Raw genomic sequence first — 57,671 nt, 5'->3', positions numbered from 1 at the left:
GGCGAATGCGGCCGAGGTGAGCGTGAGACGAGACATGAACGAGTTCCTCCGTTGATTGGGCCGAATGGACCGGCCACTGAATGGGCCGAATGGACCGGCCGCTGTTCTTCCATCGGTCGACGGCGCCAAACCATGATGGTTTCACTCCGAGCCGAAGCGACGTCAGCCGATGATCCCGATCATCTTCAACGCCAGGACCACAACCGAGACGACGAGAACCGGCCGGATGACCTTCTCGCCACCGGCCACGGCGATCTGCGACCCGGCGTAGCCACCGATCGCCATACCGCCCGACAGCACCAGCGCCGGGAGCCACCGCACCTGGCCTTGGACCACGAAGGTGACCACCGCAACGGCCGAGACCACGAGGATCACGTAGGTCTTGATGGCGTTGCCCTGGAGCAGGTCGAAGCCGGCCCGCGACAGCAGCAGGAGCAGAATGAGTCCGACGCCGGCCTGGATGGCGCCGGCGTAGATCCCGACGCAGAAGAACACGATCACGTTCAGCCAGACCGGCCAGGGCTTCGGCGCCGCCTTCGCCTTCGGCTTCCAGATCGACAGCGCCAACATCGGGAACATCATCACACCGAAGATCTTCTCGAACAGCGCGTCGTCGACCCCCGACACGAGCAGCGCCCCGATCAGACCTCCGACCACTGCCGGCAGGAAGATCGGCGCCGCCTCGCGGGCACCGATCACCTTCTTGCTGGCGTAGCCGTACCCCGAGGAGGCGTTCTGGATGAGGACCGCCACCCGGTTGGTGCCGTTCGCGAACAACCCCTCGACTCCAGCCAACGACAGCAGCGGCACGGTGAGCAGCGATCCGCCGCCAGCCATCGAGTTGATGGCGCCGGCGAACATGCCGCCGAAAAAGATGAGGACGGCTTCGATCGGTGACATTCGGACCGACGCTACCTCCATCACCGCCGATCAGGTGAGACAATCAACTGTCGGCCCCGACCTGGAGAAGATGTCACCCATGCGAAGAGGACTGGCAGCACTGATTCTCGGACTCTCGCTGGTCGTCGCCAGCGTGGCCTGGTCGGGCTATGTGCTCACCCACACCGTGCTCGACCCCAACCGCTCGGAGCGTCTGGCCGACCAGGTGCTCGACAACCCCGTACTCCGGGCGGCGCTGATCGATCGGCTCGCCACCTCGATGGAAGCTGCGGTTCCCGGTGACACGCCGATCCCCCGCCAGCTCCTCGAGACCGCAGCTGCCACCGCGCTCGACAATCCCGAGGTCGAGAATCTCGTGCGCAACGGCATCGTCGGGGTCCACCGATCCGCGCTCGAGGGCAATGCCCAACCGGTCACGGTCGACGCAGCGGCGCTCGGCAGCGCCAGCCGCGCTGCACTCGTGAACGTCCAACCCGAACTCGACGCGGTCCTCCCGGCGGCACCCGCGCTCGAGGTAGAACTGCCTGTCGGCGGACTCAGCGTGCTCGGCCGCATCCGCTCCTTCGTCGAGCAGGCGACGACGATCCTCGCCTTCATCGCGATCATCGGCGCCACCACGGCATTTGCGATCGCAAAGAACCGACCGGCCGTGCTGCGGCGCGTGGCATTCTGGGCGTTCGGCACCGCAATGTTCTGGATCATCGTCGGCTTCGGTATTCCGTTCCTGGCCGAGCGGATCGCTCCGTCATCCACTGCGATCATCTCGGCATTCATCGACGTGTTCTTCGGAGCGATGATCCGACCGGGCATCTTCATGGCAGCCTTCGGTGGCGCCTGCCTGGCCGCCTCGTTCTTCTGGGCAGCCGGATCGGCCACCGCCGGCGCCCGGCTCCTGCAACCCGGCGGCGACGCTCCCCTCGACCGTCAGCCCAATCGAGGATCGGGTCGAGGTGGGGTCGGTTCGACCGCCTCGAACATTCGTCGGCCGTCGCCCAACGACATCGCTGCCGCTCAACGGGCCGAGCAGCAGCGCCAGGCGTACGAAGCACAGCAGCGGGCGTCGCACGAGTTGGCACTTCGGCACCAGGCTGCGCAACAAGCGGCAGGTGCGCAGCGACCGCCGACCTACACCCAGCCGCCGGCCTCGACACCTCGACCCGTCGACCCCACCACGGCCATCCCCCAACCGTCGGCAGGGACCCGACCTTCAACAGGACCACAGCCATCGGCCACGCCACCCGAGACCTCGGAGGCCTCGCCGTTCGGCCGCGCTCCTCGCTGGGAGCCGGGCGTGGGATACCTCGACGACGACACCCGCTGAGCCCGGCCGGGCCCTGGCCCGGATGTCGCTGCTATGACCAACGACCGTCATCGCCGGGTTTTCCTCGCGCCTCGACGCGCATACCCTACCCCCCTATGGGTACTCCACTGCAGGAACACGCCGCCGAAGTAGATACGGCACCGGGCTACTCCGAGACCAAGACCAAACAATTGGCGCACCTGCGCCGTATCGAGGGCCAGGTCCGTGGGTTGCATCGCATGGTCGAAGACGACACGTATTGCATCGACGTGCTCACCCAGCTGGCCTCGGTCACCAAGTCGCTCCAGAGCCTCGGGCTGAATCTGCTCGATGAGCACCTGCGTCACTGCGTCCGGGCCTCGATCACCGACGCCGACGATCACGGCGACGCCAAACTCGACGAGGCGGTCGCTGCGATCGCCCGACTGCTGAGGAGCTGACATGGCGAGCGACACCAACGTCAATGAGACCAGCGCCAACACTGGCGGCCAGAGCGCCGCTGGTTCCACCCTGCTGCGGCGCCCGAAGGTCACACCGGGCTACATCGAACTCCCGGTCGAGGGGATGACCTGCGCCGCCTGTGCGTCGCGGATCTCCCGGGCCCTCAACAAGCTCGACGGCGTCGACGAGGCCGAGGTCAACCTGGCTTCGGCGAAGGCCACGGTTCGCTTCGACCCGGCATCGGTCGATCCCGCCGCCTTCACGGCGCGTATCGAGAAGCTGGGCTACCACGTGCCCGAGGTCGTCGACTTCGAGGCCGAGGAACGCTCCCTCAAGCTCCGGGCCCTCACGGGGCTCGCCCTGGCCCTGCCGGCGATGACCATCCACATGGCGATGACCGGGCATTCCAGCTCGACCAAGTGGGTGATGGCCGCCCTGTCGGCACCGGTCGTGTGGTGGATCGGTTGGCCGTATCACCGCAAGGCCGTGGCCGGTGCCCGCCAGGGCACGGTCGGCATGGATGCCCTCGTCTCACTGGGCAGCGGCACGGCGTGGATCTGGTCGTTCGTCGTGTTGGTGCTCGGCCAGCACCACGATGTGCATTTCGGCACGGCGGCGGTCATCGTCGCCTTGATCACGGTCGGCAAGTGGATGGAGGCCCGAGCCAAGGGCCGGGCCCGCAGCGCAATCGAGGCGCTGGCCGATCTCGGCGCCCCCACCGCCGAACTCATCGACGGCACCACGATCCCGAGTGCCGAACTCACGGTCGGACAACGCTTCGTCGTCCGCAGCGGCGGCCGGATCGCCACCGACGGCACCGTTGTCGAGGGCACCGCGGCGATCGACACCTCCATGCTCACCGGTGAGCCGGTACCCGTCACCGCCACCGTCGGAGACTCGGTCGCCGGGGCCACGGTGAACACGTCCGGCTATCTCGTCGTCGAGGCCACTCGGGTCGGCGCCGACACGACCCTCGCGCAGATCGGCCGGCTCGTCGCCCGGGCCCAGGGCTCCCAGGCCCCCATCCAGCGACTGGCCGACCGCGTCGCCGGCGTGTTCGTGCCGGTGATCCTGGTGATTGCACTCGGCACGTTCATCGTCTGGATGGCGACCGGTCACAGCGCCGCTGCCTCCATCGTCCCGACCGTTGCCGTGCTGGTCATCGCCTGCCCGTGCGCACTGGGGCTGGCGACACCGATGGCGATCATGGTCGGCACCGGCCGCGGTGCTCAGCTCGGCGTGCTGATCCGCGGCGGCGAGGTCCTCGAAGCCGCAAACGACATCGACACCGTCGTGCTCGACAAGACCGGCACCGTCACCGAGGGCCGCATGACGCTGGTCGACCAGCTTTGGGTCGAGGGTGCACGCTCGTCCGAGACGCTGGCCGCCGTCACGGCGATCGAGTCGAGGTCGGATCATCCGATCGCCCGTGCCATCGTCACCGGCCTCACCGATGCCACCACCGACGCCACCCTCGCAGTGACCGACTTCGAGGAGCTGGCCGGCCGCGGGGTTGGCGGAACCGTGGATGGCGTGACCTACCGGGTCGGGCGACCTTCGGCGTTCGAGATCGAAGATCGCAAGCTCGCCGACGCCGTCGCCACCGCCGAGTCCGGGGGGAACACGGTGGTCGCCGTGGCGATCGGCGAGCCGGCCCGCCCGATCGGTGCGCTGATCGTCGCCGACGCCGTGAAGCCCTCGAGCGCGCAGGCCATCGCCCACCTCACCGACCTCGGCCTGTCCACGGTCCTGCTCACCGGTGACAACGAGACGACCGCACGAGCGGTTGCCAGCTCCGTCGGCATCAACGACGTCGTCGCCGGGGTCCTGCCCGAAGGCAAGGACGACGCCATCACACAGCTGCAACAGGCGGGCAAACGGGTCGCCATGGTCGGCGATGGCATCAACGACGCTCCGGCACTCGCACGAGCCGACCTCGGCATCGCGATGGGCACCGGCACGGCCGTCGCCCGTGAAGCTGCCGACCTCACGCTCGTGTCCGGCGACCTGCTGGCCGCCGTCGATGCTGTCCGGCTCTCACGTCGCACCTTCTCCACGATCAAGGGCAACCTGTTCTGGGCCTTCGCCTACAACGTCGCCGCCGTGCCCCTCGCCGCCAGCGGGAGGCTCGAACCGGCGATCGCCGCCGGCGCCATGGCCCTTTCCTCACTGTTCGTCGTCACGAACTCGTTGCGACTCCGTCGCTTCCGTTCGGTCCGGCACACCTCGGACTGATCCCGCCCTCGACTCCGCCTCTCCCTCTCAACCCCTGCACAAAGGACCATCCCATGACCACGTACACCGTTCCCGGCATCTCCTGCGACCACTGCAAGAACGCCATCGAAGGCGAAGTCGCCACCGTCGCCGGTGTCGATTCGGTCGTCGTCGACGTTGCATCGAAGACCGTCACCGTCGTCGGCGGCGACGACGCCGCCATCCGAGCGGCGATCGACGAAGCGGGCTACGACGTCGCCAACTGAGCGTCGACCCAGGCGATGAGTTCGTCGAGCACCTGGTCGTGCTCGGGCTCGTTCAGGCATTCGTGACGTAGCCCGGGCCAGACCCGGCGTTCGGCCGTGCCGAGCGCGGCAAGGCCGTCGGACGCCGACAGCGGCACCAGCCGATCGGCGTCGCCGTGCAGCACGTAGAGCGGGATCGTGATCCGGTCGAGCGATGCGCTCGTGGTCGCCATCGTGGTGAAGACCTCGTTGCCGAACCGGGCCGTTGCCCCTCCGAACACCAGCGGGTCATCGAGGTAGGCCTGCTGCACGGCCACGTCTCGGCTGAGGAGCTCGGCGTCGATCTTCGACTTGATGAACAGCGACGGTGCGATCTTGCTCAGGACCGGCGCCAGTTTGCGTTGCCAGCCGGGAACGATCGCCTCGAGGGCGGGTGCGCTCAAGATGGCGAGATCGGGCTGCGGTCGGTCGGACACGAGGTAGGTCGACGCGATGAGTCCGCCCAGCGAATGCCCCATGAGGATCACCGGCACGTCGAGGCGTCGTTGCCGGGCCAGGAGGTCCTCGACGTCGTCGAGGAACTGATCGAACGAGTCGAGGTGCGCCCGCTTGCCTCCGCTCTGACCGAAACCGCGGTTGTCGAACCCCAGCACGTCGATCCCCGCGGCGGCGAGCCGCTGGCCGACGTGCTCGTAGCGTCCGCTGTGTTCGCCGATGCCGTGGACCAACACCATGGCGGCCCGGGGTGTCGGCGCGGCCCAGTGACGTTCCAGGCGGGTGAGGCCGTCGCGTCCGGCCTCGAGCGACACGGCTGACGCTGCGGTGTTGGATTCCGCGGAGGTGTTGGATTCCATCGATGCGCTCACCGCAATGAGCGTACCGGCTGTGCGCCGTTCGCTCGGGTCTACGCTGCGAGGCACGATGACCGAGCGACGACCACATGACTCGCAGATCGGTGCCGAGCAGCGCACCACCTCCGGGGTCTACCGATCCATTCAGTCGCTCATCCGCTTCGACCCCGCCGAGCAATGGCAGCTGCTGCGACACCTGGCGCTGTGGATCGTCCTCGGCTCGGCGGTCGGTGTCTTGGCCGGCGGCTCCTCGGCGGCCTTCCTCACCATGCTGACCTGGGCGACCGACACCCGCACCGACAACGGGTGGCTGCTCTACCTGCTCCCCGTCGCCGGTCTGATGGTGGGCTGGAGCTACCACGCCTATGCGGGAACGGCAGCCCGGGGCAACAACTTGCTGTTGGAAGAGATCCACGAACCCACCGCATGGCTGCCACGGCGGATGGCACCGATGGTGCTGCTCACCACCGTCATCACCCACCTCTTCGGCGGCTCGGCCGGTCGCGAGGGCACGGCAATCCAGATGTCGGGCAGCCTGAGCGACGCGGTGATCGGCAGGGTGGCGAAACTCACCGGCGCCGACCGTCGCATCATGCTGATCGCCGCCATTTCCGGCGGTTTCGGCGCCGTGTTCGGTGTTCCCATCGCCGGGTTCGTCTTCGGGCTCGAGGTGCAGTCGCTGGGCCGCATCCGCCACGACGCCATCGTCCCGGCACTCGTGGCGTCGATCGTTGGCAACAGCGTCGTCGAGCTCCTTGGCGTCGGCCACACACCCGTGCCGACCTTCGCTGCGTTCGACCTCACCCCGCTGAGCGCCGCCGAACTCGTCGCCGCCGGCATCGCGTTCGGCCTCGTTGCCATCGCGTTCGTCGAGTTGACCCACGGATGTAAGCATCTGATGGGCCGGTTCGTCAGCTGGCCCCCGCTCCGCCCATTCCTGGGTGGGCTCGTCGTGATCGGCCTCACCTTCGTGGCCGGCACCCGCGACTACCTCGGGCTGTCGGTGCCGCTGATCGTCGACGCCGTCGCCGCCGACCCGCTCACCGGGGCCGCCGGGGTCGCCGCCTTCGCCTTTGCGTGGAAGGTCGTGTTCACCGCCGTCACGCTGGGATCTGGGTTCCAGGGCGGTGAGGTGACACCGCTGTTCGTCATCGGGGCCACGTTGGGAGCGACGATCGGCCACCTCTTCGGTGCTCCGGTCGGCGTCTTCGCTGCCGTCGGCTTCGTCTCGGTCTTCGCCGGCGCGACCAACACCCCCATCGCCTGCACGATCATGGGCGTCGAGCTCTTCGGCACCGGGATCATCGTGCCGCTGGCCATCGGCTGCGTCACCTCGTACCTGTTCAGCTCGAACCGCGGCATCTACGGCTCGCAGCGGATCGACCGATCGAAGCTCGGCCCCCTCGACAGCGACGCGAACGCCAACGGCACGCTGTCGAGCGTCGCAGACCGGCGCCGCTACTGGCTCCCGGATCGCCCCCGCTCGGCCGACTGAACGGCGGCGTCCTGTGGATCAGCGGGGCGCCGATCAGCCCTCTTCGGCTCGCACCTCGGCGCAGTCGACTCGATACTCGTTGGCGATCTCACCCGTCGCCTCGACGACGATGCGCACGACACCCTCGTCGAGCGTCGGGTCGTCGAGACATTGCTGACGGGCGGCGTCGATCACCTGCTGGCGAGCTTCGGCGTTGGGATCGTCGGGATCGATCTCGTCGGTGAATGGCGCCATCGACACCGATGATCCGGTGGCCGTGTCGGCCGCCGCGGTCGTGGTCGTGGCATTGAGGTCGACGATCGTCGCCTTCTCCTCCGAACAACTCGCGCCCAGTCCCGCGAGCACCAAACCGGCGACCATCAGATGAACAGGGCGGGTGACCACGACGGCAACCTATCGGTAGGTCGTTAGCGTTCACGACCGTGACGAACCCTGGCGAACTGGCTGCCCATCCCCGCCGCGTGGTGTTGGGTCTGAGCCTCGGCCACGGCGGGATGTCGGTCCTGATCAACCTCATCGCCATTCTGCTCGTCTACTTCTACCTGCCGCCGACGTCGGCCGGCCTGCCGCCCCTCGTGACCGACGCCACGTTCCTCTTCGTGCTCAACGCCATCGTGGTCATCGCCGCAGCGGGCCGGCTGCTCGATGCCGTCACCGATCCGCTGATCGCCGTCGCGTCCGACCGCTCGACTCACGCGCTCGGTCGACGGATCCCGTTCATGCGCATCGAGGCGATCCCTGCCGCACTGGCCACGATCCTGCTCTTCGTCCCACCGGTGCGCGACGTGAGCGGGTGGAACATCCTCTGGCTCCTCGGCGTCCAGGCGGTGCTCTACCTGGCCCTCACGGCGTACGTCACCCCGGCGTTCAGCCTCGTTGCCGATCTCGGTCGCACCCCATCGGAACGCCTCGACCTCGCAACGTGGACCTCGGTCGCCTGGGCGGTCGGCATCATGGTCGCGGCCCTCAGCCCGTTCATCTCGGCGATGTACCAACGCGTCGGGCTCGAGCCGATCCGTGCCTGGCAGGGTTCGGTGGTCACCGTGGTCGGCGTGGCCTTGGCCTGCATGTGGGCCCCGATCCGAATGATCGACGAACCGTCGCTGGTCCGCTCGACGCCGAGCGCCGTGCCGATCCGTCAGGCACTCCGGCTCGTGTTCTCCAACCCGTTCTTCCGCTACTACCTGGCCGCCGATTTCGCCTTCTTCTCCGGTCTCACGATCATCCAGACCGGCCTCCTCTACTACGTCACGGTGCTGCTCGAACTGGACGAGACCCTCACCGCTCCCCTCCTGCTCCTGATGGTCGTCGTCTCGATGTTCCTCTACCCGATCGTCAACCGGCAGGCGAAGCTCCGCAGCGGCAAGCAGCTCGTGGTGTTCGCCTTCGTCGTCTCGGCCGTGGACTTCGTCGGCGTCGTATTCCTCGGACGCTCGCCGCTGCCCAACTGGGCCGAGGCCGTCCTACTGATCCTGCTGTTCGCCGTGCCGTTCGCCATCTTGAGCGTGATCCCCCAATGGATCCTGTCCGACATCGCCGAACACGCCGCCGTCACCACCGGCCAGGCCACCGCCGCCACCTTCTTCGCGGCCCGCACCTTCATGCAGAAGCTCGGCCAGACGATCGGGGTGATGGTGTTCGCCCTCCTCGCGGCCTTCGGCCGAGACGTCGGTGATGACCTGGGTATTCGCCTCTCCGGGCTCGCCGGCATGATCCTCTATCTCGTCGCTGCGCTGCTCTTCCGGCACTACGACGAAGCCACGATGCAGCGCCAACTCGCCGAGGCCGCCGACCACCCGACCGTGACCGTCTGAGCGACATCGGACGTCGACCGACCGGGACCGGAAACTTTCCCCGGCGACGGTCATAGTGCTCGGCACCGTTCCGAAGCTTGCGTCCATGAGCAGCTACCGTCAGGATCAGGCAACCCGCCCCGAGATCGCCGCCCCCGCCGTCGTCGTGCACGCCACCGTTCGCCTCGATCTGAACGATGTAGGGTCGGATCTGCTCGCCGATGAGTTCATGCGTATCGCCGGCTCGTCTGCTGCCTACCTTCCTCGCCAGGTCGCCCTGGTGAGCGTTGCTCGAGGCCAGATCCGCTCCACCCTCGTCATCGACGGGGCGTGGCTCGAGCTGGCCGTCGAAGCCAACGAGCACGACCGCTCGCTGGTCGAGGGCGTCGACCTGCCTCGTGACGTGGTACTCGCCGTGCTCCCCGAATGGCCCGAGGATTGGCCCGACATCGACGTCGAGGGCCTCCAGCGCAGGATCTACGAAGGCATCTGCTACATCGCCGCCTGATCGTCAGACCGACCGTCACGATCAAGGCTCCGACCCAAAGCCACGAAGCCGACCCTGGGGGGCCGGCTTCGTTGGTTTTGCACCCCGTACGGGATTTGAACCCGTGCTACTGGCATGAGAAGCCAGCGTCCTAGGCCGCTAGACGAACGGGGCAGGACTTCCAGCTACCCACCGTGCCGACCAGCGGCCCGATGAACAGCGAGCGGATCCTAGCGAGTGGGTAGATCACACCCAACTCGTTCAGATCCGTGGTTCGGGGAGGAGGACTCGAACCCCCAATGAATGCACCAGAAGCACTAGTGTTACCAATTACACCATCCCCGAGGGAAGCCACCACGTTATCGGCCCCGCACGGCGGAGACGACCACCTTCGGCCACCAACTTTCTCCGCGGCCACGTTGTGCGGCTGTCTACCGGTTGTCGAGCCGCCGGAACCCAACGATGCGCCCGACGGCCACCGCCACCGTCTCTTCGACCAGCCGATCGAGGGGCGCCCCCAGCGACGTCGGCGACACCTCGGCGTCGAGTCCGACCTCGGCGGCGATCAGCAACGACCGCTTGGCGTGATACGGGTCGGTGACGAGGATCACGGTGTTGACCTCTCGCGCTTCGAGGAATCGGGCGGTCGCCCGGAGCGACTCGTAGGTCGAGTGCCCGTCGACCTCGAGCAGCAGCGCATCGTCGGGAATCTGTGCCGTCACTCGGAGGTAGTCGTAGCCCGCCTTGGCCTCGGTGGTGACGTCACCCTCTTGGTTGCCGCCCGTGACGACGACAACGTCGACCAGGCCGGCGAAGTAGAGCTCGGCCGCGTGGTCGAGCCGGGCCTGCAACACCGGTGATGGGGTGCCGTTGTACTGCGCCGCCCCCAGCACCACGACCGCGTCGGCCGACCCCTCGTAGTGCTGACGCGAGGCCAACCACACATCGACGAAGGTCGCCACGACATAGAAGACCAGGAGACCGACGAGCACCAACGCCCACCGGAGGCGTCGACGGGAACGACCGGCGACTCGATCCTCGATCGGTGCAACGCCGCGGCCTGCCATCGACGAACGCTACAGCTTGGCCCGCGCCGCTCGGAGTCGGTCGAGCACCACACTGCGGTCCATCTCGGCCATCGGCTCGAACAGCGGGATCCCCGAGCGGGCTCCGGTCAGCGCCATGCGAACGGGCATCTGGGTCTTGGTGTCGAGCTCGGTGCCGACACCGAACACCACCTCGCCGATGGCTTCGGGGGTCCACTCGGAGGTCTCGAGCCGCTCGATGACGAGGTCGAGCACCGCCGGGACGTCGTCCTTCCCCATCACCTTCTTCCAGTCCTTGTCATCGGGCTCGGCCGGCTCGCCGACGACCCATGCCAGGAACGAGGGAATCTCCTCGAGTCGCTTGACTCGCTCCTGCACGAACGGCGCCAGCGTGGCGAACAACGCCGGATCGATGCCGCCGAGGAACGGTTGACTCAGCTCGACGAACGACTCGATCGGGAGGGCACGGATGTACTCGGCGTTGAAGTGCTCCAGCTTCTTGATGTCGAAGAAGGCCGGCGCCTTGTTGATGTCGGCCAGTTCGAACTCGGCGATGAACTTCTCGATCGGGGCGATCTCGACGTCGTCCTTGGGACCCCAACCGAGCGTGAGGAGGTAGTTGCGCATGGCGTCGGGGAGGAAGCCTCGCGTCCGGTAGTCACCGACGGCGACATCGTCACGGCGCTTCGACAACTTCTGCCGCTTCTCGTTGACGATGAGCGGCAGGTGGGCGTACGCCGGTGGCGGCGGATGCTCGTCGTCGGGCCGACTGTCGATGATCGCCTGTCGGAGCAGGAGCACACGAGGGGTGGTGTTGACGAGGTCCTCGCCCCGCACGACGTGGGTGATGTTCATCTCGAGATCGTCGAGTGCATTGGCCAGATGAAACATCGGCACACCGCTGGAGCGGACCACGATGAAGTCCTCGAGCACCGCCGCATCGAACTCGACTCGACCCCGGATCAGGTCGTCCCACCCGATGATGCCCTCGTCGGGCGTGCGGAATCGGATGACCACGCCCTCGCCCGGCGCCACGTTGCGGTTACGGCAATGGCCGTCGTAGCCGGCACTCCCTGCGGCCTTCGCCCGCTCCTGCACGGCTTCTTGGGTACAGTCGCAGCGGTAGGCCAGGCCACGCTCGAGGAAGCCGTTGGCCGCAGCGACGTAGCGATCGAACCGATCCGACTGCCGGTACTCCTCGTCCCAGTCGATCCCCAACCATTGGAGGCTCTCGTGAATTGCCGTGATCAGCTCCGGGCGACTGCGGTCGGCGTCGGTGTCTTCGATCCGCAGCACCATGGTGCCCCCGGTGTGGCGGGCGTACAGCCAGTTGAACAATGCCGATCGGGCGCCACCCACGTGGAGGTAGCCGGTTGGAGCTGGAGAGAAACGTACTCGCACGGTCACGGGGAGCAAGGCTAGCTGTGGCCGGGAGTCGTCCAGCCGGGATCCGCCCGCCGCCCATCACCCGGAGGGGCAGCACCTGCCCCGAGATTCTGTGCCGTTTCGGGAACCGATCTGCGGACTCGGGGCTTTCAGGGCTGTGCTCACGATGACCCACGAGGCGACCGAGGTGGACGAATCCGCCGCGGTCGACCCCAGCGACACGCGCGTCGAGAGCACAGTCGTCGAGGGCGCGGTCGTCGAGGGCACGGTCGTCGAAGGCACGGCCGTCGAAGATGCCGACCTCACGATCGTCGCCGACGCGACCGCCAAGGCTCGCTTCGAGCAGTTCTGTGCCGACGAGCACGCATCGATGGCGAATGCCCTCGGCTGGGCGCTCGGGAGTCACGATCTTGGCCGAGAAGCGGCCGACGAGGCCTTCGCTCGGGCCTATGAACGGTGGGACACCGTCGACACCATGTCGAACCCCGCCGGCTGGGTCTACCGAGTCGGCCTCAACTGGGGTCGACGCCGTATCTGGCGCCGCAACAAGGAGCGTCAACTGCTGTCGACCATCGATCTCGACGACCAGCACGACGCCTACGTCGACGAGGACCTGGCCAAGGCGCTGGCCGCACTCCCGATCAAGTTCCGTTCGGTCGTGGTCCTGCGTCACCTGCTCGGCTATTCCGAGCGAGACACCGCCGAGGCACTCGGCATTTCGCCTGGCACCGCCAAGAGCCGCATGAGTCGCGGCCTCGAGCGCCTCCGCACCCATCTCGAGACCGCCTCATGACGCCACGCCACGCCGCCTCGATCATCGATCGCCTGCGCCGCGCCGGGACCGCACTGCCCACCTCGCCCGACATCGAGGCCATCATCGCCCGGGCGGCGCAACGCAAGCGGCGGCGCCAGATCGGGGTGACCGCCGCCTCCGTCGTGGTCGTCGGTGGGCTCGGGTTCTCCTCGGCCCAGCTGTTGCGCGGCCCTGCCACCACCTCGATCGATGCCGCCGGACCGACCGTCGACGTCGTCACCACGACCACCGCCCCGGTCGAACCGCCTGTCGAGAACCGAGCGGCGTCGATGTACGAACCGGGCAACGACGACTGGCGGCCCGCATCCACCACGACCACCGTCCTCACCACCACCATCGACGCCGGCGTGACCCAGTCGGTGCAAGCGGCACGACGTAGCGAACTGGCCGACGGGCTCGGCGGCGCCATCGTGGTCGAGGAAGGCCGGCTGACCCACCGCGCCGTCGATGGGTCGATGACCACGCTCGAACTCCCGGAGGCGCTCCCGACCACCGAACGCCGGGTCACCGACGTCGCCCCGCTCGGCGACCACCCCTTCCTTCTCGTGAGCGACTTCACCGATCGTCCCGATCTCGCGGAAGCGGGCGGCGACAACACCCGTTCCGATCCCGTGCACCAAGAGGTGGCGATCTACGCCGTCGACCTCACCACCAACGAGGTCCACGTCGTCGAGCAGCGAACGATCACCGACAAGCAGTCACCCGACTGGGTCTTCAACGGGCTGGTCACCGCGCAGAACGGCCACATCATGGTGGTCCGCGAGCTCTGGCAGTCGATGTGCGTCTACGTCGAGACCCTCGCCCTCGACGGAACGCCGATGGAGACCCCGGAGAACCCGCTGCCTGAGCCGTCGCTCGCCGGACTCGACGGCGACGACATCCACGCCATGCAGGCCGGGCTGGTCGAACCGCCACGCGGGTGCATTGCGGCCGACGAACTCCCCGACGGAGCGATGTCGGTGCTCGGCAGCCAAGCCGATCCGGCAGCGCTCGAATCGGTCAACAATCAGCTGCGCACCGCAGCGTCGACAGCGGCCGAAGCACTCGGCAGCTGAGGTCTACGCCGACGGCAGGTTCTTGCGCCAGCCGCTGCCGTAGTCGGCAATGATCGCTGCGTGTGGGCGACGCAGGACCGCGTCGGGCACCATGTCGATCAGCTCTTGGCGCTCGACATAGTGATGGTGGCTCGAGACTTCGGCGAAGGCGGCCTCGCGGAAGGCGACGAGCTCGGGATCGGGTGCGTCGTCGAGGAAACCGAAGAGGGTGAAGGCGGCAGTGAGATCGTGGACCATCGGCCCCCGGCCGAACAGCGCCGATCGCTTCATTGCCACCCCGACGCACCCGGCGACGGCGTCGGCCCGATGAACTTTTCCGAGCTCGAGCCGATCGTCGAACTGGCGGACCAGCTTGTAGGCATACCCCTGGTCGGGTCCGGTGGTGCCGAGCCGCACGCCTCTCGGCATGCCCGGCGTGGTCAGGTCGCCGGGCCGGTCGGCGACCCAGGAGTCACCACGCCGAGGAGGTGAGCTGTATCGGCGAACACGCTGGATGGGATCGGTCGGCACGAAATCGGGAGCAGCCACGTCGACAGGTTAGCGACCTCGGTCGAATGTGGGCACGACGGCGCGCCGTGCGACGAACCGAACGGGTGCGTCGCGGGCTACCGTGCGGCGGATGGGCACCACCTCCGTCATCTTCCGCATCGTCCAGCTCCTCCACGTGCTGACCGCCATCGTCGGTTTCGGCGGGTTGATCGCCCACGGTGCCTACAACGCCAAGGCCTTCCGGGCGAAAGCCGGTGAGGCGGCGGTGCTCCTCCGCAACACGGCGGCGGTCACGAACATCGCTCACTATGCGATCTATGCGATGTTCGTGCTCGGCATCGTGATGATCTCCCTGTCCGACGGCGCCATCAGCTTCGGCGCAGCGTGGATCTCGGCATCGTTCCTGATCGTGATCGCCGTCGTCGGCATCGCCCACGGCATGGTTCGACCGGCCATTCGTGGCCTGACCGAGCGGGCCGAAGCCATCGACCCGGACACGCCGCTCGAGTCCGACGCCGACGCCAAGGCGCTGGCCGGGAAGCTGGCGATCGGCGAGGGCCTCACGCAGGTCCTGCTCGCCATCGGCCTGATCATGATGATCTGGCAGCCCGGCAACTGACCGAGCGCTCGCGCCAGCTCGGGGCCTCGGGCGCGGTGGGTCAGCTCGCGGTCTCCGGCGCGGTGACGAGCGCGTCGAGGGCGTAGATCATCGAATCGGCGAGCGCTTGCCAGCTGGCCTCGATGATGTTCTCGCTCACCCCGATCGTGGTCCAGCGGCGATCACCGTCGGAGGCGTCGATCAGCACCCGAGTGATGGCCTGTGTCCCACTCAGCGAGTCGAGGATGCGCACCTTGAAGTCGGTGAGCTTCACGCGCCCCAGCTCGGGGTAGCGGTCGCCCATGGCCGCCCGGAAGGCGGCGTCGAGCGCGTTCACCGGACCGTTGCCTTCACCGGTGGCGACCACCCGCTCACCATCGATGATCAGCTTCACGACGGCATCGGTCTCGACGCCGTCGTGGTGGCCGAGCGGATTCATCTCGAGGGCCATCTTCTCGCCGGGACGATGCTCGACGTGGACGCGGAACGACTCCAGCTCGAAGAATGGGTTGCGCCAACCGGTGGCCCGCCGCATGAGCAGCTGCAGGGAAGCGTCGGCCGCTTCGAAGTGGTAGCCCGCGTGCTCGAGGGCCTTCAGTTCGTCGAGCACGAGCTTGAGCTGGTTGCCGTCGAGTTCGAGGCCGAGTTGCTTGGCCTTGAGTTCGACGGTGGAGCGGCCCGAGAGGTCGGACACCAGGAAGCGGGTGCCATTGCCGACCAGCGCCGGATCGATGTGCTCGTAGGCGTCGGGCCGGCGAGCGATGGCGGAGGTGTGCAGCCCGGCCTTGTGCGCGAACGCCGACTTGCCGACGTAGGGAAGGGCGTCGTTGGGCGGCAGGTTCACGAGTTCGGCGACATGGCGGCTCACCGACGTGAGGCGCTCGAGTGAGCCGTTTGGCAGGGTCCGGATGCCCATCTTCAACGACAGGTTCGGCACGAACGTGGTGAGATCGCAGTTGCCCGTGCGTTCGCCGTAGCCGTTGATCGTGCCCTGGACATGGGTGGCGCCGGCTCGAACCCCGGCGACCGCGTTCGCCACGGCGCAGCCGGTGTCGTTCTGGGTGTGCATCCCGACGGTCACCTCGGGGAAGGCCCGCACGATCTCGGCGGTTGCTTCCTCGATCTCGTGCGGGAGCGAGCCGCCGTTGGTGTCACACAGCACCAGCACTTCGGCGCCGGCGATGGCGGCCGCCTCGACGCAGCGGAGGGCGAACTCGGGGTTGCGCTTGTAGCCGTCGAAGAAGTGCTCGAAGTCGACGAACACTCGGCGACCTTCCGAGCGCAGGAACTCGACCGAGTCGGCGATCATGGCGACGCCTTCGTCGAGCGTGGTCCGCAGCGCCTCGACCACGTGGTAGTCCCACGACTTGGCCACGATGCAGCAGATGCCGGTCTCGGCCCGCAACAGGTTCGCCAGGGTCTCGTCGACGTCGACCTTGCCGTTCGGACGGCGAGTCGACCCGAAGGCCACCAGTTCCGAGGTCTCGAGTTGGAGTTCACCGGCAGCAGCGCGGGCGAAGAACTCGTCGTCTCGTGGGTTCGAGCCGGGCCAACCACCCTCGATGTAGTGCACACCGAGCGAGTCGAGTTGACGAGCGATCTTCAGCTTGTCGTCGGCGGTGAGTGCGATGCCTTCGAACTGTGAGCCGTCGCGCAGGGTGGTGTCGAAGATCTCGACCGTTTCCGGCCATTCGGGCCGGCGCAGGCCCTCGCGCGAGATCGTCATGTGTTCGGTCATGGGTGCGTCTCGTTCCTGCTACTGGGCGGCAATGGGAGGGCGGCAATCACAGAGCGGCGATCACGGCGTCGGCGATCTCGGTGGTGGAACCGGTGGCATCGGCGCAAGCGTCGCAGGCCGCCATGATGCGGGCGGCGGCGACGGTCTCGCCGAGGAAGTCGAGCATCATGGCTCCCGAGATGATGGCGGCGATCGGGTTGGCCTTGGACTGACCGGCGATGTCGGGAGCCGAGCCGTGCACCGGCTCGAACATCGACGGCGCGGTGCGATCGGGGTTGAGGTTGGCCGAAGCGGCCAGACCGATACCGCCCGACACGGCACCGCCGAGATCGGTGAGGATGTCACCGAAGAGGTTGTCGGTGACGATGACGTCGTAGCGCTGAGGGTCTTGGACGAAGTAGATACAGGCCGCGTCGACGTGGTTGTAGGCGGTCTCGACGCCCGGATACTCCTTGGCCACCTCGTCGAACGTGCGCTGCCAGAGGTCGCCGGCGAAGGTGAGCACGTTGGTCTTGTGGACGAGGGTGAGGTGGTTGCGTCGGGTGGTGGCCAACTCGAAGGCGTAGCGGATCGCCCGCTCGGCGCCCTTGCGGGTGTTGACCGAACCCTGGGTGGCGATCTCGTCGGCCGTGCCCTTGCGCAGGAACCCGCCCTCGCCGGCGTAGGTGCCCTCGGTGTTCTCCCGGATCACGACGAAGTCGTGGCTGCCGTCGAGCTTGAACGGGCGTTGGTTGACATAGAGGTCGAGATCGAAGCGCATCTTGAGCAGCAGGCCCCGCTCGATCACGCCGGGGGGAACGTCGGGGGTGCCCACTGCGCCGAGGTAGATGGCATCGAGCTTGCGCCACTCGGCGAGCACGGAGTCGGGCAGGATCACGTCGTCTTTGAGGTAGCGCTCCCCACCGAGGTCGTAGTCGACCGTGTCGAGTTCGACGCCTGCAGCGGCGATCACTCGCAAGCCTTCGCGGATGACCTCGGGTCCGATGCCGTCGCCGCCCACGATTGCGATTCGGTAGTTGCTCACGCTGTTACTCCTCCGAGTGCCGTCGATGCCGGCGCTGGTCTGCCTCGATCGGTGTCCGATCACGATGGTGATGGCACGACCAACCAGGGCCGCGCCGAAGATCGAGCCTATCGCTCAAGCTCCCGTGAGATTTTGCCGAAGTCTTTGCACAGGACGGCTTCTCATGACTCAAATCGACACCAACTACTCGATGCGCACAGCGCCAGAATCGTGGATGGAGGCGGCGGAAGCCTCCGAGATCGTTCACGACCCCACACCCCTGGGACGCAAACGTGTGATGGCCGAGGTGCCGTCGCGCGAGCAGCCCGACATGGTCAGCGCCACGATCTTCGGCGGCATCGTCGCCTTGGCCGGCGGCTGGCTGTGGTACCGCTACGAAGTCGACACCCTCACCCAGCTTGCCTGGTTGGCGCCGCTGATCGGAGCGGCGATCGCCGTCGCCGTGCGAATCGCCGGTGGTGCTCGCCACAGCGACGTTCGCGCCACCCTGGCCTCTGTGCTGTACCTGCTCATGGTGCTGTCGGTCGCCTACATGGTGGAGCGCACCCAGTTCGCTGCGACCTACGGCACCTCGAGCGAGTACTTCAACTCCGACACGGCACTGTTGCGTCACCGGATCAGCGAGCCGCAGACGATCAGCTTCTGGCTGCTCGGCCTGATCGGCACGATCCACTTGAGCTACATGCTCGGCAAGCGACGCTAGGACCGTCGACTCGCATTAGCCTCGGGAGCGTGGTTGACAAACAACAGCTGTCAAAAGAAGCCTTCACCCGCCTGAAGAGCGAGTACGACGACCTCACCACCCGCGGTCGCATCGAGATCGCCCAGAAGATCGAATCCGCCCGGGAACTGGGCGACCTCTCCGAGAACGGCGACTACCACGCCGCCAAGGAGGAGCAAGGGAAGATGGAGGGTCGGATCGCCCATCTCGGCGGCCTGCTCGAGAAGGCCGAGATCGTCGAGGTCGACGAGTCCGACCTCGACACCGTCACCGCCGGTTGTGTCGTGTCGATCCGCTATGAGGGCGACGACGACATCGAGAAGTACCTGATCGGTTCGATCGAGGAGCGCCGCGACGGCGTCACGGTGATGTCGCCGGGTTCCCCGCTGGGTCAGGCGCTGCTGGGTGCCGGCAAGGGCGACTCGGTGTCGTATGAGGCGCCGGGCGGCATGTTGAGCGTCACCGTGGTGGAGATCGAGGCGTAGCCGAGCGGTGTGACCGAGGCGTAGCCGAGCAAGCTCAGCGCCAGCCGAGCGCGGTTTCGAGGTCGGTGGCGGCGTCGATGACCTGGTGCCCGTAGCGGTGGCCGGGGTCGGTCGAGGTCCGATCGATGGGGCCCGACACGCTGATGGCTGCCACGACGCGTCGGGAGGCGTCGTGCACGGGCGCGCTCACCGAGGCCACGCCGGGTTCACGCTCGCCGACCGAGACGGCGTAGCCGGTGTCGGGTGTCCGGCCGAGGAGCACCAACGCAGCCGAGCCCTTGGCCATCGTGAGTCGTCGGCCGACCGGAACAATGGTGCGAAGGCCGTGCTCGGATTCGGCGGCGGCGACACAGACGCGTTCCGAGCCGTCTTGCACGTAGAGCTGGGCACTCTCCTGGGTCTCGGTTCGCAGCTGCTCGAGGATGGGTTGGGCGATAGCGGCGAGGGGGAGTTCCTCGGCGACGCGTCGCCCGAGTTCCAGGAGGCGGTACCCGAGTGCGAAGCGGCCATCGTCGAGCCGTCGTGCCATCCCGTGGTCGCAGAGGGCCGAGGCGAGGCGGTGAGCCGTCGCCCGGTTCAAGCCGCTGGTCTCGACGAGATCGTTGAGTGTGCACGGTCGGCCCGCGAGGGCGTCGACGATGAGCATCGCCTTGTCGATCACCCCGACCCCACTGATCGAGGCTGTCACACTGCCGCTCGGCGAAGGTACGATGTCGTCCACCAAATGAGATTATCGTCTCAAATGATGAGATCAGTGAAACCTCGAGGATGGAGCACGCGTGACTGAACCCCGCACCCTGGCCGACAAGCTCTGGGACCGACATGTCGTCGCCACCGGTGGCCCCGGTGAACCCGATCTCCTCTACATCGACCTCCACCTCGTCCACGAGGTCACCTCGCCGCAGGCGTTCGACGGCCTGCGGTTGTCGAACCGCACGGTCCGGCGCCCCGATCTCACCGTTGCCACCGAAGACCACAACGTGCCAACGGAGAACACCGATCAGCCGATCGCCGACGAGATCAGCGCCAAGCAGATCGAGACGTTGCGCAACAACACCGCCGAGTTCGGCATCACGAATCACCCGATGAACTCGCCCGGCCAGGGCATCGTCCACGTGATCGGCCCGGAGCAGGGCCTCACCCAGCCCGGCATGACCGTGGTGTGCGGCGACTCCCATACCGCCACCCACGGCGCCTTCGGAGCGCTCGCTTTCGGCATCGGCACCAGCGAGGTCGAGCACGTGCTCGCCACCCAGACCCTGCCGCAGCTGCGGCCCAAGACCATGGCGATCACCGTCGAAGGAAGTCTGCCGCCCGAGTCCTCGGCGAAGGATCTGATCCTCGCGATCATCGGTGCCATCGGCACCGGTGGCGGCATCGGCCACATCATCGAGTACCGCGGCGAGGCCGTCCGCAATCTGTCCATGGAAGGCCGAATGACGGTCTGCAACATGTCGATCGAGGCCGGCGCCAAGGCCGGCATGATCGCTCCCGACCAGACCACCTTCGACTATCTCGAAGGCCGCGACCATGCGCCGAAGGGTGCCGACTGGGATGCTGCCGTCACCGAGTGGAAGACCCTGCCGAGCGATGAGGGCGCCACGTTCGACAGCGAGGTCATCTTCGATGCCTCCACCATCACGCCGCAGGTGTCGTGGGGCACCAACCCCGGTCAGGTCGCAGCGATCGCCGGTGTGGTGCCGAACCCGGCCGACTTCGCCGATGCGTCTGCTCGTGGCGCCGCCGAACGGGCCCTGGCCTACATGGGTCTCGAGGCCGGCACGCCCTTCGCCGACATCAAGGTCGACACCGTGTTCATCGGTTCGTGCACCAACTCCCGCATCGAAGACCTCCGGGCGGCCGCCGGCGTGGCCAAGGGCCGCAAGGTGGCCGATGGCATGCGCACCCTCGTGGTTCCGGGGTCGTGGAAGGTGAAGGCACAGGCCGAGGCCGAGGGTCTCGACAAGATCTTCGTCGACGCCGGTTTCGACTGGCGCGACCCGGGGTGCTCGATGTGCCTCGCCATGAACCCCGACAAGCTCAGCGTCGGCGAGCGTTCGGCATCGACCAGCAATCGCAACTTCGAAGGCCGCCAGGGCCGCGGTGGTCGCACCCATCTGGTGTCGCCAGAGATCGCCGCTGCCACCGCGATCGTCGGCCGCTTCGCCACCCCAGCCGACCTGGCCTGACCGCCCCTGCACGCCCCGCCCGAGAGAAGAGAGCACCATGAAAGCAGTTCGCATCGTCACCGGCACCGCCGTCCCCCTCGACCGCTCCGACGTCGACACCGATCAGATCATCCCGTCCGACTGGCTCAAGCAGGTCGAGCGCACCGGTTTCGAGAAGGGTCTCTTCTCGGAATGGCGCGACGAGCCGAGTTTCGTCCTCAACGAAGAGCGGTTCTCCGGCGCCACGATCTTGATCGCCGGTGAGAACTTCGGCGTCGGGTCCTCACGTGAGCACGCCGTATGGGCAATCCAGCAGTACGGCTTCGATGCCGTCATCAGCCCCCGCTTCGGCGACATCTTCCGGAACAACTCGACCAAGAACGGTCTCGTCCCCGTCGTCCTCACGGCCGACGAGGTGGCTCGCCTGATGTCGGCCGTCGACGCCGACGCCAGTGTCGAGATCACCATCGATGTCGAGCGGCGCACGGTCGAAGTCCCGGCCATCGGGTTCGAGGCCAGCTTCCCTCTCGACGACGCCACGCAGGAACGCTTTCTCGAGGGCCTCGACGACATCGGACTGAGCCTGCGTCATGCCGACGCCATCTCGTCCTTCGAGGCCAATCGACCGGCCTGGTTGCCCACGAGCTGACACCGGTCACATCCGACCTGGCCCCGATCCTCGGGCACCGTTCGCTACGGTGCTCGGGGTGAACGATCCCCGCACCCCCGCACTCCCCGCTCGACTCGTCGCCATCCTGCTCGGATCAGCCCTGATCGCCGCCGGCTGCGGTGGGAGCGGGAGTGCCGACACCTCGTCCGAGGCCACCACCACGACCGAGGCAACGACCACGACCGCCGCGGAGACCACGACCACCACGGCCGAGGCAACGTCCACGACCGCCGAGGAGACGACCACCACCGCCATGGCCGCAGCGCCGGTGGATGCTCCGACGATCGAGGTGGTCGACCAGGGCGCCGAGCCCCGTGTCGAGCTCCGCTACGAAATCGCCGACGGCGTCTACGCGGCCCGCCTGAGCCAGATCCAGAGCCTGCGCCAGACGATCGACGGCCAGCTCGCCTCCGAGGTCAGCGATCTCGAGAGTCTCTTCGAGGTCGAGCTCACCACCCGGACCGTTCCGGAGGGCTATCAGTTCACCGCCGTGTACACCAACGTCTCCATGGCCGAGGGCACCGACCCAACGATCGCCGAGACGATGATGTCCCAGCTCGAACAGTTGGTCGGCTCGACCTTCCTCAGCACGATCGACCCTCAGGGCTACATCCTCGCCCAGGCGTTCGAGCCGCCGGCCGGAGCGGCCAATGCCGGCGATCTCCAGACGTTCATGGAATCGCTCGCCGCTCAGAACCAGTTCGCCAATCCTTTGCCGAGTGAGCCGATGGGCATCGGCGGCTCGTGGAAGCAGACGCAGTCCCTGACCGTGAACGGCATCGCCATGGTCCAGGAGTCCACCTACACCGTCACGGCCATCGACGGGGCCACGATCACGATGGACGTGACGGGCACCCAGATCGTGCCCGTCGGACCGGTCGACTTCCCCGGCCTGGCTGCCGGCGTCGAGGTGTCGGTGGAAGCGTGGGATGTGGCGACGACGGGCTCCATCGACGCCGATCTCACTCGTCCGTTCCCGTCGAGTTCGGCCACGGTGGAAGGTGTTCAAGTGCTCGTCGGCAGCGGAGACGAGGAGTTCCGGCTCGAGCAGGAACTCACCAACGTCGCCACCATCACCCCGCTGAACTGAAGGTGACCGACGATCGCATCGTCCCTCGGCTTCTCGCCGGCATCGTCGTCGGTTTCGTGGCCGCGTTGCTCTGGCCGCGGGGTTGGAAGGCCTGACCCGTCGGCGTCGGCGTCGATGACGACTCAGCCGGAGAGTCGTACCGGGTCACCGATCATCCGGACCGACCACGTGGTTCGGTCGTGAATGTCGCTGCCGTAGGTGTAGCGGATACTCCACCACCGACCGGCGTAGCGTGTCGCGTAGTCGCCCGGCAGGGACACCGTGGCGATGACGATGCGGTCGTTGTAACGACTCTTGGAGAGGGTGTCGGCGTAGACCTGGTTGCCGTCGCCGCTCACGTCGAGTGAAGTGCCCGAGCCGGAGCAGCCGCCGGTGGCTGCGGTCACACTGCAGTCGGTCTCCCAGTCGAAACTCACCGGGTCGCCGTCGGGGTCGAGGATCTCGATGAGCTGGGCACCTTCACCGACGTCGAACAACGAGATCTCGAGCTTCTTGCCGGCGTGCTCGCCGCCGATCTCTGCGAGATAGAACTCGCTCGAGCCGCCGTTGAGCGACGCGTAGAGCGAGAGGTCTTCGACGGCCGACACCTGCGGGCAGGTCGCGTCGTACTCGAAGGCGGTGGTGAGCGTCGAGCACAGCGAGTAGGCGAAGCCGCTGTAGGCCCGGAGCGCGAACCCGTTGGATCCGGTCGACTGGTTGCCTCCGCCCTGGGTGGTCACCCGCAGGTAGTAGGTGCCCGGCTCCGGGTCGGCAATCGTCCCGATGGTCTGCCACGAATTGGTGTAGGCGGCGTCGCGGTCGCCGACGACGATGTCGGCGATCTTCGTGTGCGAATCGAGGTCGAATGGCGGACCCTCGGCGTCGAAGAACTCGAACCTGGTGTCGAATGCCGAAGGGTTCACGAGCTCGCTGTCGGTCCCGAGACCGGAGTTCGGGTCATACGTGCCGTCGAAGACCTCGAGCTTCACCGGCGACGATGGCTTCTGGTCGATCGTGATCGCGTAGATGTACTCGCCGGTGACGTCGGGGTTGGGAGTACCCCAGCAGTCGTTGGGCGGATAGAAGCCGCCGGGGTACGCCGCCATCCATTCGGCCACACGCAGGTCGCCGTTCTCCCGAACCGAGCACCGGCCCGAGATGGCGAGCCACAGCGACGGGCTCCCGATCGTGTTGACCGGACTGCCGAGCGCCAGGGGACGGTTGTACTCGGCGATGGCCGACCTGGTGATGGCGAACTCGTCGAAGAAGAGCTGGGAGAAACCAAGGTGGCTCTTGGTAGCGATCCGCACCTTGACCCGGTTCTGTCCCAGCATGGTGACATCGACGGTGGAGTCGGTTCCCGGCGTCAGACCGTTGCGGGCCACCGCGTCGTAGGCGACGGCGCGAGCGGCGTCCTCGTCGGGCAGCCAGACGACGGCGGCGAGCGAGCTGGCGTCGGCGATCCGCTGGTTCTGCTGGGCCTGGAGATACCACACGCCCAGGTCGACGCCGATGGCGGCGATGGCGAGCAGCGGCAACAGCAACAGGGCGAGGAGGGCAAGTGCGTAGCCACGCTCGCCGTCTCGTTCCTCGACGCCATCGGCACCATTGCCGGTCTCATCGAGCACGGTCTCATCGAGCACGGTCTCGTCCAGCACGATCCGATCGGACACGACCTCATCGAGCACCATCTGATCGGTCATGGCTCGAACCTCGGCTCGATGCGCATGATGGTCGTGTCCGTAATGGTGCGGTCGGGAAGGAACGGAGCAACGCTGTCGTGACGCACCTCGACCCGCACCCCGATCCAGTCCGTCCCCGCGCCTTGGTCGGTCTCACGATCGAGAGGACACCAGAACCGGTCCGGGTCGAACACGCCACAGTCGATCGTTCCGGTGAACGACGACGTGGTGAGTGCGAGCGAGTTGCCGTCGTAGTGGTTGCACTTGTCGAGGATCGAGCTGGTGTCGCAACCGAGCGGCAGCCCGCCGTCGCTCTCGGGCAGGAAGACGATGATGCGCTCGATATCGGCGGGAGCGATGTCGGACAGGGGCGCAGCCATGGTCATCAGCGCATCGAAGTCGGCGAGCCGAGCGTCACCTTCGGACGACACGACACGAGCGCCGGCCTGCGACGCCGCCGTGATCCGCTGCATGTCGCGAACATGGAAGCCCAACTCGGCGACGCCGAGGACCAGCGTCGCGAGCAGCGGCACCACCATCGCAACCTCAATCATCACCGCGCCTCGTTCGCTGCGGCGGCTGACCCTGGTGAACCGGCGCCTCATAGGTCTCTCGGTTCGATGCGGAGGATGGACGTGGTTGACATCGTGCGCTCGCCACCGAAGAAGCCGGTGACCATGGTGTGCTTGAACTCGAGATGGACGCCGATGTAGTCCGGTGGTCCACCGTTGGCTGCACTCTGCGTGACGACGCGCTCGTACGGACACCAGAAGCGATCGAGGTTGCGGTCCGACCGGCAACCGAAGTCGCTCAGCGGCTCGGCGAACTGTCCGGGCATGTAGCGATTGCACTGTTCGGCGGCGTCCTGCGAGCCCGTCAAACAGACCGGAGGGACCGAGTCGTCGGGCCCGTCGGCCTCGAAGATGACGATCTTGGTGATGTCCTGCTCGGCGATCGGCGATGCGCTGTCCATGATCACTTCGAGTACGTGGAAGTCAGCGTCCTGGTCGTTGCCACTGATCGCCGCCGCTCGCGCTGCGTCGAAGCCGACCGCGTCCAGCGCGACTCGATCGCGAAAGAGCAGGCTGAGCTCGATGATGCCGAAGAGCATCACGAACAACAGCGGCGCCGTGATCGCCGCTTCGACCATGGCCGCTCCGCGCTCGGACCTTTCGCCGCGAACCATCATCATCCCACCGGCGGCACGAAGACCGTGGTGGTCGTGGTCGGGACGGTGGTGGTCGTGGTCGGCGCCGTCGTCGTGGTCGTGGTCGGGGCGGTCGTCGTGGTGGAGGTCGGGCCCGGTGCCGTGGTGGCCGTCGTCGGGGTCCCCACCGTGGTCGTGGTGGACACCGTCGTGGTCGTCGTGGGCGCCGTCGTCGTCGTCGTTGTCGTTGGAGCGGTCGTGGTCGTCGTCGTCATCGGCGGCGCCGTCGAAGGCGGGATGGTGGTGGTCGTCGTGGTGTTCGGCAGCCACACCTGTTCACGCCCGACGTCGTACGCCGCTTCTTCCTGATACTCGGCCGCGCTGTCGCCCATCAGGCCGATGATCTGGATGGCGCCGACCACGAAAACGGCAAGCAGCAGCACGTACTCGACGAGTACCGCGCCATGCTCGCTTCGGGTGCAAACGCACGTCGACCACTTCACGATTGGGGTATCGACGCCCAATTCGGCCACTTGAGCAGCGGAATGAATTTACCTAGGCCCTTCGTACCATTTTTGTAGCTCTCGGGACCTCGGCGAAGCGCCAGAACGGCGTGTCAGAGTGTGTCGGTGACCCATGAAATGGATACGCCGGTCCGCCAGTGGCGCGAGGAAGGCTTCGCCGTCGTCCCAGGGCTCGTACCAGATGACGACATCGCCCCTGCGGTCGCGGAGCTTGCGGCGCTGTACGAAGCAGCGACCACCGAGGACTACAACAAGGCCCGTCACTTCGGCGACGGCGACCCGAACGGGAAACACTTCCGTGCGAGCCAGTTCGATGGCATGCGAGGGTTTCCCCTGGCGGGATGCCAGGCGCTCAATGACCTCTTCGTACATCCTCGGATCGTCGACTTTGCTCGGCACGTGCTGGGCGATGACGACGTGCGCATCTACCAGGCAGCGGCCTGGGCGAAGTGGGCCGGGGCCACCAACTACGAGCAGCCACTGCACCGAGACACCAATCACTCACTCCTGCCACCGCGGATGGAACCCGGCTTCTGGCATCTGGAAACGTTCCTCTACCTGACCGATGTCGACGACGACGGTGCGCCACCACGGCTGGTGCCTCGCAGTAGGTCGCACGTCGACGTCGAGCACCAGTACGAACACGAGGTCGCCGCCACCGGGGCGAGAGGCACGCTGCTGGCCTATCGCTCCGACGTCTGGCACCGTGGCACCGACTTCCAGCGGCCCGATGCGCATCGATTCGTGCTCGTCATCGGATTCCGACCTGCGGCCGCAGAGTGGTTCAGCTACGACGCGTTCGGCCGTCTCGGCAACAATCGAGTCTTCGCCGACTTCGTACGAGGCAAGTCGCCAGACGATCTGGCGCTGTTCGGCGTGCCGCGGCCAGGCCATTCGTACTGGACGGAGGCCACGGTCGACGCCATGGGCCACAAATACCCAGGCCTCGACATGGCACCATGGAGTGACGCCCTCCCGGCCTGAGGCGATGTCGCGCCGTGGGGTGTTGTCGCCGCCCGAGGCGTTGTCACAGGCGGCTGCGACACTGGTGTGCATGGCTTTTGGACAGCCCTCCGGCCCACCGGCCACTCGAAGCCAACTGCACCAACTGCTCGAGCTCCTCGAAGCCGCCGGGCACACCGATTTCCGTGACGCACGGGGCCCCATGGGGTTCACCCAACGGCAGGCCGGCGGCAAGTTCACCCGCGACGAGGCCGAGGCGTTCATCGAGCAGTTGCAGGCCGAGGCCGAGCTCCACGATGGTGACCCGCCAGCCGCCGAGCAGGTCAAGGCGTCGACACCGACGCCGAAACGTCCGGCGCCGCCGACAGCGGCGACAACCGGCCGGGCCGAGCTGACTCCGGCCGAGAAGCAACTCCGCCGCATCCCCACCGCCGAGCTGGCCGCCGAACTCCAACGCCGCGGCTGGATCGTCGTCGAGCCCTGATTCGACCACCTTGCGATGGTCGTCGGCCCATCATCGGCGCCGGCGAGTCCCCCAAAAGCCCATCACGTCGGTGAACGAAGCCCGGTCGAGCACGTGCCAATCAGTCGCTCACAGAACGCAAAATCGTCGCGTCGATCTCGACGAGTTGTCCCTGGTAGCCGAGGAGATGCGCGCCGAGCAGCGTTGCGGGAGGCACCTCACCGCCGAACCATTCGACCACTGCCTCCCATGCCCGCAACAGGTGCTCATGACGACCAACGACATGGATCGTGATGTGACGAACGTGCTCGATTCCGAACCCGTGGACGCCGAGCAAGGTCCGCATGTTGTCCAGACACGCGGTCGCTTGTTGACGTGGCTCGTCGACACCCACGAGGTCGCCGCTCCCATCCAGCGGCACCTGACCGGCGATGAAGAGCTGGTCACCAACCACCTGTGCGTACTGATAGCCGGGAGTCCTCGAGAGGCCTGCGTTGCGCTCCTCGTCATTCATCGCCGCACTCGTTCCTGACACGTACCGATGGAGCCCGAGTCTGCCGGTCGCAGGTCGCTCCCGCACCTTCGCTCCTTTCCCACTATCTGACATGTATCACATTTTGAATATGTCTATTTCTGTTTTCAAACGTTCTCTACGCAACATATGTTCGATACCATTACTCCATGGTTGGCGGCAATCGACATCACGAGCGGGAGTTGTTCGTCGACTACTTCGAGCCGGTGTCGATGGATCCGGCCGAGATCGCCGACCCCGAACTGCGTGCGGCCGTCCTCGCACACGCTGCCTCCGCCCAGATCGCCCACGCTGACTACCTGGCGGTGCTGAACCGTGCCCACCAGCGCGACCGGGCGAAGCGAGCGGTCCACCGTGACACCGCCAACTGGCTGGCCGACGAAATTCGCACCCACCGGAACACCGCCGGTCGAGACGTCAACCTGGCTCGCCTCATCCATCACCATCATCCGCGCATCGGCGAGTCCTACCGGAACGGGCGCATCAACGCCGATCACCTTCGACTCTTCACTCGCATCTGGAACCAGCGGGCGCTCCGTCCCTACCTCGAACGTGACCTCGACATCTTGCTCGGCTGGGCCACCAGCCCCTGGGTCGAGTGCATCCATCTGTTCCGAGCGTGGGAGGTGCTGGTCGACCCCGTCGATCCGAATGATCTCGCCGCCCAGGCCCACGACAAGCGACGCTTCAACTACACCCGCAACGGGCACCAACTCATCTGTGAGCTCGACACCACCACGGCGCACTTCGCCACCATCGAAGCCGGGCTCCGTGCCAAGGTCGCCGAACTCTTCGAAGCCGACTGGGCCGAAGCCCAAGCACGGGTCGGCAGCGACGCCAGCCTCGACGACCTCCTGCGTACCGACACCGAACGGTGGCACGACGCCCTGATGTCGCTGCTGCACTCGGGCATCGCCACCGATCCTGGCACCGCACACGTCACGGCCAACATCGTGATGGATAGCGACACCGCCATCGCCGAGGCCGAGCGCCGCGACGCCCAGGCGGTTGGGCTGCCAGCTCCCGTCCGAGCGACCAACGACGCCACCGAGCGGGCCCGCACCTACCGATGCGAAACCCTCTCGGGCATGCCGCTCGCACCGGCCGACGCACTCGACTTCGCTCTTGCCGGCTATGTCCGCAAGTTCGTCTTCGAAACCGAGACCTCAGACTTCACTGCCAGCGAGCGAGCCCGCCTGTTCAAGGGGGCCAAGCGGGTGGGCATCATGATCCGGGATCGCCACTGCCAGGGCGCCGGCTGTTCCACCCACGCCTCCTACTGCGAGGCCGATCACACGATTCGCCACATCGACGGCGGACCCACCGTCCCGACGAATGGTCGAGCCAGATGCGGCCCATGTCACAGACACAAAACTCGGCTCGAATCGCTCGGCATCTGGCCCGGCGGCTGAGCCCCACCTGATCCCAGCCACCCGAACCACCGGCCTCCGCCGGTGCTTCGACGCGCCCCTCCCTCAGTGCGGCGGCCGTTCAGCAGCACTCGATGGCGTCGACGCTGAGGATGCCCTCGGCTGACGCCAACTTGGCGATGAGGTCGGTGGGTACCTGGGAGCGAGTGGTGATGACCATCGTGGCGGAGTTGCCACCGGGGTCACGGCCCACGGCCATGTCGGACACGTTCAGTTGGGCCTCACCAAGCATCGTGCCGACGACGCCGATCACGCCCGGCCGATCATCGTTGCGGACGACCAGCATGTGCTCGCTCGGCGGGATGTCGACGTCGTGCCCGTCGATCTCGATGATCCGGGCCTCGTCACGCAGGCCGACGAGGGTGGCCGACATGGAGTGGTCACCACCTTCGATGGTCAGCTTGTTCACGAAGTCGCGAGACGTCGAGTCGGCAACTGGGGTGACGGTGACGCCGCGCTCGGCCAGGAGCGGGTTGGCATTGACGAACGACACCGGCTCGGTGGCGCCGACCGACAGCAGGCCCTTGATCGCCGAAAGGGTGGCCAGACGATTGTCATAGCCGCCGATCTCGCCCTCGAAACGCACCGAGACGGTGCTCGGCAGGTCGCCGACGAACGACGCGAACATCCGACCGAGCTGCTCGGCGAGAGGGAGGTACGGCTTCATGGTGCCCGCCACCTCGGCGGCGTCGATGTTGACGGCGAACGGCACGAAGTCGCCGGCCAGCGCCAGGTTGACCTGCTCGGCGATGGTGACGCCGGCCTTGTCCTGGGCCTCGTGGGTGGACGCTCCGAGGTGGGGCGTGACCACGATGTTGGGCAACGAGAACAGCGGCGATTCGGTCTTCGGTTCGGTATCGAACACGTCGAGGCCGGCGGCAGCGGCCTTGCCGGACACCAGGGCGTCGTGCAGGGCGGCCTCGTCGACCACGCCGCCACGAGCCACGTTGATGATGCGGATGCCGTCCTTCGCCTTGGCGAAGAAATCGGCGCCGATCAGCCCGACGGTCTCGGGCGTCTTGATGACGTGCAGGGTGACGATGTCAGCCCGAGCCGCAAGCTCGTCGAGACCGACCAGCTCGACCGACAGCTGACGAGCCCGGTCTTCGGAGATGTAGGGGTCGTACGCGATGAGCTTCATGCCGAACGCCAGCGCTCGCTGGGCGACGAGCTTGCCGACGCGTCCCAGTCCGACGATGCCGAGCGTCTTGTCGTAGAGCTCGATACCGGTCCACTTCGACCGCTCCCAACGACCAGCCTTGAGGGCGGCGTCAGCCTGCGGGATGTTGCGGGCCTGGGCCAGGATCAGCGCCATCGTCTGCTCGGCCGTGGTGACGATGTTCGACTGCGGCGCGTTGCAGACCATGACGCCACGCTTGGTGGCCGCTTCGACGTCGACATTGTCGAGACCGATCCCGGCCCGACCGACGACGGTGAGATCGGTGCCCGCCGCCAACACCTCTTCGGTCACGGTGGTGGCCGAGCGGATGATCAGCGCTGCGGCACCGGGCATCGCCGCCACGAGTTCCTCGGGCGACAGCCCGAGCTGGATGTCGACCTCGTGTCCGGCCGCTCGAAGCTTGTCGAGACCGGTCGGAGCGAGTTCCTCAGTGACGAGAATGCGTGCCATGGGCACAGGATTGCCCGCTGGCGAGCGAAGCCCAACCAGTGCGATGACTTTCAACAACATTTGTTGCTGCTTACAGTTGGGCGGTGACCAACGACGCATCGAATGACGCCGCCCCGACCCTGATCATCGGCGCCGGGCTCGCCGGGCTCGTGGCAGCGCGCCGGCTCAGCGAGAGCGGTCGACGGGTGATCGTCGTCGACAAGGGCAGGAGCGTCGGCGGACGCCTGGCGACCCGCCGTCTCGGCAGCGGTGTGCTTGATCACGGGGCCCAGTTCTTCACCACCCGATCGCCCGAGTTCACTGCTGCCGTCGCCGAGTGGACCGAGGCGGGGGTCACGAGCGAGTGGTGTCGCGGCTTCGGGGTCGAGGACGGCTACCCCCGCTACCGCACCAACGGTGGCATGAACCAGCTGGCCAAACACCTCGCTGCTTCACTTGATTCGGAACTCGTCACGATCGTCACCCGGGTCCGGGCCCAGGCCCTGCTCCAGATGGACGACGCCTGGGGCGTGTCGTACGAATCCGGGGCGCGCGACGTCGACGAAGTCGGCTCGGTCATCGCCACGCCGCCGGTGCCGCAGACGATCGACCTGCTCACCGACGGCGCCGCCCGGCTCGACAACGGCGTCACGCTCGACGATTTGCGTGCCATCACCTACCACCAGGTCATCGCGCTGCTCACGAAGGTCGTCGGCCGTCCCGACTTCGGCCCCTCCGGAGCGCTCCAGCAACCCGACGATCCGACCTTCAGCTTCATCGCCGACAACCAGGCGAAGGGCATCAGTCCCGAACGCACGGTCACGTTCCACACCGCCCACGCGCTGAGCGCCGAGTTGTTCGATCGTCGGGATGCGGCGATCGCCGACATCTTGGTGCCGCAAGCCCGAGCGGTGCTCGCCGACGCCGACCCGGAAGCACGGATCGTCGAGTACCAGGTCAAGAAGTGGCGCTACGCCGGCCCGGTCGTACCGCGGAGCGAGCGCAGCCTCACCATCGCGCGCACGCCCGGACCCCTGGTGCTGGCCGGCGACGCGTTCGGCGGGTCGAAGGTCGAGGGAGCGTTCCTCTCGGGCCTGTCGGCTGCCGAGACCATCCTCGCCGCCGGTTGATCACGATCGAGTGAGGACCGCCCAGAAGCCGGTGCCCGCCTCTGCCGTCACTCCGCACCACTCACCGGGGAGGGCACGGCACACATCGTCGGGTGGCAGGTGGATCGGCGTCTGATCGCCGAGCGTGTTGACCCACAGCACTGAACCCGACGGTCGAAGCACACGGTCGACCTCGTGCGGGAACAGCAGCATGTTCACCATCACCACCACGTCGAACGTCGCGTCGGCGAACGGCAGGACGTTGGCGTCGCCGTGGACCCGGGGCGCGAGATGTGCCGGGGCTTCGGCCAGCATGGCGGCCGCCAGGTCGAAGGCCGTGAGTTGCGCCACGTGCGGCGCCAGCACCCTGGTGCCGGCACCCGTCCCGCTGCCGAGTTCGATCCACCGCCCGCTCCGGTCGAGGCGGCCGCGCTCGAGGCCGTCGCCGATGACGCTCGCCGTCGACGGCTCGACCGAGTCCGACGCCCAATCCGCCGCCATGCCGTCGAAGAGGGCCCCGACCTTGCGGGCGCGCTCGGCGTCCCAACCGCCGTCGAACGCCACCCGCCGGGTCACCTTGCGCATCGGATGGTCGGGACCGGCCATCGATGGCGGGGCGACGGCGGACTCGTGGGGCGTGAGACGTTCGATCACGACCACGTGTCTAGTCGCTAGCGTTCGAGCATGGTCGCCCTCACGCTGAAGACGTCGACGTCGCCGCAGCCCAACTTCTTGGATCTGCCGTGGTCGACCCCGCTCGAGGACTGGCCCGACGAGCTCGCCGTCCGTCTGGCCAAGGGTCGACACCGTCACGTCGTTCGCTTCATCAGCCACGGCGACACCTACTACGCCTGCAAGGAGCTGCCGCCGAGGCTGACCGAACGGGAGTACTCGATGCTCGACTGGCTCGCCGAGGAAGGCCTGCCAGTGGTCGACCTCGTCGGCATCGCCATGGACCGCACCGACGAGGCCGGTCAGCCGCTCGAGTCGGTGCTCATCACCAAGCACCTGCGCTATTCGCTCCCCTACCTGCACCTGTTCGCCTCGCCCGGAAACGACGGCCTCCACGAGAAGCTGATCGACGCCCTCGCCATCTTGCTCACCCGGATCCACCTCGTCGGGTTCTTCTGGGGCGACTGCTCGCTCGGCAACGCCCTGTTCCGCCGCGATGCCGGCGCACTCGTGGCCTACCTCGTCGACACCGAAACCGGGGAACGCCACGACACCCTCACCGACGGCCAGCGCCAGCTCGACATCGACATCGCCTGCGAGAACATCGCCGGCGGCCTGTACGAACTCGAAGCGCTCGGGAAACTACGCGGCGTCGACCCGATCCACGTGGTCGAACAGTTGCAGGTCCGCTACGACGAGCTGTGGAGCGAACTCACCCAGGTCGACCAGCTCGATTCGAGCGAACTCTGGCGAATCGGCCAGCGGCTCGAACGATTGAACGACCTCGGCTTCGACACGGTCGAACTCCAGCTGACCAACGACGACAGCGGCAACCGCATCACCTTCCGGCCGAAGGTGGTCGAGGAAGGCCACCACCGCCGGGAACTGCAGCGACTGACCGGCATCGAAGCCGAGGAGAACCAGGCCCGGCGGCTCCTCAGCGCCGTGCATGGCTACGGCGCGTTCCTGGAGCAGGCGGAGAACCGGGCCTTGCCCGACGCCATCAGGGTCTACCGATGGCTCACCGAGCGCTACGAACCCACACTCCAGGCCGTGCCGCAGGAGCTGCGGGGGCGCCTCACCGACGCCGAGCTGTACCACCAGATCCTCGACCACCTCTGGTACATGTCCGAGCGCGAGGGCCAAGACATCGGTCTGGAACAGGCGGCCGCCGACTTCGTGGCGACGATCCTGCCGCAACTCCCCGACGAGGTGGTCGTGCTCGACGAGCTCGACTGATCAGCTCTCGTCGGTGACGGGCCAGCAGTTCCCCGACGTCAACGACTCGATGGCGTGCTGGGGCGTGGCGATGCGGATGCAGATCTTGCCGACCTTGCCGAAGAGACTCGACACATAGCCGGCCGGGTCACCGTGGACCTCCCACCCCGGGTTGCCGGCAATGCTGCCCTGGGACTCGGCGCCTTCGGCGATGACACCGGAGTTCGCCACCGGCGTCTCGCTCGGGAAGACGTGGTAGTGGTAGCTGCCGTTGACGTTGAACGGCTCGTTGTTGTTCTCGGTGTCGTAGAGCACCTCGAGTTCCGAGCCGTTCCAGATGGCCGAGGTGATGCAGGCGTAGCGATCGTTGGCCCTCACCGTCGGGCCACACCACTCGTCGTCTTCGAGCACCGTGAGGGCGTCGTCGCTGCCGAAGGCCTTCACGTCGGCGTCCTTCTTCATCGCCGCCCGGACCTCGGTATTGGTGGATCGGTCGATCTCGCCGCTGAGTGTGGCGATGCCGTCGACCACCTCGACCGAGACGAAGTCGGCAACACCGGCAGCGGCGATCACGGCCTCGGCCGCGGCCTGGGTCTCGGCATCGGCGTTGGTCTCGGGCGCGGCGGTGGTGGTGGTCTCCTCCGCATCAGGGGCCGAGGTGGTGGTCGCCTCGTCGCCAGGTGCCGAGGTGGTGGTTTCGGCGCCGGCCGCGGTGTCGCCGTCGTCGCCACCCCCCTTGAGGACGAAGTAGCCGCCGATGGCAGCGATCAGCACGACGGCAGCAAGGCCCAGCAGCATCGGTGTGCGATTGCCGACGGGAGCGGTGACCCCCTCGCTGGGCTCTCGCTGTACCTGGGGTTCGGGCCTGGGTTCGGGCCGAGGCACCGGTTGGGAGTCAGCGGCGCTGGGCACACCCATCGGCTTGCGAGGGGGCTCGGTGGCCGGCGGAGCAGGAGCCTCGGCCACCGGCTCTGGCGTTGTCGGCTCGGGGATCGACTGCGAGACCGGCGGAGCGACCGGCTGTGGCGTGGGCTCGGGCTGGGGTTCAGCCTTCGGCGCAGGACGAGGGGTCGGAATCGACAGCGGTGGTGCCGCTTCGAGAGGGGGCACGGGGGCCGGTGGCGTGGCGGGGCGAGAGTTGTCGGCGACCGGGGCGGCAGCGCGACCGGTGGGGCCCTGGGCGTCGCCACCGGCGGCGGCTGCGGCATAGGCCGCGCCGAGCGCGATGGCGTGCTTCGGGTGGGCATCGACGGCAACCGGGCGGCCGAGGTCGGAGGCAACCATCTGGGCGACGAGCGGGATTCGGCTCGATCCGCCGACGAGGAGCACCTTGGCGACCTGGTCCATCTCGATACCGGCCGAGGCGACGGCTCGTCGCATCGCTTCGATGCTGTCGGCCAACGATGGCCGGACCACCGACTCGAACTCCCGCCGAGTGAGACGGACCTCGGTCTGCAGGTTTGGCAACAACACCGGGATGGTGGCGTCGGTGTCGGACGACAGCGCTTCCTTCGCGTCGACGCAGTCATTCCGCAGACGAGATACCGCCGCCATGGCGTTCGGGTCGTCGGGATCGAGCTCGCTCAATGCGTTGTCGAGGGAGCGGGCGACGTGGGCGAAGACCGCCGCGTCGAAGTCGATGCCGCCCAGGCGCTCGATGCCCTCGGGCTTGCCGATGATGTCGAACCCCTCGTGGGTGCGTTGGAGCACGCAGGCGTCGAACGTGCCACCGCCGAGGTCGTACACCGCGACGATCTGCCCTTCCTCGACCCGTTCCTGGTTGGCGTAGGAGATGGCGGCCGCCTCGGGCTCGGTGAGCGTGACCACCGAGTCCTGGTCGAGGCCGGCCAGCCGCAGGGCCTGGCGGAACAGATCGAGCTTGTACGGGCCCCAGTTCGCCGGATGCGACACCGCGATCCGGCTGGGCGCGCCGCCCTCTCGAGTGGTGACCTCATCGAGGACCGCTCGCAGGAGCCGGGCCATCAGCGCCTCGGCTGAGTACGGACTGCCCCCGACGATGATCGGGGTGGTGTCGCCGAGCCGACGCTTGAACTCACGAGCGACTCGCTCGGGCTCGGTGATGGCGCGGCGAACGGCGGCTTCGCCGGTGAGGATGGTCTCGTCTTCCCGTAGCAGGACGACCGACGGGATCGCCGCCGCTCGCCCTCCGAGCGAGAAGATGGACGCCTTCTCGTCGCGGTGCACCGCTGCTGCGGTGTACGTGGTGCCGAGATCGATTCCTACCTGGTAACTCACGTCTGTTTCCCTCCGGCGGCCAGCTTAGTTGGCCAATCCCCCACCGACCCACGGGGACATCCCCGATGGGGGGATTCGGCGGCCATGGCATGATGCGAGACGTGAGCATTCGTCGAACCATCGAATCGCTGCTCCAGGACGAGCAGCAGCAGGAAGCCTTCCGTGCTTCTCCCGAGTCGTTCTTCGCCGACCATGGCATCGAGGACATCCCGGGGGAACTCATCGGCACCGCCTTCGTGCACTATTCCGACACCGCGCCGATCGAGCACGGTGACGCCGTCGCCGGCATCGCCACCCACTACTCGGCGGTCCCGTTCGAGCCCGATGACCTGCCCGATCTCGGCTTCGGTGAGAGCGACGGTACGGCCCCTTTCGCCACCTTGGGTCTCGTCTCTGGTGATGAGCTGCCCGAGCTGCCTGACCTGGCGGAGGACGAGATGACGGCGGACGAGCTGTCGGAGGTCGAGATGGCGGACGAGATCGTGGAGGACGAGATCGTGGAGGACGTCACGGTCGATGACGACATCGACAGCGCTAGCTACCACGATCATGAGTTCGACGACGGTTTCGACGAGGCCGAGGCGCTCATGCACGACGACGACGCCGGATTCGGTGACGGCTCCGCCGACCACGCCGGCCCGACCGAGATCCTCGGCGAGATCCACGGTGGCGGCACCCGAGATCCTCAGATGGACGACCCCTTCTTCGAGGACGTGACCGACGACGGGGTGCCGACGATGCATCTCGAGTTCGAGTCGATCGACTTCGAGCACCATGACCTGCAGCACGATCTTTCACACGATGTCGACCACGAGGTGGCGCACGATGCGTTGACCGAGCACCACGTCGACGCCTTCGACGACGTCGATCCGAGCGATCTCGATCTCGACGACTTCTGAGCCGTTCAGCTGTAGTCGGTGATCAGGCCTTCGAGTGTCCGGATCACGACTCGGCTGGCGGTCACCAGGTCGAGTGACGTGAGCGGGTTTTCTGCCTTGCGCTGCCACCGGCCGAGTGCGGCCAAGGCGGCGTCGCGAATCTGATCCGGCGTTGCAGCGGCGTCGATGCCCAGACGCTGGGTGGGCTGGGTCCCCCGGGCGCCAAGCAGCTGCTCGACTTCGAGCAGGTCATCCTCACGGCCCCGCACCCAGCCCGAGCGCACCGCCGCCATGGTGGTGAGCTCGTTGAACGGGTGGGCACCAGCCATGATCTGCTCGATGGCGCCCAGCAGATCGGACGCTCCCGGGGTCTCGGGATAGTCGTTGCACATCCGCTCGACGGCCAACATGGCGGAGCGGGCCTTCAGCACGTCGGCGCGATCCATGAAAAGCGTCGACAGGATCCCTCGCAGGTCGGTGAGCCCGGACCGATTGACCAGCTCGTCGGCCAGATCGGCGCTGGTCTCGACCACATTGCGACGGATGAGGGCAAGCGACAGCCGCACGCCGAACAGGCCCAGACGGTCGAGGAGTTGCTGGCGCTCGAGCGAGGTCAGCGGCGTCTCGGGACGAGCCTCGACGAACCGGTCGGCCGACAGCAGGTACGGCTCGAGTTCCCGAGGTCGGCAGGCCGCAAGCGCCCGCAACGACTTGAACTCCCATTCCGTGAGCGTCTCGGCCGTCTCGGCCAGGAGGCCGGCGACGGGCACGACCACCTGGATGAGGCGGCGTAGGCGACCGTCGTCGCCGTAGCGCTTGGCGATCTTGCGAGCCGAGGCCATCGAATCGAGTCGACCGGCCCCGATCTCATCAGCTCTCGACAACACCGCGACGGCATTGACCGGGTTGGGCTGCGAGACCGCTGTGTCGTGGAAGGCCTCGAGCAACCGGAGGTCAGACGCATGGATGTGCTTCATCAGATAGAGCACGGCGTCGGCCTGGGTCTCGGCCTCGGTCGGGTCGAGGAACTCGAAGGCCCGGTTGGCCACGCCCTCGGTCAGCGACCCCACGCCGGGCGTGTCGATGAGGGTCATGGTGCGCAAGCCGGCCGATGGCCAGGTGACGTCGATTCGGTCGTAGTCGAGGGCCGAGCGTCCGGCCAGGTCGACATCGATGGCGCCCTCGTCGCGATGGAACCGGGCTTGCTGCGGCGGCGAGCCGTCGCTCGGATGGAGCATGACCTGATAGGTGTGGCCGTCGCGATACCAGGTGACGATCCGGGTGCACTCGCCGGTGTCGGTCGGGGCCAGTCGTTCCCCGACGAGCGCGTTCAACAGTGTCGACTTGCCGGCCTTGACCTTGCCGGCGATGGCCACCCGAAGCGGACCCTCGAGTCGATCGCGGGCATGGGTGAGCCTGGCGGTATCGGGCGTACCGGCGAAGGTCTCCTCCGCTCGGGTCAGCAGTGTTCGTGCCTCGGTGACGAGGTCCATCACTGGAGCTTTCTCATGACGAATCCGCCTACGACACCGGCGGGCCGATGGCGGCCCGCACGTCGGTGACCTGCTTGCGAAGTGAGCGGATCCTGCTCAGCTCGGCGGCGAGGTCTTTCTGTCGGTTGGCACGCTCGGCCGTGCCCACCTTGGCCGCCTCGGTGGCGGCCTTCAGCGCTTCCTGTGTGGATCGGTTGAGCTCCTCGGCACGAGTGCTGTAGTGATCGCGAAGCTGGCGCTGCACTCGCCGAAGGGTGTCCTTGGAGTCCTTCGAGACCTGGAACGACACCTCGTCGCAGTAGCGGCGGACCGCGTTCTTCGCCTGTGAGCGACGTTGGTTGAGCTGGCGTTCCTTCTCGTCCTTCAGCCCCTTGCGGCCCATGAGCAGACCGACACCGAGGGCGATCGGGGTCATCATCGGGATGGCGACGAGGCTGCCAAGGACACCGAACATCAAGAACCCGGAATAGGAGCCTCGCACGACCGTGAGTCCCTGCCCGCCGAGCGTGGATTCCTTCATCTCGACCTGCGGTTCGACACCGACCCGGGACAGGGCTTGTGACGGGTTGGCGACGTCGAGATCCTCGAGGAGCTCGCCGCCGGCCAGCTCGAAGTGTTCGGCGACCTCACGGCTGAGCTGCGACGAACGATCGACCACCACCTTGTGATTGGCGACGACCTCGTAGGACACGCGGTTGACCAACCATGGCTGGAACTCGCTCCAGGTGTCGGCCGGGTCGCTGTTGTCGATGGCCTGGTCGGCCTCCTGGGTGATGCGACGCATCCGCTGACGGAAGTCGAAGTCGACATCGCTGCCGAGGTCACTCACGCCGTCGGACAACGTGGTGCTCCACTTGGCGGCCTGGCTGCGCAGCTGCTCGGAACGGGCCTTGGTCTCCGACAGCTTGCGGACCAGCGCATCGGCCTGCTCGGGATCGTTCAACGCCGACAGCTCCGCATCGAACTGCGTGGCCAGCTGATCGCAGACACCGACCAGGTCTTCGCACGCACGATTGCGGAGCAGGATGTCGGCCCGGCCGACGATGTCGTTGCTCAAGGTGCGGACGAGTTCGGCGAATCCCGATTCGGCATTGAGGTCTTTGTCGTTGCGCCGCACGGCTTCGGTGCGTAGCAGTGACGACACCGGGATGATCTTGAGGTCGTAGCCCGCGTTGCGGAGATGGCCACGGTTGATCTCGAGCACCTTGCGCCAGGCGGGATAGAAGTCGATCTTGGTCTGGAGACACACGACCTGCGGGCACAAGTCGGCCGCCTGGGCCAGGAAGTCGATTTCGGTGCGGGTGTACTCCTGCGACGAGTCGCTCACGAAGACGGCCGCATTGGCGACCGACAGCGCGCCCAGCGCAGCGGTGGCGTGAGCCGAACCGAGACCGCCGACACCGGGCGTGTCGACGAGCGACATGCCACGAGCGAGCAGCTTGCGCGGGAGCTGGACCTCGACACCCTTCACGATCACGTTCGGGTCGTGGGTGCCCAACTCGCTGGCGTACGAGGGCACCTGCTCGAGCTCGATGTCGACTTCGCGGGTGGGGCCGTCGGGCTGATCGGAGGACACCACCGTGGCCCTCGCCGAGGTCGCCTCGCCGTAGGAGATGACCGTCGGCACGGCAGTGGCGATGTCGTCATCGACCGGGCAGACACCGGCGTTCACCAGCGCGTTGATGAGCGAACTCTTGCCCTGTTTGAACTCGCCGACGACCACGATCTGCACGCCCGGGTTCCCGATCTGGGCCCGTAGGCGGGTGAGACGTTCGCCGAGGTCGGGCCGGTTGTAGGCCTTGCATGCCTGCAGACCGAGATCGAGCAGCTTGCGAATGTCGGCATTCGCGTCGTTGCCTCCACTCGCACGGCCACTCTCGTTCGCCATGAATCCCTCCACACCTCATCTGATCACGCGCAGGAGTACAGAACTACCAGGAATCGCGCCGGAACGCCGAACGTCCCCGAGAGTTTCCTCTCGGGGACGTTCGGGCTACGTGCCGTGATGACCTCGGCTCAGTCCTCGATCTCGATCTCGTGGAGATCGGAGTGATCGGCGTCGATGTCCTGTTCGAAGTCCTCGTTGAAGGAATCCTCGGTGTCGAAGCTGTCCTCGATCGAGTTGTCCTGCTGGAAGGAGTCCTCGATCGTGGTGTCGACCTCGACCTCGACGTCGGTGTCGGTGTTGAACGAGTCGTTGGTCGAGTTGTCGATGACCTCGGTGATCGTCTCGCTCTCGTCGTTGAACGAGTCGTTGATCGAGTTGTCGATGTCGGTGTCGTTGTCCTGGACGGCGTTGCTGCCACCACCGAAAGCGAGCTGGGTGTCACCCTCGCCGCCGATCTGGGCATCCTCGAGGTCGACCACATCGCCCGAACCGAAACCGGCGTTGACATCCCCCGACCCCTGAATGGTCTGGTTCCCGTCGCCGATCACGGCGTCGCCGTCGACGTCGATGTCGGAGTCGACATTGCCGTCACCGATGGTGTTCCCGCTGCCGTCGATGTTGTTGACCGTGTTGCCATCGCCGACCACGGCCCCGTTGGCATCGCCATCGGCGATGATGCCCGAGTTCGTGCCGGTATTGACCACACCGTTGTTTGCTCCGTCGAAAGCGACCGCGCCGTCGCCTGTGGCGATGTTGGAGTCCTTGATGTCCTCCCCAGCGGCGACCGCACCGTCACCGGTGGCCACACCGGTCTGATCGCCGCCGGCAGCTGCAGAGTTCTCACCCTGTGCCGTGACGTTGGTCGACTCGTCGGTGATCTCGATGTCGCCGTGAACCTCGCCCTCGACGTCGACATTGAAGTGACGGGAGTTGTCGGCGATGTTCTGGGTGATGTACTCGTTGGTTTCGTAGACCTGGGTGACGTAGGTGTTGATGGTCTGCTCGACCGTCTCCATCGTGGGGGCCGGAGCAGCGTGACCGCCACCACCACCGCCACCACCGCCGCTGCCGACCGGAGCGGCCGTGGCGCCACCGGGAGCCGAAGCACCAACGGGAGCAGCCGACGCCGGAGCGGGAGCGGGCGTCTCGATGAGGGTCTGGGTGACCTGCGGGCTGAAGTTCAGCTCGTTGGCGACGCCACTGACGGTGTCGCCCAGGTTGACCTCGGACAAGTCGTAGTCGTTGACCCCGTGGTCGACGAGATAGCCGTGCGGATCCTCCGAGTAGGCCAAGGCTTCGGTCTCGCTGCCGAGGACCTTGCGCATGATGGCTTCGAGGACATCGTTGATTTCTGACATTTCGGTTTCCCTCCGGTGTGTTTTTGTTCCTGGTGTGTTCTGGACTTGCTTCGGTAGAACCCAACGTACGTGAGCCCGAACCAACCCAAATCGGGGATGCCCCCTGACCAGACACCGAACACTAGGGGATGGTCACGCTCCGTGCCCGAAAAACTCTGTCACCAGGAGGTTCTAGGCCGACCCGTCGATCGTCTCCCGGACGATCGAGAGCAACTCGGCCCGTGACGACGCACCCAACTTCTGCCGGATCCGGGCCACGTGGTGCTCGACCGTCTTCGGCGAGATGAACAACTGGGCGCCGGTTTCCTTGTGGGTCCGCCCTTCGGCCACCATCCGAGCGACGTCGGCCTCGCGTTCGCTCAAACCCAGCGCGACCAACGGATCCTCGGCATCAGCCTCGTCGACGTCGTTGGAGAAGGTGCGGGCCCGCTCGAGCAGGCGCCGGGCCACACCCGGGTCGTCGAACTCGATGGCCGCGGCACCGACGAGCCGAGATGCCTCCCACGACTCACCACCGTCCGCGAGGGCCGCCGCAGCGTCGATGAAGGTGGTTTCGCTCGGCAGCCAGTCGTCGCCCTCGGCTCCCTCGCTGCGCCCCGTCACCATTTGCACCCAGAGTGGTCCGGCGTCGACGCGGGCCTGTGATCTGGCTCCCGGTGCGGTGCACCCGCGGAGCGACTCGGCGGCACCCGTGACCACCGCGGTGTCGGAGGCAGCCAGGCCGAGCTGGAGCTGCATCCAGCATGCGTTGCCGGGGGCAGGGCCCGAGGGCGCAAACGAATCGATCTGCTGGGTCAGTGAGTCGAGCAGCGGCTGGACGCGTGCCGTGTTGCCGATCTTGACTCCGGCGGCGAGCAGTTCGGTGATGGGGTCGATCAACAGCCACGAGGCGTTGTGTCGGACCAGGACCGGATCGGCGCGGCGCCAGGCTTCACGCAGACGAGTGGTGTCGCCAGAGCGACGGGCCAGTCCGGCGTCGAGAACGGCGAGCAACAGCCGATCGCGGGCGCTCCAGTCGTCGTCTTCACCCTGGCGAACCAGCGCCAGCGCGTCGGCGTACCGGCCATCGAGCATACGAACATACGCGACCTGTAGTTCGAGCGATCGAGCCTCGCCGGGCAGCTCGCTCTCGGCACCGATGCCCGCAAAGTCCTCGGCAGCAGCGTGATCACCCATGGCAATCGCCGCAAACGAGGCCAGGAGGTGAGGCGAGAAGCCAAGCGGGAGATCGGGTTGGAGGCGCAGGTGGTCGTCGGTCGCCGACGCGAGCATCGCCAGGCCCTCGGCTCCCTGTCCCTGGGCGATCGCCTCGAGTCCGTGGGTGATCGAAGCCAGCATCGAGGTGAGCGGCCCGGTCGACTCCGGGAGCGCCGGCACGAGATCGAACTGGCCGATCATCGCCAGCGAGAGTGCCTGGAGATGTGGCCCGAGTTCCGGCGGCAACGACCGCGCCGCCGCGCTCGCCCACCGCAGCTCACGTAGGTCGAGCCCGAAACCGAGCGTGGCCGCACGCGGACCGGCGGCCGCGGTCGCTGGTACCGACTGGAGCTGCCCGATCGATTCGCTCCTGCCGAGGTGGAACGCCGCTTCGGCCCGCACGAGAGCGACGCGATCGGCAAAGTCGTCGTGGGCCGGCAGATCCGCCATCAGCGCGATGGCCCGCTCTGGGTCGCTGCGGCGAATCCGTTCGGCCGACGCCACGAGCGTCTCGACCGACGAGGCCGACTCGAGTCCGCCGGCACGGAGGTGATCGGCGGCGCGCTGCGGGTCGACGTGGGACATGGTCGATCCGAGGCGATCGTGGATCTCCTCGATCTCGACCGACGACAGATCGGCCTTGATCGCCGCCGCCACCAGCGGCAGCAGGCCTCCGTCGGCGCCAGTGAGTCCACTCGCCCGCAGTCCACGTTGGGCGCCTCGGGCCTCCACACCAGGAGGCAGCGCGCGGGCTGCGAGGCCGGACTCGATCTCGGGATCGATGGCCAACACATCGGCGAGCGCAACCGCATCGGCGCCGGCCTTGCGGACGCGCGTGATCACCGCGTCGATGAGCGCTTCCGGGAGGTGGTCGAGATTGGCGTCCCACTGCGATGCGACGGCATCGGCGGCCAGTCCGACCGACCCCTCGGTTGCGGCGTAGAGCGCATCGACCAGATCGCCTCGTGCGGCCTTGCCCTGCAACTCGGCCAGGAAGGCCCCGAAGTCGTCGGCCCCGATGAAGACGGTGCGCTCGGCTTGGCCTCGGCTGGTCAATTGGTCATCGAGCAGGCGGAGCCGTTCGGTCGAGGGCCACGGCCGACGCGATGCCCACACGGTCCCGGAACGAGCGAAGTCCGAGACCGCAGCAATTGCGCCGTCGGTGCACCATTGCAGATCGTCGACCACGAGGATCGCGGGTTGCCCGGCGATGACTCGGGCCATCTCGGTCTCGTCGACCGCGGTGATGCTCGACCCCGCAACCCAGCCGACCGACGACGGATCGTCGAGCTCGTCGACCCACGTACGCAGACGATGCGTGCGGCCACTGCCTCCGGGCCCGATCACCAGTCGATGCGACATCATCGATTCATTTCCCCCCAGCACACGCTTCCAGGCTACGGCAACTCGGGGCCGAGGGTCGCCCCGTTCGATTCCTCAGTCGGCGACCGAGAACCATTCGAGCACGTCGGTCGCCATCAGCTCGGGCTGCTCGAGCGGACCGAAGTGCGTCAGCTCAGGATACCGAGCAAGTTGGATCCGCTCCCAGCTTTCGGCCGCGTGCTCAGCCATCAACGCCGGGGGCATCCCGTCGCCCGACATGAGGACCCGATAGTCGAACTCGATGTCGGCCAGCGCCTCGAACGCCCCTGAGCGAGCGTTGGCGAACGTCTCGGCCTCCCGGGCCGGCGTGCACCGAAGGGTCACCCCGCCGGGGCACTCGGCATGGTCAGGGTCATCCGACGTGAGATCACGGAAGCCGTAGTCGACGTAGGCCCGCAATGCCCGAGGATCGAGCATGTTCAGCGGCGGCTTGGCGGCATACCGTTCGTAGACGGCCTCGCGCGATTCGAAGCTGGCGCGGCGCCGCTGGGCGGCCTGGGTCATCCGGCTCGGATCCTCGGGATTCACGGTTGCCATCATGGCTGCGTCGTACAGGATCGGCTCGAAGCCCCATGCCTTGGCGACCGTGCCGGGCCGGAGTCTGTCGGCGAGCACCAGCGCGGCGCCACCCATCGAATGACCGGCGACGAACACCGGCTCGTCGCCGACGAGAGCGTCGACGACCGAAAGCAGGTCGTTCGCCATGCCGGTCCACGCCATGGTGGTCTCGGCCGGGGTGATCGTATAGCCGTGGCCGCGGTAGTCGATCCCGACGCAGCGGAAGTGGTCGGTCAGGTTCTCGGCCATCGGCTGCCAGACGCCGGCGCAGAACCCGGTGGCGTGGCTGAGAAGGAGGAGTGGCCCGCTGCCGCCGAAGTCGTGATAGGCCACGCGGACGCCATCGGTCGAGTCGACGTAGTGGGGGGACGCAGCGGGCGATTCGTTGGCGGTCACCTCGCCATGTTGCCTGGTGACCGGCCGTTCGACCAAGCCGACTCGGCTCAGAGACCGACCGCTCCCTCGATGGGTTCGATGTCGTCGGCCGGGGTGAACCCGAACACTCGCCCGTAGAACCACAGCTCGGCTTCGAGTGACCGGACGATCGAGGCGCGCTGGCGGAATCCGTGCTGCTCGCCCTCGAAGTAGATGGCGGCGTGCGGGATCCCCTTGGCGGCGACCGCGGCGACGATCGCCTCGGACTGACTCGGCGGGACGATCTCGTCTTCGGTCCCCTGCAGCACGAGCAACGGGCAGCTGAGCCCTTCGACGTGGTGGATCGGCGAGCGAGCGTCGTAGACGGCGGATCCCGAGGGCCACGGCGCCACGAGGTTGTCGAGATACCGGCGCTCGAACTTGTGGGTGTCGGTGGCGAGCGCCGCCAGGTCGGCCACGCCATACAGGCTCGTACCGGCAGCGAAGACGTCGGAGGTGATGAGCGCGTTCAGAACGGTCAGACCTCCGGCCGAGCTGCCGCGTATCGCCATCTTCGAGGCGTCGACACGGCCGGCAGCGGCGAGGTGGCGGGCCGCTTCGACGCAGTCGGCGACATCGACCACCCCCCACTGACCATTCAGCAGACGGCGATACGCACGTCCGAACCCGGTCGAACCGCCGTAGTTCACGTCGACGACGGCGAATCCCCGGCTGGTCCAGTACTGGATCTTCAGATTGAGGGCGGGGTTCGAGTGCGCGGTGGGGCCACCGTGACCGACCACGATTAGCGGCGGCAACGCCCCCGACGGACCAGTGATGCCGGGCGCAGCCGGAGGATAGAAGAAGGCGTGTCGGTCGCTGCCGTCGGCCGCCTCGTAGTCGAACCGTTGAGCCGCACTGATCCAGGCCGAGTCGTCGACCACTCGCGTGGGCGCACACAAGACGACCGGGTCGGCATCAGGAGCGTCGGGATCGAGCTCGACGATGCAGGGCGTGGTGTCGGCCGGTCCGACCACACAGGCAAGCCGACCGTCGGGCGTGGTCGCCAAGGAGGCGATGGCCGGGAAGCGCTCGTCGACCACCGTGACCGTGCCGTCGGCGTCGACGAGGGCAAGGGCATCGACGGCTCGACGGGTCACGACGACCGTCAGGCGTCCGTCGGGCAACTCGGCCCACGGCTGGAGCCCGAAGTTCCAGGGTGGCCCACCGATCTCGGCGTCTCCGAGACGGGTCAGCGGGACGGCGGAGGGGTCACCGGGACGCCAGGTGTTGAGGTTCCAATAGCCCGAGCGATCGCTGCTGAAGACCAGTCGGCCGTCGGAGGCCCAGTTGGCCCCCACGATCGATTCGTGCTCGTTGCCAGCGATCACCTGCACGTTGCCGAACCGGCATCCCTCGAAGATGGGGGCCGCGCACAGCGTCGTGCCGTCCCACGGCATGTTCGGATGGTTCCAGCGGATCCAGCTGACCCAGCGACCGTCGGGAGAGACACGGGGCGACGACACGAAGTCGCTGCCAGTGGCCTCGACCCGGGGCGGCTCGGACCCATCGACTTTGATGGCGACGATCTCGTTGATCGCCTCGGCGAGCAGCGACGGCTCGGTCGGCTCATCGTCGGCATCGGCCGATGACGCCGGCGCGGGCTCGTCCTCGAACAGCCCGCTCGGCGGGAGCGGCGGCGGAGCGACATGCGACTCGCGGACGCACAGGATCCACTCGCCGTCGGGCGTCTCGACGCCGTCGGCGAAGCGCCAGGCGCCGGGCAATGGTGGCTCGGGCGTCAGTGCAACCGGTTCGCCGTCGGGCGGCAGGCGGTAGAGCCGCTGATCGGCCATGTTCGAGAAGTAGGCGTCGGTCGCCCCGAGGAACCAGGCACCGCCGCCGTACTCGTGGACCCGGGTACGGGCCGAGAATCCCTCGGGCAGCGCATCGGCCACGACCCGGTTGCCCCCGTTGTCAACCGTCGAGCGAACGAGGACGACTCGCCCCGCTTCGGACGGCCGGGACTCGGCCCACCAACGCTCGTCGCCCCGCACGGCGGGACCGCCGAGTCCGACCCCGCCGGCAGCGACGAGGTCGGCAGTGATCGGTGACGGCCAGGAACCGTAGGGAAGCTCCGGCATCGATCAGGCCAGGAAGTCGCCGATGCGGCGAAGGCCCTCGGCCATGTCGTCGTCGCCCATGGCGAACGAGAAGCGACCGTAGCCGGGGCTACCGAACGCCTCGCCCGGGACGAAGGCCACCTTGACCTCGTCGAGGATGACATCGGCCAACTGCGACGTGGATTCGATGGTGACGCCGCCCAGCGTGCGGCCGATGACGCCCTCGAACGACGGAAACGCGTAGAACGCGCCCTCGGGTTCGATGACCGACACACCGTTCATCTCCGACAGCATCGAGAACATGGTCTTGCGACGACGGTCGAACGCCGCCCGCATCATGTCGACCGCGGCAAGGTCGCCCGACACTGCCGCCAGCGCGGCGATCTGCGCGACGTTGGCGACGTTCGAGGTCTGATGCGACTGCAGGCTGGTGAGCGCCTTGGCCATGTCGGTCGGGGCGATGAGCCAGCCGACCCGCCAACCCGTCATCGCGTAGGTCTTGGCAACCCCGTTGAGCACGATGCAGCGATCGGCGATGTCGGGCACGAGGGTCGGCATCGAGTGGAACTCGCTGTCGCCGTAGGTGAGGTGTTCGTAGATCTCGTCGGTGACTACCCAGATGCCAGCGTCGGCCGCCCATCGACCGATCGCCTCGATCTGCTCCTTGGAGTAGACGGCGCCCGAAGGGTTCGACGGGCTGACGAAGACGAGCGCTTTGGTGTTCGGCGTGCGAGCGGCCTCGAGCTGCTCGACGGTGGCCTTGAACCCGGAGGCGATGTCGGTGGGGACCTCGACGGGAACGCCACCCGCGAGCTTGACCGGCTCGGGGTAGGTGGTCCAGAACGGCGTGGGGATCAGCACCTCGTCGCCCGGGTCGATCAGCCCGGCGAAAGCGTTGTAGACGGCGTGCTTGCCACCGTTGGTCACCACGACCTGCGAGGCGTCGACCTGGAGCCCGGAGTCGCGCAGGGTCTTGGCGGCGATGGCCTCCTTGAGCTCGGGCAAACCGCCGGCCGGGGTGTAGCGATGGTTCTTCGGATCACGACACGCAGCGACGGCCGCCTCGACGATGTAGTCGGGCGTCGGGAAGTCGGGTTCGCCGGCGCCGAAGCCGATGACCGGCTCGCCCGCGGCCTTCAGGGCCTTCGCCTTCGCGTCGACGGCCAGGGTGGCCGACGGCGCGATCGAGGCGACGCGTGCAGAAATTCGACCGGTTGCCATGGATTGCTCCCCTCATTGGGTGTGACTCGTGGTCCGAGCTGCAATCCTGGCATCCTGTGAGCCAAACACCACCGTCAATTTCGATTCCATCGGATCTTCTCCCCAGCGACGGCCGTTTCGGCAGCGGACCATCCAAGATCCGCCCCGAGGCCATCGATGCGTTTGCGACCGCCGCCCCGCACTACATGGGTACCTCGCATCGCCAGCCGGTGGTGAAGGACATGGTGGGTCGCCTCCGCGACGGCATCTCCTCCCTGTTCGGCCTGCCCGACGACTGGGAGGTCGTCCTCGGCAATGGCGGCACCACGCTGTTCTGGGACGCCGCCACCTTCGGCCTGGTCGACGCCAAGTCGGAGCACCTGGTGTTCGGCGAGTTCTCGTCGAAGTTCGCGGCTTGCACCGCTGCCGCTCCGTTCCTGGCCGACCCGGTGGTGGTCTCGTCCGACCCCGGCACCCACCCGACCGCTGCGACTGCCGACGGGGTCGACCTGTACGCGCTCACCCACAACGAGACCTCGACCGGTGTCGCCATGCCGCTCACCCGGCCCGAGGGTGCTGGCGACTCGATCGTCGCCGTCGATGCCACCTCGGCCGCCGGCGGCCTGCGCTGGGACCCGAGCCAGGTCGACTGCTACTACTTCGCGCCGCAGAAAGCCCTGGCCTCCGATGGTGGGCTGTGGATCGCCTGCTGTTCACCGGCAGCACAGGAGCGGATCGCCAAGATCGGCAGCGGGCCGCGGTGGATCCCGCCGGGCCTCGACCTCACGATCGCGCTCGACAACTCCACCAAGAACCAGACCTACAACACCCCGGCGCTGGCCACCATCTTCCTCGCCGTCCAGCAGGTCGAGTGGTTCAACGACAACGGCGGCATCGAGTTCTCCGCCGGACGGTGCGATGCATCGGCCGAGGTGCTCTACGGCTGGGCGGAGCGCACCAGCTACACCACGCCGTTCGTGGCCGAGGCGTCGGAACGCAGCCACGTGGTCGGCACGATCGACCTCGACGACACCATCGACGCCGTCGAGGTCTCGAAGGTGTTGCGGGCCAACGGCGTGGTCGACACCGACTCGTACCGCAAGCTCGGCCGCAACCAGCTCCGTATCGCGATGTTCCCCAGCGTCGACCCGGCCGACGTGGAAGCGCTCACCAAGAGCATCGACTACGTGGTCGAACAGCTCGCCTGATACCCCCCCCCGCACCCACCCACCCCCACCCCGCCGAACTCGAGAGCCCCAGCGACACTTCTGTCGCTGGGGCTCTCGGATTCAACTTCGTTTGTCGCTCTGGCTCTCAGCTAGCGGCGGGGTCGGCCTTCTCGAGGCTGAGCGAGGCCGAGTTCATGCAGTAGCGAGCGCCGGTTTCGGTCGGCCCGTCGGGGAAAACGTGACCGAGATGGGCGCCACAGCTGGCGCAGACGACCTCGGTGCGGATCATGCCGTGGCTGATATCGCGCCGTTCGCTGACCTTGTCGTCGGCAAGGGCCCGGTCGAAGCTCGGCCAGCCGCAGCCGGCATCGAACTTGGTGGCCGAGTCGAACAGCGGCTCGTCGCAGACGATGCAGTGATACGTGCCGTCGTCCCACACGTTCCAGTACTCACCGGTGAAGGCTCGCTCGGTGCCGGCCGACTGGGTGACATGGAACTGTTCGGGCGTCAGCCGCTTACGCAGCTCCGCCGGGTCGAAGGTCTTGGTGGGTTCGTTGCTCATGGTGCTCCTTCTCAGGACTCGACGTGTCAGGACTCGACCCGGCGGGCGTCGTCGACCAGGTTGATCTCGTAGAGCACGAGATCGAGCCGGTCGGCCGCCGAGATCGGGGCGAAACGTTGGGGATTGTCGGGGGTGACACAGGTACTCACCGGATCGAGGATGGTCCAGGGCGTGGGGTGGCAGAACTGCACCACCGAGTAGCGATCACCAGGCTGGTCCGGGTCGGCCACCACCTGATGGACACCGACGGGGATGACCCCGTTGGTGAGGTGTTCGAGCATGATGCCGGTGTTGATGATCATCTTGCCGTCGGGCGGGACGGCGTCGATCCAGCCCTGATCGGTCCGCACCTGGAGTCCTCGAGCCGTCGCCCGTGGTAGGGCGGTGATGAGGTTGATGTCGCCGTGCTCCGCCGCCCAGACATGCGGGCTGGTGGGCCCATCACCGTGTGGCGCCTGATCCATGGCCGGATAGTGGATCGCTCGACTCAGTGTCGGTCCATCGGTGGTCATCACGTCGAAGAACGACTCGTGGCAGCCGATGCCCTCGGCGATGATCCGCAAGAAGCGACGCTGGGTGTCGTGAACACGATCATGAAAGTGCTGGAGGACTCGGGTTATTCCCGGCACCAGATCCTCGGGCAGCACCTGCTGGGGGAAGCGAGTCGGGTACTTGCGCTGGAGCGGATGACCGGCCGGGAGGTCTCGCCCCCAATTCAGCATCTCTTTCCAGTCGGGGTGATCGCTGATCGCCGCGGTCTCGACGAGTAGCCCGGTGTAGCCGGTCTGGCCGAAGGTTCCGGGCGCGTAGGCGGTCTGCTTCTCCTCGGCGGTCAATGAGAAGAAGGTCTCGAGCATGCCGTAGGCGGTGTCGATCAGGTCGTCACCGACGTCGTGGCTCGTGAAGACGAAGCCGGAACGCAATGACTGCATGACCCCGTCGACCACGGCTCGCCGGGCGGCGCGGTCACCGGTTTCGAACGCCAGCAGATCGACATCGAGAATGGCATCGGTCATACCGGCACACTACCGACCCCCCGAACGCGAGGAAGAGCCGGGTCGTGTGGGTGGTCAGGCTGCGGAGGGACGGAGCAGCTCCGAACCTCCGCTACCGATGGGCAACGCCCGACCTGCGGAGCAGGTCAAAGCAACAGCGTCAATCGTCGTGTTCGGTGATGGTGACCGACTCGATGACGACGTCGGTCTTGGGCCGATCGCCGCCGCCGGTGGCGACGTTCTGGATGGCGTCGACCACGTCGAGGCCCTTCACGACCTTGCCGAAGAGGCTGTACTGCGGTGGCAGGCCGATGCCCGAGCGGCCGCTGATGATGAAGAACTGGCTGCCGTTGGTGTTGGGACCGGCATTCGCCATGGCCAGCGAGCCCAGTTCGTACTGGCCGGGCTTCGGGAGTTCGTCGGCGAATCGGTAACCGGGGCCGCCACGACCCGTGCCCTCGGGATCGCCGCCCTGGAGCACGAAGTCCTTGATGACCCGGTGGAAGATGATGCTGTCGTAGTAGTGGTAGCGAGCCAGACAGACGAAGTTGTTGACCGTGCGTGGCGCCTTGATCGGATCGAGGGCGAGCACCATCGTGCCCATCGAGGTCACCATCTCGGCGGTGTAGCGCTTCGATGGATCGATGCACATGTCGAACTCGCCGTCGAACTTGGTCTGACGGGGGCTGGAGCCGTCTACTGCGGGGCACTCGGGCACGGGGGTGTCCTTTGGTCAAGGGATGCTGGTCGCCGCCAGTCTGGCACCGATCCCCTCCCCTCCCACCCCACACCCATCATCACCCCTCCGTTCTCGACACCCGCCGTTCTCGAGACCCCTGGCGACGCTTCTGACGCGCTGGCACTCGAAATGGAGAGCCACTGTCGCCTGGAGACTCAGCTACGACGCGAATCGAAGGAGAACCGGTACGTTGAACCCGCTCGCGACCCTGGTCGCCACCGGAGAACCACCCGAAAGGGGTGCGCCGATGGCACACCACGTCGATCGACTCATCATGAAGTACCTCGCCGCCCATCAATGGCTGGCCACCTACGACGCTCTGGTCGCGTGCGGAGTCTCGCGTCGAGCGGTCGAGCGGCGCGTTGCCATCGGCCTTCTCGACAACTTCGGCCACGGCGTGGTCGGGATCCCCATGACGTCCGATTCCGTCGCACAGCAACAGGTCCTTGCCCTGCTGCTCCATCCGTCTGGCGTTCTCTCACACCAGACGGCGGCCAGGCTCCACGAGCTTCCGGTCGACAGGAACGGCGATCCGCCCGGCCCGGTGCACGTCACCATCCCCCACGGAGGCAGCCGCGTCACCGCCGACGTCATCGTCCACCAGACCCTGCATCTTCCACGGGTCGACACGATCGAGCGCGACCCGCTCCGCCTCACTTCCATCGAGCGCACGCTCTGCGACCTGGCCGCCTTCTTCGGATCGGCGCGCCTGCGTTGGCTCATCGAATGGGCAGTGAAAGAGCAGCTGGTCGACCTCACGTCGCTTCGCGCTTGCGCTCGTGCTCTCAACCGCCGGGGCAGGAAGGGAACGGTGCGACGCCGCGAGGTCCTCGATCTGCTGGCAAATGACGAACCTCTCAATCTGAGCGAACTCGAGGTCCGCTTCCTCGAGCTCGCCGTTCAACTCGGCATCCTCGGGCTCGAAGTGCAGTTCCAGCCGCCGTGGTACGACGGTCGAACCGGGATCGTCGACTTCGCCCTCCCCCATCTCCGCATCATCATCGAAGTCGACGGACGACGTTGGCATTCACTCACACAGGATCTGCGTCGTGATCGCGATCGCGACAGGGTCGCTCGTGCGAATGGCTGGACGGTGCTCCGGTACGGTTGGGACGAGCTCACCACCAGGCCAGGCGACGTCGCCGCCGACCTGCTCGCCGCCATCGCCCAGGCCGAACTCACGATGCAGCCATGAAGCGCGGTGGCCGGACGTCAGTTCCTGAGTCGCGGAGCGACACCCACCACCGTTCCCGAGACCCAGTGCGACACTTCTGTCGCTCTGGGTCTCAAGAACGGCGGGGTGTTGGGAACGGCGGGGTGTTGGGAACGGCGGGGTGTTGGGAACGGCGGGGTGTGGGGAGGAGTTACTTGGCGGCGGCGAAGCCGAGTTCGAGGTCGGCGAGGATGTCGTCGATCGACTCGAGGCCGACACTCAGGCGGACCAGGCCGGGCTCGACGCCGGCCGAGAGCTGCTCGGCCTCGGTGAGCTGGGAGTGGGTGGTCGACGCCGGGTGGATCACGAGGGAGCGGACGTCGCCGATGTTCGCCACGTGGCTGTGCAGCTCGAGCGCCTCGACGAACTTCTGCCCGGCTTCCTTGCCGCCGGCGATGATGAACGACGGCACCGAACCGGCGCCCCGGCCGCCCGTGTACTTCTCGGCGGCAGCGTGATACGGCGACGACGCCAGACCCGCGTAGTTGACCCGCTCGACCTGAGGATGGGCCTCGAGGAACTCGGCCACTCGCTGGGCGTTCGACACGTGCCGCTCCATGCGCAGCGACAGCGTCTCGAGCCCCTGGATGACGAGGAACGCGTTGAAGGGGCTGATCGCCGGACCGAGGTCGCGCAGCAGCTGTACCCGGGCCTTGGCGATGAACGAGCCGGCGCCGAGCATCGGCCAGTAGGTGAGACCGTGGTAGCTCGGGTCGGGCTGGTTGTAGTTGGGGTAGCGCTCGGCGTCGGAGAACTCGAACGAGCCACCGTCGACGATTGCACCGGCGATGGCCGTGCCGTGGCCGCCCATGAACTTGGTGGCCGAGTGCACGACGATGTCGGCGCCCCACTCGAGCGGGCGGATCAGGTACGGCGAGGCGACGGTGTTGTCGATGATGAGCGGCACGCCAGCCTCGTGGGCCACGCCGGCGACCATCTCGATGTCGAGGATCGAGTTCTTCGGGTTGGCGATCGACTCGCCATAGAACAACTTGGTGTTCGGGCGGACCGCTGCCTTCCACGCCTCGGGGTTGTCGATGTCTTCGACGAAGGTGGCCTCGATGCCGTACTTCGGCAGGGTGTAGTGCAACAGGTTGTAGGTGCCGCCGTAGAGGGCGGCGCCGGCCACGATGTGATCGCCGGCCTCGGCGATGTTCATGATGGCGAGGGTCTCGGCCGCCTGGCCCGACGCAACCAACAGGGCGCCGGGGACGCCGGCCGCAGTCGAGGCGAGCCCGCCCTCCAGGGCCGCCACTCGGGTTTCGAGCACGCCCTGGGTGGGGTTCATGATGCGGGTGTAGATGTTCCCCGGCTCGGCCAGAGCGAAGAGGTTGGCCGCATGCTCGGAGCTGTTGAAGGCGTAGGCGGTGGTCTGGTAGATCGGCACAGCTCGCGAGCCGGTTGCCGAATCGGGCTCCTGTCCCGCGTGGATCTGCTTGGTCTCGAATCCCCAACCGTCGGTCATTGGTGTTCCTTCGTCGTGCGGCGACGCTCGCCATCGAATCGTGCAGGAGGCACCCTAGACCTATTCCCGACCGAATCGGTCGGAAATGGCGAAATCAGACCGGCGTGGCGACGAAGACGGGGATCACCCGCTCGGTCTTGGCTGCATACTCGGTGTAGGTGGGGAACACCTCGACGCCGCGATCGAACCAGGTTTGGCGCTCATCGCCCTCGACCAGACGGACGGTGACGTCGAAGGGCTCGGGTCCGTCCTGGATCATGACCTGGTCGGGGTGGCGGACCAGCGAGTGATACCACGCCGGGTTCTTCGGCGCGCCGCCCATCGAGGCGATCAGCGCGTACTCGCCGTCGTGCTCGACCCGCATCAGCGCAATCTTGCGAATCACGCCCTCGTCCTTGCCCCGGAACGTGACGATGATGACCGGGATACCGGTCTCTCGCAGCGTGTTGGCCTCGGTCCCACCGGACGCCTCGTAGGCCTCGATCTGTTCGCGGACCCAGCCGCTCGTGCTCGGAATGTACTCACCGGTCAATGGCATGGCCGGAGCCTAGGTCAGTGGTCGGCGCCGGAACCAGGCCCGGTGTACACCCCGATGTAGGGGAGGTTGCGGAACTGCTGTGCGTAGTCGAGCCCGTAGCCCACCACGAAGGCGGGCGGAATCTCGAAGCCGACGTAGTCGACCTTGACCCCGGCCGCCTGTTGTCCTTCGCGAACCAGGAGGGAGCAGGCGCGCAGGCTCGCCGGTTTGCGTTCGCCGAGCAGGTTGAGCAGGTAGGTCATCGTCAGTCCGGAGTCGACGATGTCCTCGATGAGGATCACGTGACGCCCGGCGATCGACTCGTCGAGGTCCTTCACGATCTTGACGATGCCGCTCGACTTGGTCTCGTCGCCGTAGGACGACACCGCCATGAAGTCGATCTCGACCGCACCTGGAATGGCCCGCATCAGGTCGGCGGCGAACAGCACGCTGCCCTTGAGAATGGTGATGAGAAGGGGCACTTCGCCGGCCATGTCGTCGGCGATCTGCCGGCCGAGCTCACCGACCCGGGCTTGGATCTCGGCCTCGGTCAGGTAGATCTCGCCGATGTCGCCTGCTTTGGGGTACGAATCGCTCACGGCTCGACCGTAGCGGTGTCGCGATGGCGTCGGACGCTCAGACCAGCCGGTGGCGTGCCGCCCAGTGCGTCAGCTCATGCCGGCTCGACAGCTGCAGCTTGCGGAGCACCGCCGAGGCGTGGCTCTCCACCGTGCGCACCGAGATGTGGAGCTCGGCGGCGATCTCCTTGTAGGCGTAGCCCCGGGCGAGGTACTGCATCACCTCTCGCTCGCGTGGCGACAACCGGTCGAGCTCCGCGTCAGCCGGAGCGTCGGCTCCATCGGCAGTAGGTGCTGCTGGCTCGTCCAGGGCCGGCGCCACGGGCCCGGTGAAGGCGTCGAGCACGAAGCCGGCCAGACGAGGCGAGAAGACGGCGTGCCCCTGTGCGACCGATGCGATCGCTTCGACGAGTTCTTCGCCGTCGATGCGCTTCGTCACATACCCACGGGCTCCCGCCCGCACCAAACCGAGCACGTCTTCTGGTGCGTCGGACACCGACAGCGCAAGGAACCGGACCGAGGCGAGCTCGTCACCGAGCGCCTCGATGATCCGAGCGCCCGACCCGGAGGTGAGGTGGACGTCGAGCAGGACGACGTCGGGTTGATGACGACGGATGGACTCGACGCCGGTGCCAACGTCGTCGGCCTCACCGACCACCTCGACCCGCGCCGGACCGTTCGCGGCCGCCAGTCCGGCGATGACGCCCTGACGGAACAGGGCGTGGTCGTCGACGACGACCACTCGGATGGCCGGGACGCCCGTCGATGCCTCCCCACCGGTCATCTCGGCATCTCGATCCGCACCTCGGTGCCCTGACCCAGCGACGACTTCACCGTTGCGGCGCCTCCGAGGCGCTCCACTCGTCCGCAGATGGAATCGGCGACACCGTGACGGTCATCGGGAATGGCCGCCGGCTCGAAGCCGACGCCGCGGTCGCGCACGAAGACGACGAGTCGGTCGTCGGCGACCTCGGCATAGACCGAGATCATCGGGATCTGGCCGAACTTCGCCGCATTCACCATGGCCTCGCGGGCAGCGCCGATGACGGCAAGGGCACCCGCATCGAGTCCGCCCGGATCGACGGCCGTGTCACCGACGACGATGCACTCGACGATCTTCAGGTATTGGTCCTCGACCTCGGCGGCGGCCCGCTCGAGCGCCACCCGGAAGCCGATTGACGCGTCGCCGGTCTCGTCGCTGCCGTACAGCCAGCGGCGCAGCTCGCGCTCTTGATGATGGGCAAGCGCAGCGGTCAGCTGCGGATCGTTCGCCCGGTTCTGGATGAGCGTCAGGGTCTGGAGCACCGAATCGTGGAGGTGCGCGGCGATGTCGGCTCGCTCCTCGGCTCGGATCCGTTCGCGACGGTCGGCGTCGGCAGTCGACAGCACCGACTGCAGCCACGGAGC

At 67.0% G+C, this 57,671-nt stretch carries 55 protein-coding genes and 2 tRNA genes (2 of these 57 cut by a window edge); 23 read left to right on the top strand and 34 right to left on the bottom strand.

The genetic code is table 11. From position 1 onward, the window contains the following. Both R2733_14020 and R2733_14015 read right to left on the bottom strand, forming a co-directional pair. Positions 1-36, bottom strand: the 5' portion of a protein-coding gene (locus R2733_14020) for a hypothetical protein (GenBank protein MEZ5377617.1). It extends 738 nt beyond the left edge of the window; the window shows 36 of its 774 coding nt (coding positions 1-36); the start codon lies at positions 34-36; its stop codon lies beyond the left edge, outside the window. A 126-nt stretch (positions 37-162) separates the two neighbouring features. After that, the gene (locus tag R2733_14015; protein ID MEZ5377616.1) at positions 163-900 is read right to left on the bottom strand and encodes a sulfite exporter TauE/SafE family protein; all 738 of its coding nucleotides are present in this window, start codon (positions 898-900) and stop codon (positions 163-165) included. 79 nt (positions 901-979) lie between these two features. Between R2733_14015 and R2733_14010 the strand changes: the two genes are divergently transcribed. The 4 genes from R2733_14010 (at position 980) to R2733_13995 (ending at position 5,121) form a co-directional block, all read left to right on the top strand. Continuing rightward, on the top strand, positions 980-2,221 hold the full coding sequence (locus tag R2733_14010; GenBank protein ID MEZ5377615.1) for a hypothetical protein: 1,242 nt from the start codon (positions 980-982) through the stop codon (positions 2,219-2,221). A gap of 95 nt (positions 2,222-2,316) precedes the next feature. Then, positions 2,317-2,640: a metal-sensitive transcriptional regulator gene (locus R2733_14005; GenBank protein ID MEZ5377614.1), complete on the top strand. Its 324-nt coding sequence runs from the start codon at positions 2,317-2,319 to the stop codon at positions 2,638-2,640. 1 nt (position 2,641) lies between these two features. Next, the gene (locus R2733_14000) at positions 2,642-4,876 is read left to right on the top strand and encodes a heavy metal translocating P-type ATPase (protein ID MEZ5377613.1); all 2,235 of its coding nucleotides are present in this window, start codon (positions 2,642-2,644) and stop codon (positions 4,874-4,876) included. 53 nt (positions 4,877-4,929) lie between these two features. After that, positions 4,930-5,121: a cation transporter gene (locus R2733_13995; GenBank protein MEZ5377612.1), complete on the top strand. Its 192-nt coding sequence runs from the start codon at positions 4,930-4,932 to the stop codon at positions 5,119-5,121. Here the strand turns inward: R2733_13995 and R2733_13990 are convergent. Next, positions 5,103-5,966 carry an alpha/beta hydrolase gene (locus tag R2733_13990; protein MEZ5377611.1) on the bottom strand — a complete coding sequence of 288 codons (864 nt, stop codon included), beginning with the start codon at positions 5,964-5,966 and terminating at the stop codon, positions 5,103-5,105. The genes R2733_13995 and R2733_13990 overlap by 19 nt on opposite strands. 55 nt (positions 5,967-6,021) lie before the next feature. On the opposite strand from R2733_13990, the gene R2733_13985 reads away from it, so the two are divergent. Then, complete coding sequence (locus tag R2733_13985; GenBank protein ID MEZ5377610.1) at positions 6,022-7,446, top strand: voltage-gated chloride channel family protein; 1,425 nt, start codon at positions 6,022-6,024, stop codon at positions 7,444-7,446. A gap of 33 nt (positions 7,447-7,479) precedes the next feature. Here R2733_13985 and R2733_13980 read toward each other — a convergent pair whose 3' ends face one another. Next, positions 7,480-7,830, bottom strand: coding sequence for a hypothetical protein (locus tag R2733_13980; protein ID MEZ5377609.1), 351 nt, complete (start codon positions 7,828-7,830; stop codon positions 7,480-7,482). A 38-nt stretch (positions 7,831-7,868) separates the two neighbouring features. On the opposite strand from R2733_13980, the gene R2733_13975 reads away from it, so the two are divergent. Both R2733_13975 and R2733_13970 read left to right on the top strand, forming a co-directional pair. After that, positions 7,869-9,260, top strand: a complete 1,392-nt coding sequence (locus tag R2733_13975) for an MFS transporter (GenBank protein MEZ5377608.1) — start codon at positions 7,869-7,871, stop codon at positions 9,258-9,260. Positions 9,261-9,345: 85 nt separating this feature from the next. Continuing rightward, entirely contained in the window at positions 9,346-9,747 is a 402-nt protein-coding gene (locus R2733_13970; protein ID MEZ5377607.1) for a hypothetical protein, read from the top strand. 80 nt (positions 9,748-9,827) lie between these two features. On the opposite strand, the gene R2733_13965 is transcribed toward R2733_13970, so the two are convergent. The 4 genes from R2733_13965 to gltX all read right to left on the bottom strand — a co-directional run bounded on the left by R2733_13965 (position 9,828) and on the right by gltX (position 12,179). Beyond that, positions 9,828-9,900 (bottom strand) — tRNA-Glu (locus tag R2733_13965). 96 nt (positions 9,901-9,996) lie between these two features. Further along, positions 9,997-10,071 (bottom strand) — tRNA-Gln (locus R2733_13960). A gap of 86 nt (positions 10,072-10,157) precedes the next feature. Then, complete coding sequence (locus R2733_13955) at positions 10,158-10,793, bottom strand: YdcF family protein (GenBank protein ID MEZ5377606.1); 636 nt, start codon at positions 10,791-10,793, stop codon at positions 10,158-10,160. 9 nt (positions 10,794-10,802) lie between these two features. Beyond that, positions 10,803-12,179 carry a glutamate--tRNA ligase gene (gltX, locus tag R2733_13950; protein ID MEZ5377605.1) on the bottom strand — a complete coding sequence of 459 codons (1,377 nt, stop codon included), beginning with the start codon at positions 12,177-12,179 and terminating at the stop codon, positions 10,803-10,805. A gap of 166 nt (positions 12,180-12,345) precedes the next feature. On the opposite strand from gltX, the gene R2733_13945 reads away from it, so the two are divergent. Then, a complete protein-coding gene (locus R2733_13945; protein ID MEZ5377604.1) occupies positions 12,346-12,951 on the top strand; it encodes a sigma factor-like helix-turn-helix DNA-binding protein in 606 nt (201 codons plus the stop codon). Then, positions 12,948-14,027 carry a hypothetical protein gene (locus R2733_13940; protein MEZ5377603.1) on the top strand — a complete coding sequence of 360 codons (1,080 nt, stop codon included), beginning with the start codon at positions 12,948-12,950 and terminating at the stop codon, positions 14,025-14,027. Before R2733_13945 ends, R2733_13940 begins: the two co-directional genes overlap by 4 nt. A 3-nt stretch (positions 14,028-14,030) precedes the next feature. On the opposite strand, the gene R2733_13935 is transcribed toward R2733_13940, so the two are convergent. Continuing rightward, on the bottom strand, positions 14,031-14,555 hold the full coding sequence (locus tag R2733_13935) for a hypothetical protein (protein ID MEZ5377602.1): 525 nt from the start codon (positions 14,553-14,555) through the stop codon (positions 14,031-14,033). Between the two features lie 91 nt (positions 14,556-14,646). Between R2733_13935 and R2733_13930 the strand changes: the two genes are divergently transcribed. Next, on the top strand, positions 14,647-15,135 hold the full coding sequence (locus R2733_13930) for a DUF2269 family protein (GenBank protein MEZ5377601.1): 489 nt from the start codon (positions 14,647-14,649) through the stop codon (positions 15,133-15,135). A 40-nt stretch (positions 15,136-15,175) separates the two neighbouring features. Here R2733_13930 and cimA read toward each other — a convergent pair whose 3' ends face one another. Further along, positions 15,176-16,852: a citramalate synthase gene (gene cimA, locus R2733_13925; GenBank protein ID MEZ5377600.1), complete on the bottom strand. Its 1,677-nt coding sequence runs from the start codon at positions 16,850-16,852 to the stop codon at positions 15,176-15,178. Between the two features lie 46 nt (positions 16,853-16,898). Further along, complete coding sequence (locus R2733_13920) at positions 16,899-17,876, bottom strand: 3-isopropylmalate dehydrogenase (protein MEZ5377599.1); 978 nt, start codon at positions 17,874-17,876, stop codon at positions 16,899-16,901. 163 nt (positions 17,877-18,039) lie between these two features. Here R2733_13920 and R2733_13915 point away from each other — a divergent pair, with 163 nt between their 5' ends. Both R2733_13915 and greA read left to right on the top strand, forming a co-directional pair. Beyond that, positions 18,040-18,579 (top strand): hypothetical protein, encoded by a 540-nt coding sequence (locus tag R2733_13915; GenBank protein ID MEZ5377598.1) that lies wholly within the window; start codon positions 18,040-18,042, stop codon positions 18,577-18,579. A 29-nt stretch (positions 18,580-18,608) separates the two neighbouring features. Next, the gene (greA, locus tag R2733_13910; GenBank protein ID MEZ5377597.1) at positions 18,609-19,082 is read left to right on the top strand and encodes a transcription elongation factor GreA; all 474 of its coding nucleotides are present in this window, start codon (positions 18,609-18,611) and stop codon (positions 19,080-19,082) included. A 34-nt stretch (positions 19,083-19,116) separates the two neighbouring features. Here the strand turns inward: greA and R2733_13905 are convergent, their stop codons facing one another. After that, on the bottom strand, positions 19,117-19,803 hold the full coding sequence (locus R2733_13905; protein MEZ5377596.1) for an IclR family transcriptional regulator: 687 nt from the start codon (positions 19,801-19,803) through the stop codon (positions 19,117-19,119). A gap of 58 nt (positions 19,804-19,861) precedes the next feature. On the opposite strand from R2733_13905, the gene leuC reads away from it, so the two are divergent. The 3 genes from leuC to R2733_13890 are packed head-to-tail and all read left to right on the top strand — an operon-like array spanning position 19,862 to position 23,010. Then, the gene (gene leuC / locus R2733_13900; GenBank protein ID MEZ5377595.1) at positions 19,862-21,271 is read left to right on the top strand and encodes a 3-isopropylmalate dehydratase large subunit; all 1,410 of its coding nucleotides are present in this window, start codon (positions 19,862-19,864) and stop codon (positions 21,269-21,271) included. Between the two features lie 37 nt (positions 21,272-21,308). Then, positions 21,309-21,899, top strand: a complete 591-nt coding sequence (leuD, locus tag R2733_13895) for a 3-isopropylmalate dehydratase small subunit (protein MEZ5377594.1) — start codon at positions 21,309-21,311, stop codon at positions 21,897-21,899. Positions 21,900-21,957: 58 nt separating this feature from the next. Further along, positions 21,958-23,010 (top strand): hypothetical protein, encoded by a 1,053-nt coding sequence (locus tag R2733_13890; GenBank protein ID MEZ5377593.1) that lies wholly within the window; start codon positions 21,958-21,960, stop codon positions 23,008-23,010. Positions 23,011-23,132: 122 nt separating this feature from the next. On the opposite strand, the gene R2733_13885 is transcribed toward R2733_13890, so the two are convergent. The 3 genes from R2733_13885 to R2733_13875 are packed head-to-tail and all read right to left on the bottom strand — an operon-like array spanning position 23,133 to position 26,148. Beyond that, the gene (locus tag R2733_13885; GenBank protein MEZ5377592.1) at positions 23,133-24,692 is read right to left on the bottom strand and encodes a pilus assembly protein TadG-related protein; all 1,560 of its coding nucleotides are present in this window, start codon (positions 24,690-24,692) and stop codon (positions 23,133-23,135) included. Beyond that, the gene (locus tag R2733_13880) at positions 24,689-25,225 is read right to left on the bottom strand and encodes a pilus assembly protein (protein ID MEZ5377591.1); all 537 of its coding nucleotides are present in this window, start codon (positions 25,223-25,225) and stop codon (positions 24,689-24,691) included. The genes R2733_13885 and R2733_13880 overlap by 4 nt, the downstream gene beginning before the upstream one ends. Before the next feature lie 47 nt (positions 25,226-25,272). Continuing rightward, a complete protein-coding gene (locus tag R2733_13875; protein MEZ5377590.1) occupies positions 25,273-26,148 on the bottom strand; it encodes a TadE/TadG family type IV pilus assembly protein in 876 nt (291 codons plus the stop codon). A gap of 299 nt (positions 26,149-26,447) precedes the next feature. Here R2733_13875 and R2733_13870 point away from each other — a divergent pair, with 299 nt between their 5' ends. Together R2733_13870 and R2733_13865 are read left to right on the top strand one after the other, a co-directional pair. Further along, positions 26,448-27,326, top strand: coding sequence for a phytanoyl-CoA dioxygenase family protein (locus R2733_13870; GenBank protein ID MEZ5377589.1), 879 nt, complete (start codon positions 26,448-26,450; stop codon positions 27,324-27,326). Between the two features lie 70 nt (positions 27,327-27,396). Beyond that, a complete protein-coding gene (locus R2733_13865) occupies positions 27,397-27,789 on the top strand; it encodes a hypothetical protein (GenBank protein MEZ5377588.1) in 393 nt (130 codons plus the stop codon). A gap of 100 nt (positions 27,790-27,889) precedes the next feature. On the opposite strand, the gene R2733_13860 is transcribed toward R2733_13865, so the two are convergent. Further along, a complete protein-coding gene (locus R2733_13860; GenBank protein MEZ5377587.1) occupies positions 27,890-28,282 on the bottom strand; it encodes a RidA family protein in 393 nt (130 codons plus the stop codon). A 167-nt stretch (positions 28,283-28,449) separates the two neighbouring features. Between R2733_13860 and R2733_13855 the strand changes: the two genes are divergently transcribed. Next, the gene (locus R2733_13855; protein MEZ5377586.1) at positions 28,450-29,712 is read left to right on the top strand and encodes an HNH endonuclease signature motif containing protein; all 1,263 of its coding nucleotides are present in this window, start codon (positions 28,450-28,452) and stop codon (positions 29,710-29,712) included. A gap of 79 nt (positions 29,713-29,791) precedes the next feature. On the opposite strand, the gene serA is transcribed toward R2733_13855, so the two are convergent. Continuing rightward, a complete protein-coding gene (gene serA, locus R2733_13850) occupies positions 29,792-31,360 on the bottom strand; it encodes a phosphoglycerate dehydrogenase (protein ID MEZ5377585.1) in 1,569 nt (522 codons plus the stop codon). Between the two features lie 83 nt (positions 31,361-31,443). On the opposite strand from serA, the gene R2733_13845 reads away from it, so the two are divergent. Then, on the top strand, positions 31,444-32,469 hold the full coding sequence (locus R2733_13845; GenBank protein MEZ5377584.1) for an FAD-dependent oxidoreductase: 1,026 nt from the start codon (positions 31,444-31,446) through the stop codon (positions 32,467-32,469). On the opposite strand, the gene R2733_13840 is transcribed toward R2733_13845, so the two are convergent. Next, positions 32,470-33,102: a class I SAM-dependent methyltransferase gene (locus tag R2733_13840; GenBank protein MEZ5377583.1), complete on the bottom strand. Its 633-nt coding sequence runs from the start codon at positions 33,100-33,102 to the stop codon at positions 32,470-32,472. It lies immediately after the preceding gene. Positions 33,103-33,132: 30 nt separating this feature from the next. Here R2733_13840 and R2733_13835 point away from each other — a divergent pair, with 30 nt between their 5' ends. Further along, complete coding sequence (locus tag R2733_13835) at positions 33,133-34,359, top strand: DUF4032 domain-containing protein (protein ID MEZ5377582.1); 1,227 nt, start codon at positions 33,133-33,135, stop codon at positions 34,357-34,359. Here the strand turns inward: R2733_13835 and R2733_13830 are convergent, their stop codons facing one another. Further along, on the bottom strand, positions 34,360-36,594 hold the full coding sequence (locus tag R2733_13830) for an Hsp70 family protein (protein MEZ5377581.1): 2,235 nt from the start codon (positions 36,592-36,594) through the stop codon (positions 34,360-34,362). It abuts the gene before it with no gap. Between the two features lie 101 nt (positions 36,595-36,695). Here R2733_13830 and R2733_13825 point away from each other — a divergent pair, with 101 nt between their 5' ends. Continuing rightward, positions 36,696-37,493: a hypothetical protein gene (locus tag R2733_13825; GenBank protein ID MEZ5377580.1), complete on the top strand. Its 798-nt coding sequence runs from the start codon at positions 36,696-36,698 to the stop codon at positions 37,491-37,493. A 5-nt stretch (positions 37,494-37,498) separates the two neighbouring features. On the opposite strand, the gene R2733_13820 is transcribed toward R2733_13825, so the two are convergent. The 7 genes from R2733_13820 to R2733_13790 form a co-directional block, all read right to left on the bottom strand. Beyond that, a complete protein-coding gene (locus R2733_13820) occupies positions 37,499-38,965 on the bottom strand; it encodes a dynamin family protein (GenBank protein ID MEZ5377579.1) in 1,467 nt (488 codons plus the stop codon). A 28-nt stretch (positions 38,966-38,993) separates the two neighbouring features. Further along, positions 38,994-40,853, bottom strand: a complete 1,860-nt coding sequence (locus R2733_13815; protein MEZ5377578.1) for a dynamin family protein — start codon at positions 40,851-40,853, stop codon at positions 38,994-38,996. 128 nt (positions 40,854-40,981) lie between these two features. Further along, on the bottom strand, positions 40,982-42,211 hold the full coding sequence (locus R2733_13810) for a hypothetical protein (GenBank protein ID MEZ5377577.1): 1,230 nt from the start codon (positions 42,209-42,211) through the stop codon (positions 40,982-40,984). Positions 42,212-42,382: 171 nt separating this feature from the next. Next, a complete protein-coding gene (locus tag R2733_13805) occupies positions 42,383-44,770 on the bottom strand; it encodes a LuxR C-terminal-related transcriptional regulator (protein MEZ5377576.1) in 2,388 nt (795 codons plus the stop codon). A 75-nt stretch (positions 44,771-44,845) separates the two neighbouring features. After that, entirely contained in the window at positions 44,846-45,745 is a 900-nt protein-coding gene (locus R2733_13800) for an alpha/beta hydrolase (GenBank protein ID MEZ5377575.1), read from the bottom strand. A gap of 47 nt (positions 45,746-45,792) precedes the next feature. Next, positions 45,793-47,847, bottom strand: a complete 2,055-nt coding sequence (locus R2733_13795; GenBank protein MEZ5377574.1) for a prolyl oligopeptidase family serine peptidase — start codon at positions 47,845-47,847, stop codon at positions 45,793-45,795. Positions 47,848-47,850: 3 nt separating this feature from the next. Next, a complete protein-coding gene (locus R2733_13790) occupies positions 47,851-49,047 on the bottom strand; it encodes a pyridoxal phosphate-dependent aminotransferase (protein ID MEZ5377573.1) in 1,197 nt (398 codons plus the stop codon). A gap of 56 nt (positions 49,048-49,103) precedes the next feature. On the opposite strand from R2733_13790, the gene serC reads away from it, so the two are divergent. Next, positions 49,104-50,234 (top strand): phosphoserine transaminase, encoded by a 1,131-nt coding sequence (gene serC / locus R2733_13785; GenBank protein MEZ5377572.1) that lies wholly within the window; start codon positions 49,104-49,106, stop codon positions 50,232-50,234. 106 nt (positions 50,235-50,340) lie between these two features. Here serC and msrB read toward each other — a convergent pair whose 3' ends face one another. From msrB to R2733_13770, 3 genes are all read right to left on the bottom strand, one after another. Further along, entirely contained in the window at positions 50,341-50,757 is a 417-nt protein-coding gene (msrB, locus tag R2733_13780) for a peptide-methionine (R)-S-oxide reductase MsrB (GenBank protein MEZ5377571.1), read from the bottom strand. 26 nt (positions 50,758-50,783) lie between these two features. Further along, a complete protein-coding gene (locus tag R2733_13775; protein MEZ5377570.1) occupies positions 50,784-51,773 on the bottom strand; it encodes a 2-oxoglutarate and iron-dependent oxygenase domain-containing protein in 990 nt (329 codons plus the stop codon). A gap of 139 nt (positions 51,774-51,912) precedes the next feature. Then, the gene (locus R2733_13770) at positions 51,913-52,470 is read right to left on the bottom strand and encodes a peptidylprolyl isomerase (GenBank protein ID MEZ5377569.1); all 558 of its coding nucleotides are present in this window, start codon (positions 52,468-52,470) and stop codon (positions 51,913-51,915) included. Positions 52,471-52,738: 268 nt separating this feature from the next. Here R2733_13770 and R2733_13765 point away from each other — a divergent pair, with 268 nt between their 5' ends. Further along, a complete protein-coding gene (locus R2733_13765; GenBank protein ID MEZ5377568.1) occupies positions 52,739-53,686 on the top strand; it encodes a DUF559 domain-containing protein in 948 nt (315 codons plus the stop codon). A 169-nt stretch (positions 53,687-53,855) separates the two neighbouring features. Here the strand turns inward: R2733_13765 and R2733_13760 are convergent, their stop codons facing one another. From R2733_13760 to R2733_13740, 5 genes are all read right to left on the bottom strand, one after another. Next, positions 53,856-55,169, bottom strand: a complete 1,314-nt coding sequence (locus tag R2733_13760) for a bifunctional o-acetylhomoserine/o-acetylserine sulfhydrylase (GenBank protein ID MEZ5377567.1) — start codon at positions 55,167-55,169, stop codon at positions 53,856-53,858. Between the two features lie 94 nt (positions 55,170-55,263). Then, positions 55,264-55,707 (bottom strand): nitroreductase family deazaflavin-dependent oxidoreductase, encoded by a 444-nt coding sequence (locus R2733_13755; GenBank protein ID MEZ5377566.1) that lies wholly within the window; start codon positions 55,705-55,707, stop codon positions 55,264-55,266. 14 nt (positions 55,708-55,721) lie between these two features. Beyond that, positions 55,722-56,285, bottom strand: a complete 564-nt coding sequence (hpt, locus tag R2733_13750) for a hypoxanthine phosphoribosyltransferase (protein ID MEZ5377565.1) — start codon at positions 56,283-56,285, stop codon at positions 55,722-55,724. A gap of 37 nt (positions 56,286-56,322) precedes the next feature. Then, complete coding sequence (locus R2733_13745) at positions 56,323-57,048, bottom strand: response regulator transcription factor (GenBank protein ID MEZ5377564.1); 726 nt, start codon at positions 57,046-57,048, stop codon at positions 56,323-56,325. Continuing rightward, a protein-coding gene (locus R2733_13740) for a hypothetical protein (GenBank protein MEZ5377563.1) crosses the window boundary here: on the bottom strand, positions 57,045-57,671 show its 3' portion. Its footprint extends 528 nt past the window's final position; only the last 627 of its 1,155 coding nucleotides appear in the window; its start codon lies beyond the right edge, outside the window — the gene reads right to left on this strand; its stop codon occupies positions 57,045-57,047. The genes R2733_13745 and R2733_13740 overlap by 4 nt, the downstream gene beginning before the upstream one ends.

This window comes from Acidimicrobiales bacterium (genome assembly GCA_041394265.1).
Taxonomy (GTDB): Bacteria; Actinomycetota; Acidimicrobiia; order Acidimicrobiales; family SZUA-35; genus JBBQUN01.
The sequence above is the reverse complement of the archived record's forward strand: the minus strand, read 5'-3'. Positions and strand labels throughout refer to the sequence as shown.

What these genes read in the sequence shown, in the direction of transcription:
- R2733_13790 (MEZ5377573.1), bottom strand. Translation starts at nt 49,047, where the DNA reads ATGGCAACCGGTCGAATTTCTGCACGCGTCGCCTCGATCGCGCCGTCG.
- R2733_14000 (MEZ5377613.1), top strand. Translation starts at nt 2,642, where the DNA reads ATGGCGAGCGACACCAACGTCAATGAGACCAGCGCCAACACTGGCGGC.
- R2733_13860 (MEZ5377587.1), bottom strand. Translation starts at nt 28,282, where the DNA reads ATGAATGACGAGGAGCGCAACGCAGGCCTCTCGAGGACTCCCGGCTAT.
- R2733_13775 (MEZ5377570.1), bottom strand. Translation starts at nt 51,773, where the DNA reads ATGACCGATGCCATTCTCGATGTCGATCTGCTGGCGTTCGAAACCGGT.
- R2733_13940 (MEZ5377603.1), top strand. Translation starts at nt 12,948, where the DNA reads ATGACGCCACGCCACGCCGCCTCGATCATCGATCGCCTGCGCCGCGCC.
- cimA (MEZ5377600.1), bottom strand. Translation starts at nt 16,852, where the DNA reads ATGACCGAACACATGACGATCTCGCGCGAGGGCCTGCGCCGGCCCGAA.
- R2733_13805 (MEZ5377576.1), bottom strand. Translation starts at nt 44,770, where the DNA reads ATGTCGCATCGACTGGTGATCGGGCCCGGAGGCAGTGGCCGCACGCAT.
- R2733_13955 (MEZ5377606.1), bottom strand. Translation starts at nt 10,793, where the DNA reads ATGGCAGGCCGCGGCGTTGCACCGATCGAGGATCGAGTCGCCGGTCGT.
- R2733_13985 (MEZ5377610.1), top strand. Translation starts at nt 6,022, where the DNA reads ATGACCGAGCGACGACCACATGACTCGCAGATCGGTGCCGAGCAGCGC.
- R2733_13815 (MEZ5377578.1), bottom strand. Translation starts at nt 40,853, where the DNA reads ATGGCGAACGAGAGTGGCCGTGCGAGTGGAGGCAACGACGCGAATGCC.
- R2733_13970 (MEZ5377607.1), top strand. Translation starts at nt 9,346, where the DNA reads ATGAGCAGCTACCGTCAGGATCAGGCAACCCGCCCCGAGATCGCCGCC.
- R2733_13880 (MEZ5377591.1), bottom strand. Translation starts at nt 25,225, where the DNA reads ATGATTGAGGTTGCGATGGTGGTGCCGCTGCTCGCGACGCTGGTCCTC.
- R2733_13930 (MEZ5377601.1), top strand. Translation starts at nt 14,647, where the DNA reads ATGGGCACCACCTCCGTCATCTTCCGCATCGTCCAGCTCCTCCACGTG.
- R2733_14005 (MEZ5377614.1), top strand. Translation starts at nt 2,317, where the DNA reads ATGGGTACTCCACTGCAGGAACACGCCGCCGAAGTAGATACGGCACCG.
- R2733_13795 (MEZ5377574.1), bottom strand. Translation starts at nt 47,847, where the DNA reads ATGCCGGAGCTTCCCTACGGTTCCTGGCCGTCACCGATCACTGCCGAC.
- R2733_13765 (MEZ5377568.1), top strand. Translation starts at nt 52,739, where the DNA reads ATGGCACACCACGTCGATCGACTCATCATGAAGTACCTCGCCGCCCAT.
- R2733_13865 (MEZ5377588.1), top strand. Translation starts at nt 27,397, where the DNA reads ATGGCTTTTGGACAGCCCTCCGGCCCACCGGCCACTCGAAGCCAACTG.
- R2733_13755 (MEZ5377566.1), bottom strand. Translation starts at nt 55,707, where the DNA reads ATGCCATTGACCGGTGAGTACATTCCGAGCACGAGCGGCTGGGTCCGC.
- R2733_13855 (MEZ5377586.1), top strand. Translation starts at nt 28,450, where the DNA reads ATGGTTGGCGGCAATCGACATCACGAGCGGGAGTTGTTCGTCGACTAC.
- R2733_13810 (MEZ5377577.1), bottom strand. Translation starts at nt 42,211, where the DNA reads ATGTCAGAAATCAACGATGTCCTCGAAGCCATCATGCGCAAGGTCCTC.
- R2733_13835 (MEZ5377582.1), top strand. Translation starts at nt 33,133, where the DNA reads ATGGTCGCCCTCACGCTGAAGACGTCGACGTCGCCGCAGCCCAACTTC.
- leuD (MEZ5377594.1), top strand. Translation starts at nt 21,309, where the DNA reads ATGAAAGCAGTTCGCATCGTCACCGGCACCGCCGTCCCCCTCGACCGC.
- R2733_13820 (MEZ5377579.1), bottom strand. Translation starts at nt 38,965, where the DNA reads ATGGACCTCGTCACCGAGGCACGAACACTGCTGACCCGAGCGGAGGAG.
- msrB (MEZ5377571.1), bottom strand. Translation starts at nt 50,757, where the DNA reads ATGAGCAACGAACCCACCAAGACCTTCGACCCGGCGGAGCTGCGTAAG.
- R2733_13995 (MEZ5377612.1), top strand. Translation starts at nt 4,930, where the DNA reads ATGACCACGTACACCGTTCCCGGCATCTCCTGCGACCACTGCAAGAAC.
- R2733_13915 (MEZ5377598.1), top strand. Translation starts at nt 18,040, where the DNA reads ATGACTCAAATCGACACCAACTACTCGATGCGCACAGCGCCAGAATCG.
- R2733_13760 (MEZ5377567.1), bottom strand. Translation starts at nt 55,169, where the DNA reads ATGACCGACGGTTGGGGATTCGAGACCAAGCAGATCCACGCGGGACAG.
- R2733_14015 (MEZ5377616.1), bottom strand. Translation starts at nt 900, where the DNA reads ATGTCACCGATCGAAGCCGTCCTCATCTTTTTCGGCGGCATGTTCGCC.
- R2733_13745 (MEZ5377564.1), bottom strand. Translation starts at nt 57,048, where the DNA reads ATGACCGGTGGGGAGGCATCGACGGGCGTCCCGGCCATCCGAGTGGTC.
- R2733_14010 (MEZ5377615.1), top strand. Translation starts at nt 980, where the DNA reads ATGCGAAGAGGACTGGCAGCACTGATTCTCGGACTCTCGCTGGTCGTC.
- R2733_13885 (MEZ5377592.1), bottom strand. Translation starts at nt 24,692, where the DNA reads ATGACCGATCAGATGGTGCTCGATGAGGTCGTGTCCGATCGGATCGTG.
- serA (MEZ5377585.1), bottom strand. Translation starts at nt 31,360, where the DNA reads ATGGCACGCATTCTCGTCACTGAGGAACTCGCTCCGACCGGTCTCGAC.